General features: G+C 67.8%; 53 protein-coding genes, 4 tRNA genes and 1 pseudogene (1 of these 58 cut by a window edge). 14 read left to right on the top strand and 44 right to left on the bottom strand.

The window, feature by feature from the left end:
* The 4 genes from J4H92_RS07875 to J4H92_RS07860 all read right to left on the bottom strand — a co-directional run.
* Window positions 1-2,080, bottom strand: partial view of a 3-hydroxyacyl-CoA dehydrogenase NAD-binding domain-containing protein gene (locus J4H92_RS07875; RefSeq protein WP_208097795.1) — the 5' portion only. Its footprint begins 71 nt before the window's first position; the window shows 2,080 of its 2,151 coding nt (coding positions 1-2,080); the start codon lies at window positions 2,078-2,080; the stop codon falls past the left edge of the window.
* A gap of 5 nt (window positions 2,081-2,085) precedes the next feature.
* The gene (locus J4H92_RS07870) at window positions 2,086-3,288 is read right to left on the bottom strand and encodes a thiolase family protein (RefSeq protein ID WP_208097630.1); all 1,203 of its coding nucleotides are present in this window, start codon (window positions 3,286-3,288) and stop codon (window positions 2,086-2,088) included.
* A gap of 132 nt (window positions 3,289-3,420) precedes the next feature.
* Window positions 3,421-4,605 (bottom strand): HRDC domain-containing protein, encoded by a 1,185-nt coding sequence (locus J4H92_RS07865; RefSeq protein ID WP_208097629.1) that lies wholly within the window; start codon window positions 4,603-4,605, stop codon window positions 3,421-3,423.
* A gap of 11 nt (window positions 4,606-4,616) precedes the next feature.
* On the bottom strand, window positions 4,617-5,216 hold the full coding sequence (locus J4H92_RS07860) for a DUF3000 domain-containing protein (protein WP_208097794.1): 600 nt from the start codon (window positions 5,214-5,216) through the stop codon (window positions 4,617-4,619).
* A gap of 107 nt (window positions 5,217-5,323) precedes the next feature.
* On the opposite strand from J4H92_RS07860, the gene J4H92_RS07855 reads away from it, so the two are divergent.
* Genes J4H92_RS07855 through J4H92_RS07845 form a run of 3 tightly spaced genes read left to right on the top strand, consistent with a single transcriptional unit; the run spans window position 5,324 to window position 8,165 of the window.
* The gene (locus J4H92_RS07855) at window positions 5,324-6,535 is read left to right on the top strand and encodes an alpha/beta hydrolase family protein (protein WP_208097628.1); all 1,212 of its coding nucleotides are present in this window, start codon (window positions 5,324-5,326) and stop codon (window positions 6,533-6,535) included.
* A gap of 11 nt (window positions 6,536-6,546) precedes the next feature.
* A complete protein-coding gene (gene zapE / locus J4H92_RS07850; RefSeq protein ID WP_208097627.1) occupies window positions 6,547-7,605 on the top strand; it encodes a cell division protein ZapE in 1,059 nt (352 codons plus the stop codon).
* On the top strand, window positions 7,602-8,165 hold the full coding sequence (locus J4H92_RS07845; protein ID WP_208097626.1) for a hypothetical protein: 564 nt from the start codon (window positions 7,602-7,604) through the stop codon (window positions 8,163-8,165). The genes zapE and J4H92_RS07845 overlap by 4 nt, the downstream gene beginning before the upstream one ends.
* 35 nt (window positions 8,166-8,200) lie before the next feature.
* Here J4H92_RS07845 and J4H92_RS07840 read toward each other — a convergent pair whose 3' ends face one another.
* From J4H92_RS07840 to J4H92_RS15745, 3 genes are all read right to left on the bottom strand, one after another.
* Complete coding sequence (locus tag J4H92_RS07840) at window positions 8,201-9,154, bottom strand: NAD-dependent epimerase/dehydratase family protein (RefSeq protein WP_208097625.1); 954 nt, start codon at window positions 9,152-9,154, stop codon at window positions 8,201-8,203.
* Between the two features lie 48 nt (window positions 9,155-9,202).
* Complete coding sequence (locus tag J4H92_RS07835; protein ID WP_208097624.1) at window positions 9,203-9,565, bottom strand: VOC family protein; 363 nt, start codon at window positions 9,563-9,565, stop codon at window positions 9,203-9,205.
* Window positions 9,566-9,637: 72 nt separating this feature from the next.
* On the bottom strand, window positions 9,638-9,955 hold the full coding sequence (locus J4H92_RS15745) for a GNAT family N-acetyltransferase (protein ID WP_208097623.1): 318 nt from the start codon (window positions 9,953-9,955) through the stop codon (window positions 9,638-9,640).
* A 313-nt stretch (window positions 9,956-10,268) separates the two neighbouring features.
* On the opposite strand from J4H92_RS15745, the gene J4H92_RS07825 reads away from it, so the two are divergent.
* Window positions 10,269-10,733 carry an Lrp/AsnC family transcriptional regulator gene (locus J4H92_RS07825; protein WP_208097622.1) on the top strand — a complete coding sequence of 155 codons (465 nt, stop codon included), beginning with the start codon at window positions 10,269-10,271 and terminating at the stop codon, window positions 10,731-10,733.
* Between the two features lie 119 nt (window positions 10,734-10,852).
* On the opposite strand, the gene J4H92_RS07820 is transcribed toward J4H92_RS07825, so the two are convergent.
* The 6 genes and pseudogenes from J4H92_RS07820 to J4H92_RS07795 form a co-directional block, all read right to left on the bottom strand.
* On the bottom strand, window positions 10,853-11,233 hold the full coding sequence (locus J4H92_RS07820; protein WP_208097621.1) for a hypothetical protein: 381 nt from the start codon (window positions 11,231-11,233) through the stop codon (window positions 10,853-10,855).
* Window positions 11,234-11,270: 37 nt separating this feature from the next.
* Window positions 11,271-11,405 (bottom strand): annotated as a pseudogene (locus J4H92_RS07815) (winged helix-turn-helix domain-containing protein); the annotation flags it as partial.
* 46 nt (window positions 11,406-11,451) lie between these two features.
* Window positions 11,452-12,969, bottom strand: a complete 1,518-nt coding sequence (locus tag J4H92_RS07810; RefSeq protein WP_208097620.1) for an Ig-like domain-containing protein — start codon at window positions 12,967-12,969, stop codon at window positions 11,452-11,454.
* A gap of 146 nt (window positions 12,970-13,115) precedes the next feature.
* A tRNA-Val gene (locus J4H92_RS07805) sits at window positions 13,116-13,187 on the bottom strand.
* Between the two features lie 28 nt (window positions 13,188-13,215).
* A tRNA-Cys gene (locus tag J4H92_RS07800) sits at window positions 13,216-13,286 on the bottom strand.
* Between the two features lie 41 nt (window positions 13,287-13,327).
* Window positions 13,328-13,403, bottom strand: a tRNA-Gly gene (locus tag J4H92_RS07795).
* A 172-nt stretch (window positions 13,404-13,575) separates the two neighbouring features.
* On the opposite strand from J4H92_RS07795, the gene J4H92_RS07790 reads away from it, so the two are divergent.
* Window positions 13,576-14,592 (top strand): hypothetical protein, encoded by a 1,017-nt coding sequence (locus tag J4H92_RS07790; RefSeq protein WP_208097619.1) that lies wholly within the window; start codon window positions 13,576-13,578, stop codon window positions 14,590-14,592.
* A gap of 67 nt (window positions 14,593-14,659) precedes the next feature.
* Window positions 14,660-14,732: transfer RNA gene (locus tag J4H92_RS07785), tRNA-Val, on the top strand.
* Here J4H92_RS07785 and J4H92_RS07780 read toward each other — a convergent pair.
* The 9 genes from J4H92_RS07780 to J4H92_RS07740 all read right to left on the bottom strand — a co-directional run bounded on the left by J4H92_RS07780 (window position 14,692) and on the right by J4H92_RS07740 (window position 26,906).
* Window positions 14,692-16,392 (bottom strand): recombinase family protein, encoded by a 1,701-nt coding sequence (locus tag J4H92_RS07780; protein WP_208097793.1) that lies wholly within the window; start codon window positions 16,390-16,392, stop codon window positions 14,692-14,694. The two genes, J4H92_RS07785 and J4H92_RS07780, sit on opposite strands and share 41 nt — an antisense overlap.
* Window positions 16,393-16,739: 347 nt before the next feature.
* The gene (locus J4H92_RS07775) at window positions 16,740-17,342 is read right to left on the bottom strand and encodes a hypothetical protein (protein ID WP_208097618.1); all 603 of its coding nucleotides are present in this window, start codon (window positions 17,340-17,342) and stop codon (window positions 16,740-16,742) included.
* A 9-nt stretch (window positions 17,343-17,351) separates the two neighbouring features.
* On the bottom strand, window positions 17,352-17,816 hold the full coding sequence (locus J4H92_RS07770) for a single-stranded DNA-binding protein (protein ID WP_208097617.1): 465 nt from the start codon (window positions 17,814-17,816) through the stop codon (window positions 17,352-17,354).
* A gap of 47 nt (window positions 17,817-17,863) precedes the next feature.
* Window positions 17,864-19,681, bottom strand: coding sequence for a type IV secretory system conjugative DNA transfer family protein (locus tag J4H92_RS07765; protein WP_208097616.1), 1,818 nt, complete (start codon window positions 19,679-19,681; stop codon window positions 17,864-17,866).
* Entirely contained in the window at window positions 19,678-20,262 is a 585-nt protein-coding gene (locus J4H92_RS07760; protein ID WP_341783038.1) for a hypothetical protein, read from the bottom strand. Before J4H92_RS07760 ends, J4H92_RS07765 begins: the two co-directional genes overlap by 4 nt.
* 172 nt (window positions 20,263-20,434) lie before the next feature.
* Window positions 20,435-23,359 carry a hypothetical protein gene (locus J4H92_RS07755; RefSeq protein WP_208097615.1) on the bottom strand — a complete coding sequence of 975 codons (2,925 nt, stop codon included), beginning with the start codon at window positions 23,357-23,359 and terminating at the stop codon, window positions 20,435-20,437.
* Window positions 23,360-23,521: 162 nt separating this feature from the next.
* Window positions 23,522-24,535 (bottom strand): DNA-processing protein DprA, encoded by a 1,014-nt coding sequence (gene dprA / locus J4H92_RS07750; protein WP_208097614.1) that lies wholly within the window; start codon window positions 24,533-24,535, stop codon window positions 23,522-23,524.
* Window positions 24,536-24,675: 140 nt separating this feature from the next.
* Entirely contained in the window at window positions 24,676-26,034 is a 1,359-nt protein-coding gene (gene nhaA, locus J4H92_RS07745) for a Na+/H+ antiporter NhaA (protein ID WP_208097613.1), read from the bottom strand.
* A gap of 164 nt (window positions 26,035-26,198) precedes the next feature.
* A complete protein-coding gene (locus tag J4H92_RS07740) occupies window positions 26,199-26,906 on the bottom strand; it encodes an arsenate reductase/protein-tyrosine-phosphatase family protein (RefSeq protein WP_341783037.1) in 708 nt (235 codons plus the stop codon).
* 11 nt (window positions 26,907-26,917) lie between these two features.
* On the opposite strand from J4H92_RS07740, the gene chrA reads away from it, so the two are divergent.
* The 3 genes from chrA to J4H92_RS07725 are packed head-to-tail and all read left to right on the top strand — an operon-like array spanning window position 26,918 to window position 30,206.
* On the top strand, window positions 26,918-28,141 hold the full coding sequence (gene chrA / locus J4H92_RS07735; RefSeq protein ID WP_208097612.1) for a chromate efflux transporter: 1,224 nt from the start codon (window positions 26,918-26,920) through the stop codon (window positions 28,139-28,141).
* Window positions 28,138-28,821 carry an aquaporin gene (locus tag J4H92_RS07730; RefSeq protein WP_243752140.1) on the top strand — a complete coding sequence of 228 codons (684 nt, stop codon included), beginning with the start codon at window positions 28,138-28,140 and terminating at the stop codon, window positions 28,819-28,821. The genes chrA and J4H92_RS07730 overlap by 4 nt, the downstream gene beginning before the upstream one ends.
* Window positions 28,818-30,206, top strand: coding sequence for an FAD-dependent oxidoreductase (locus tag J4H92_RS07725; protein WP_208097610.1), 1,389 nt, complete (start codon window positions 28,818-28,820; stop codon window positions 30,204-30,206). Before J4H92_RS07730 ends, J4H92_RS07725 begins: the two co-directional genes overlap by 4 nt.
* A 64-nt stretch (window positions 30,207-30,270) precedes the next feature.
* On the opposite strand, the gene J4H92_RS07720 is transcribed toward J4H92_RS07725, so the two are convergent.
* Genes J4H92_RS07720 through J4H92_RS07700 form a run of 5 tightly spaced genes read right to left on the bottom strand, consistent with a single transcriptional unit; the run spans window position 30,271 to window position 35,741 of the window.
* A complete protein-coding gene (locus J4H92_RS07720) occupies window positions 30,271-31,779 on the bottom strand; it encodes an ATP-binding protein (protein ID WP_208097609.1) in 1,509 nt (502 codons plus the stop codon).
* A complete protein-coding gene (locus tag J4H92_RS07715; RefSeq protein WP_208097608.1) occupies window positions 31,776-32,549 on the bottom strand; it encodes a hypothetical protein in 774 nt (257 codons plus the stop codon). The genes J4H92_RS07720 and J4H92_RS07715 overlap by 4 nt, the downstream gene beginning before the upstream one ends.
* Window positions 32,550-32,564: 15 nt before the next feature.
* Window positions 32,565-34,034 carry an SCO6880 family protein gene (locus J4H92_RS07710; protein WP_208097607.1) on the bottom strand — a complete coding sequence of 490 codons (1,470 nt, stop codon included), beginning with the start codon at window positions 34,032-34,034 and terminating at the stop codon, window positions 32,565-32,567.
* Window positions 34,035-34,037: 3 nt separating this feature from the next.
* The gene (locus J4H92_RS07705; protein WP_208097606.1) at window positions 34,038-35,441 is read right to left on the bottom strand and encodes a TrbL/VirB6 family protein; all 1,404 of its coding nucleotides are present in this window, start codon (window positions 35,439-35,441) and stop codon (window positions 34,038-34,040) included.
* 30 nt (window positions 35,442-35,471) lie between these two features.
* Window positions 35,472-35,741, bottom strand: coding sequence for a DUF6112 family protein (locus J4H92_RS07700; RefSeq protein WP_024355940.1), 270 nt, complete (start codon window positions 35,739-35,741; stop codon window positions 35,472-35,474).
* Between the two features lie 84 nt (window positions 35,742-35,825).
* On the opposite strand from J4H92_RS07700, the gene J4H92_RS07695 reads away from it, so the two are divergent.
* The gene (locus J4H92_RS07695) at window positions 35,826-36,482 is read left to right on the top strand and encodes an alpha/beta fold hydrolase (RefSeq protein ID WP_208097605.1); all 657 of its coding nucleotides are present in this window, start codon (window positions 35,826-35,828) and stop codon (window positions 36,480-36,482) included.
* Window positions 36,483-36,544: 62 nt separating this feature from the next.
* Window positions 36,545-37,081, top strand: coding sequence for a class I SAM-dependent methyltransferase (locus J4H92_RS07690; RefSeq protein WP_341783036.1), 537 nt, complete (start codon window positions 36,545-36,547; stop codon window positions 37,079-37,081).
* A gap of 10 nt (window positions 37,082-37,091) precedes the next feature.
* Here J4H92_RS07690 and J4H92_RS07685 read toward each other — a convergent pair whose 3' ends face one another.
* The 16 genes from J4H92_RS07685 to J4H92_RS15740 form a co-directional block, all read right to left on the bottom strand.
* The gene (locus tag J4H92_RS07685; protein ID WP_208097603.1) at window positions 37,092-37,358 is read right to left on the bottom strand and encodes a DUF6112 family protein; all 267 of its coding nucleotides are present in this window, start codon (window positions 37,356-37,358) and stop codon (window positions 37,092-37,094) included.
* Window positions 37,358-38,536: a M23 family metallopeptidase gene (locus tag J4H92_RS07680; RefSeq protein WP_208097602.1), complete on the bottom strand. Its 1,179-nt coding sequence runs from the start codon at window positions 38,534-38,536 to the stop codon at window positions 37,358-37,360. Before J4H92_RS07680 ends, J4H92_RS07685 begins: the two co-directional genes overlap by 1 nt.
* A 6-nt stretch (window positions 38,537-38,542) precedes the next feature.
* Entirely contained in the window at window positions 38,543-39,238 is a 696-nt protein-coding gene (locus J4H92_RS07675; RefSeq protein WP_243752139.1) for a hypothetical protein, read from the bottom strand.
* Between the two features lie 79 nt (window positions 39,239-39,317).
* The gene (locus J4H92_RS07670; RefSeq protein WP_208097601.1) at window positions 39,318-40,385 is read right to left on the bottom strand and encodes a ParB N-terminal domain-containing protein; all 1,068 of its coding nucleotides are present in this window, start codon (window positions 40,383-40,385) and stop codon (window positions 39,318-39,320) included.
* Window positions 40,382-41,248, bottom strand: a complete 867-nt coding sequence (locus tag J4H92_RS07665) for a hypothetical protein (RefSeq protein ID WP_208097600.1) — start codon at window positions 41,246-41,248, stop codon at window positions 40,382-40,384. Before J4H92_RS07665 ends, J4H92_RS07670 begins: the two co-directional genes overlap by 4 nt.
* Before the next feature lie 491 nt (window positions 41,249-41,739).
* A complete protein-coding gene (locus J4H92_RS07660) occupies window positions 41,740-42,426 on the bottom strand; it encodes a DUF2637 domain-containing protein (protein WP_208097599.1) in 687 nt (228 codons plus the stop codon).
* Window positions 42,423-43,331 (bottom strand): bifunctional DNA primase/polymerase, encoded by a 909-nt coding sequence (locus J4H92_RS07655; RefSeq protein WP_208097598.1) that lies wholly within the window; start codon window positions 43,329-43,331, stop codon window positions 42,423-42,425. The genes J4H92_RS07660 and J4H92_RS07655 overlap by 4 nt, the downstream gene beginning before the upstream one ends.
* Window positions 43,331-44,413, bottom strand: coding sequence for an ArdC-like ssDNA-binding domain-containing protein (locus J4H92_RS07650; RefSeq protein ID WP_208097597.1), 1,083 nt, complete (start codon window positions 44,411-44,413; stop codon window positions 43,331-43,333). Before J4H92_RS07650 ends, J4H92_RS07655 begins: the two co-directional genes overlap by 1 nt.
* A 227-nt stretch (window positions 44,414-44,640) precedes the next feature.
* Entirely contained in the window at window positions 44,641-45,570 is a 930-nt protein-coding gene (locus tag J4H92_RS07645) for a helix-turn-helix transcriptional regulator (protein WP_341783035.1), read from the bottom strand.
* A 173-nt stretch (window positions 45,571-45,743) separates the two neighbouring features.
* Window positions 45,744-46,139, bottom strand: a complete 396-nt coding sequence (locus J4H92_RS07640) for a hypothetical protein (RefSeq protein ID WP_208097595.1) — start codon at window positions 46,137-46,139, stop codon at window positions 45,744-45,746.
* 18 nt (window positions 46,140-46,157) lie between these two features.
* Window positions 46,158-46,850: a response regulator gene (locus J4H92_RS07635; protein WP_208097594.1), complete on the bottom strand. Its 693-nt coding sequence runs from the start codon at window positions 46,848-46,850 to the stop codon at window positions 46,158-46,160.
* Complete coding sequence (locus J4H92_RS07630) at window positions 46,847-49,342, bottom strand: ATP-binding protein (RefSeq protein WP_208097593.1); 2,496 nt, start codon at window positions 49,340-49,342, stop codon at window positions 46,847-46,849. The genes J4H92_RS07635 and J4H92_RS07630 overlap by 4 nt, the downstream gene beginning before the upstream one ends.
* Window positions 49,343-49,344: 2 nt before the next feature.
* Entirely contained in the window at window positions 49,345-49,959 is a 615-nt protein-coding gene (kdpC, locus tag J4H92_RS07625) for a potassium-transporting ATPase subunit KdpC (protein WP_208097592.1), read from the bottom strand.
* A gap of 26 nt (window positions 49,960-49,985) precedes the next feature.
* Window positions 49,986-52,133, bottom strand: coding sequence for a potassium-transporting ATPase subunit KdpB (kdpB, locus tag J4H92_RS07620; protein WP_208097591.1), 2,148 nt, complete (start codon window positions 52,131-52,133; stop codon window positions 49,986-49,988).
* Window positions 52,134-52,136: 3 nt separating this feature from the next.
* Window positions 52,137-53,810, bottom strand: a complete 1,674-nt coding sequence (gene kdpA / locus J4H92_RS07615; protein WP_208097590.1) for a potassium-transporting ATPase subunit KdpA — start codon at window positions 53,808-53,810, stop codon at window positions 52,137-52,139.
* Complete coding sequence (locus J4H92_RS15740) at window positions 53,810-53,899, bottom strand: potassium-transporting ATPase subunit F (RefSeq protein WP_035731468.1); 90 nt, start codon at window positions 53,897-53,899, stop codon at window positions 53,810-53,812. Before J4H92_RS15740 ends, kdpA begins: the two co-directional genes overlap by 1 nt.
* Window positions 53,900-54,281: 382 nt before the next feature.
* Here J4H92_RS15740 and J4H92_RS07605 point away from each other — a divergent pair, with 382 nt between their 5' ends.
* The 3 genes from J4H92_RS07605 (at window position 54,282) to J4H92_RS07595 (ending at window position 55,956) form a co-directional block, all read left to right on the top strand.
* The gene (locus J4H92_RS07605) at window positions 54,282-54,848 is read left to right on the top strand and encodes a hypothetical protein (protein WP_208097589.1); all 567 of its coding nucleotides are present in this window, start codon (window positions 54,282-54,284) and stop codon (window positions 54,846-54,848) included.
* Window positions 54,845-55,393 carry a hypothetical protein gene (locus J4H92_RS07600; protein WP_208097588.1) on the top strand — a complete coding sequence of 183 codons (549 nt, stop codon included), beginning with the start codon at window positions 54,845-54,847 and terminating at the stop codon, window positions 55,391-55,393. Before J4H92_RS07605 ends, J4H92_RS07600 begins: the two co-directional genes overlap by 4 nt.
* Window positions 55,394-55,455: 62 nt before the next feature.
* Window positions 55,456-55,956, top strand: a complete 501-nt coding sequence (locus J4H92_RS07595; RefSeq protein ID WP_208097587.1) for a hypothetical protein — start codon at window positions 55,456-55,458, stop codon at window positions 55,954-55,956.
* Window positions 55,957-56,026: 70 nt separating this feature from the next.
* Here the strand turns inward: J4H92_RS07595 and J4H92_RS15860 are convergent, their stop codons facing one another.
* On the bottom strand, window positions 56,027-56,296 hold the full coding sequence (locus J4H92_RS15860; protein WP_424960866.1) for a DUF6611 family protein: 270 nt from the start codon (window positions 56,294-56,296) through the stop codon (window positions 56,027-56,029).
* Between the last annotated feature and the right edge of the window lie 150 nt (window positions 56,297-56,446).

Raw genomic sequence — 56,446 nt, 5'->3', positions numbered from 1 at the left:
CGAGGTAGGGGGTCGCGCCTCCGGCCTGGAACGGCCAGCCCGCCCCGAGGATCAGGCAGAGATCGATGTCCTCGGCGGCGGCGACCACGCCGCCGCCCGGATCGGCCGGATCGAGCATGATCCTGATCTCTCCCGCCAGCTCGTCCTCGACGCGGCGCAGGATCTCCTCCTCGCTCACGGCGTCTCGCCCGAAGCTCAGCGCCTTCTTCGCCGCCTTCGACAGATCCTCGACCTTGCCGTGCTTGTTCTTGACGAGCGGCTCCTCGATCTCGGCCAGCGCGTGCAGGTTCTCCGAGGCGTAGAAGCGCTCGGGGAAGGCGGCGACCATCGTGTCCTGGACGTGGGCGGCGACCTTCCAGCCGACCAGATCGATGAGCTCGAAGGGGCCCATCGGCAGCCCGATCGGTGCGAAGGCCCGCTCCACGACCGGAAGCGGCGTGCCCGCGTCCAGCGCTCGCGCGGCCTCGCCCATCACCTTGGCGAGCAGGCGGTTCACGACGAAACCGGGACGATCCGCGGTGATCACGGCGCTCTTGCCGAGCTTCTTCGCCGTCTCCATCGCGGTGGCGAGCGTCTCCTCGCTCGTGCTCGGCACCCGGACGACCTCGATGAGCGGCATGACCGCGACGGGGTTGAAGAAGTGGAAGCCGACGAGACGCTCCGGGTGGGCGAGCTTCGCCCCGATCTCCTCGACGGAGAGCGAAGAGGTGTTGGTGGCGATGACGGCGTCCTCCCGGATGATCGGCTCGATCTCCGCGAACACCTGCTGCTTCACCCCGAGCTCCTCGAACACCGCCTCGATCACCCAGTCGCAGTCGGCGTACGCCGACTTGTCGGTCGTGCCGCTCACGAGCGCCTTGACCTGGTTGGCGTCGTCCGAGGTCAGGCGGCCCTTGTCGAGCATCTTGTCGATCTCGCCGCGGATGTAGTCGATGCCCTTGTCGACCCGGGCCTGATCGAGATCGGTGATGAGCACCGGAACCCGCAGCTTGCGGGCGAAGAGCAGGGCGAACTGGCTCGCCATCAGGCCGGCGCCGATGATGCCGACCTTCCGGACGGGCCGGGCGAGCTCCTTCGGCGGTGCGCCGGCGGGGCGCTTCGCGCGCTTCTGCACGAGGTCGAAGGCGTAGATCGAGGCGTGGAACTGGTCTCCGGCGATCAGCTCGGCCAGCGCCTCGTCCTCCCGCGCGAAGCCCTTCTCGATGTTCCCGTCCTTCGCCGCGGCGAGCAGATCGAGTGCGACGTAGGGCGCCTTCGCCGCCGTGCCGATCCTCGCCGTGAGCGTATCGCGGGCGATCTTGATCGCCGCCGGCCACTTGATGAGGCGCTCGGTCTTGCCCGGCACGTGGGGCCGCTTCACGTCGACGGCGCCGTTCAGTACGCCGTCGGCCCAGCGGATGGAGCGCTCGAGGAAGCTCGCCGAGCCGAACAGGGCGTCGAAGAGGCCGAGGTCGTAGGCCTGCTGCGGCTTCAGCATGCGGTTGTTCTTCAGCGGGTTGGAGACGATGATCTCGAGCGCGCTCTCGATGCCGATCAGGTTCGGCACGATCGTGGCCCCGCCCCAGCCGGGGATGAGCCCCAGGAACACTTCCGGGAAGGCGAGCGCCGCAGTCGAGGAGTCGAGGGTGCGGTAATCGCAGTTCAGCGCGATCTCCATCGCCCCGCCGAGCGCGAGGCCGTTGACGAAGGCGAAGGACGGCACGCCGAGGCGGCCCAGGCGCCCGAGCACGCGGTGCCCGAACTGCGCCATCAGTCTGGCGTTGCGCTCGTCGGCGAGGGTCGAGACCTTCGAGAGGTCGGCGCCCGCGGCGAAGATGAAGGGCTTGCCGGTGATGCCGACGGCCGCGATCTCGCCCGCCGCGGCCCGCGCGCCGAGGGACTCGAGCGCGCTCTCGAGCTCCGCGAGCGTGCGGGGGCCGAGGGTGTTGGGGCGGCGGTGGTCGTGCCCGTTGTCGAGGGTGATGAGGGCGAGCACGCCGCCAGAGGGGAGCGCGACATCGCGAACGTAGCTGCGCGTGATCACCTCATCCTCTGCGGCCTCGAGCAGCGGGGTGAAATCGATGGTGCTGTAGTCGGTCATGATGCTCACTTGCCCTTCTTGCCGTCGAAGTTCGGGTTCTCCCAGATCACGGTGCCGCCCTGACCGAGGCCCACGCACATCGCGGTGAGTCCGTAGCGCACGTCAGGCCGCTGTTCGAACTGGCGGGCGAGCTGGATCATGAGCCGCACGCCGGAGGCGGCGAGAGGGTGCCCGACGGCGATCGCCCCGCCCCACGGGTTGACCCGCGGGTCGTCGTCGGCCAGGCCGAAGTGGTCCGTGAACGAGAGCACCTGCACGGCGAACGCCTCGTTCAGCTCGAAGAGTCCGATGTCGTCGATCCCGAGCCCGGCGCGCTTCAGCGCCTTCTCCGTGGAGGGGACCGGGCCGAGGCCCATCACCTCGGCTTGCACGCCGGCGAAGGCGAAGCCGACCAACCGCATCTTCGCCGTCAGTCCGAGCTCCGCCGCGGTGTCGGATCCGGCCAGCAGCGACATCGTCGCGCCGTCGGTCAGCGGAGACGAGGTACCCGCAGTGACGCGGCCGTGCGGGCGGAACGGCGTCTTCAGGCCGGCCAGGCCCTCGAGGGTGGTCTCGGGGCGACGTCCCTCGTCCTCGGTGGCGAGACCCCAGCCCTCCGCCGTGCGGAAGGCCACGGGCACGAGATCCGGCTGGATGTCGCCGCGGTCGTAGGCCTCCTGCACCTTCTGCTGGCTGCGCATGCCGAAGCGATCGGCGCGCTCCTTGGTGAGTTCGGGGAAGCGGTCGTGCAGACGTTCCGCGGTGACGCCCATGTTGAGCGCGTCCGGACTGACGATCTTCTCCGAGACGAAGCGCGGGTTCGGATCCGAGTCCAGCCCGATCGGGTGGCGCCCCATGTGCTCCACCCCGCCGGCCACGGCCAGGTCGTACTGCCCCGCTCCGATCGCCGCTGCGCTGAAGGCCGCCACCGTCATGGCGCCAGCGCACATCCGGTCGAGGGCGAAGCCGGGAACGGTGACGGGGAGCCCCGCGAGGATCGCCACCGTCCTGCCGAGGGTGAGCCCCTGGTCGCCCTGCTGCGTCGTCGCCGCGATGCCGACGTCGTCGATCCGGTCGAGGGGCAGGTCGGGCTGGCGCTCCAGCAGGCCCTGCAGCGCCTTGACCGCGAGATCGTCGGCGCGCGTACCCCAGTACATGCCCTTTTCGCCTGCGCGTCCGAACGGAGTGCGCACCCCGTCGACGAAGACCACATCTCTCTGAGTGGACACTGCTCCTCCTTTGCAACCGTGCAGAATCGAGCGCGTGGATCGCGCTGCCTCCAATACTAGAAACGAAGCCTGAGTCCGCGCGAAGGCCGTGCCGAAGCCATGCCTGCGACGAGAGCTGCGCGGGCTGGTTTATCAGTGGTCTACAAAAGCCTCGGCGATCACCGCGGCGGTGGCGATCGCCTGCCAGGGGCGTGCGCCGAGTTCGAGGAGGCGGGCCGACACGGTTTCTGGCGTGGCGGGGGAGGGCGGATCCCAGGCCAGCCGGCGCAGCGTGTCGGGAGTGAGCAGATTCTCGAGGGGCATGGTCAGACGCTCCGCCTCCTCGGCGAGCGCCGCGCGCGCGGCGGCGAGCCGGGCCGCCGCCTCCGGATGTCGCTGGGCCCAGTTGCGGTGGTGGGGGATCGATCCCGGTTCCCGCTTCGGGGGCCCGGGGAGATCGTCGCTGGTCTTGGCCCGCAGCACCGCTCGCCACCATCGGTCCAGCTCCCTGCGGCTCGCCCGTCCGCGGAAATCGCTCAGGCCCGCGAGGTGGGCGGCCGAGCGCGGCATCGCGGAGGCCGCGACGATGATCGACGAGTCCGGCAGCAAGCGTCCCGGGGCCGTGTCCTCGGCCCTCGCCAGCTCGTCGCGGGCGAACCACAGCTCCCGAGCGATCGCGAGCTCCCGAGACGCTTTGAGACGATTGCCGCCGCTGAGCCGACGCCACGGCTCTGCGCTGGCGGGCTTCGGCGGTCTGGTCCGCACCGACTCGAACTCCTGCAGTGCGATCTCGGTCTTCCCCTGCGCATCGAGCTCCTCCGCGACCGCGTCCCGCAGATCGGGCAGCAGCGCCACGTCGAGCGCCGCGTACTCCAGCCAGGCGTCGGGGAGCGGTCTGCGCGACCAGTCCGAGGCGGAGTGGGCCTTCTCCAGATGGATCCCGAGCAGGCGCTCCACGATGCTGCCGAGGCCGACGCGCTCGAAGCCGAGCAGCCGCGAGGCGAGCTCCGTGTCGAAGAGCCGCTCCGGAGAGAGCCCCAGCGCTGCGAGGCAGGCGAGGTCCTGACTCGCGGAGTGCAGGATCCACTCCTCCCCGCTCAGGGCGTCTCCGAGGGGCGCGAACCCGCCGATGGTCGTCGGGTCGAAGAGGAAGGTGCCCGCGTCCCTGCGGGAGACCTGCACCAGATAGGCCTCGCCTCCGTAGCGGAAGCCCGACGCGCGCTCGGCGTCGACGCCCACCGGCCCGCGCCCCGAGGCGAGCGACTCCGCGGCGCGCGCCAGCGCATCGTCGTCGGAGACGAGGGACCAGGTGGTCCCGAGTTCGTGCTGTTCGACCATCCCCGACGCGCCTATCCGCGCTTGGCCCGCTGCGCACCGAGCGAGGGGACGCCCTCGTGATGCGGCAGGCCGGCGAGCAGGCAGAGCAGCTCGCCCCATGACTCGGCGTGCGGCCCGAAGTTGTCTCCCAGCGGCGTCCACGACGCGCGGATCTCGATCTGCGCGGTATCGCCCTGGCGCTCGAGCGTGCCGAAGCCGGTCGAGAGGGTCTTCGTCGCCGTTCCCGACGCATAGGTGTAGGCCGCACCGCGCGATTCGAGCGCGTCGGTCAGCCAGGTCCAGGCGACATCGGCGATGAAGGGATCGATGCCGATCTCCAGTTCCAACGGCGCCTGCGCGAAGCAGACGATGCGAAAAGGCCCGCCCCAGTCCTCGGCCGAGGCCGGATCGTGCATGAGCACCAGGCGACCCGCCCCGTAGGGCGAATCGCTCTCCTCGTCTCCGGGATGGGACTGGCCGTGGATGACCCCGGCGGAGAAGGCGACGGATCGCGGTGCGATCCGTTCCGGCGCGGGGATCTCGCGGACGCGGAGCTCCTCGCGGATCCTGGCCGAGCGCAGTTGCGACACGGCATTCTCGAACACCGTGTCCTCGTCGCCCGGGCGTGTCATCACATGGCCGAGATTAGAGTTAGCAGGGAGCGCTCGGACGTTGCCACGCCGATGAGGCGTGTTTCGTCGGCGCTGAGCGTCCGTTCGAACGGAAGGCTGAGACGCACATGACGGTTCGCAGATATCGTTCGGGTCGCATCGCCCGGACACCGGTGGTGATCGCGGGTGCCGCCGCCGGGACGGTCGGCGCCGCGATCGGGTTGTCCGCTCACTTCGCCAGGCGCGTGCTCACCCCCGCACGGCTTCCCGAGGCGCGCACGATCGTGCGCGCGGTCGACTCCGATGCCGACGGCCGCGGGCGGATCTGGCTGCGCGGACCGGATGCGGCGCTCCCAGGCAAGTACTCCTTCATCTTCGACGACGGCTCCTCCCACGCGCGCCTGGGGGCGGCGCTGGAGCAGGTCGTGAGGGGCCGGGATCGACTCGTGGCGCGCGAGGTGCTCGCCGTCGACCGCGGATCGTTGCGCCCGGGCGCGCGGGGGCGGGTCACGGGCTGGTGGTACACCGACCCGGCGGAGCTCGGCTTCGAGACGCGTCGCGTCGGGCTCCGCCTCGAGGGCGGGCCGAGCTGGGCCTGGATCGTCTCCCCGCCGGCCGATCGTGCGCTCGACGGCCGCTGGGCGATCCACGTGCACGGCCGGGGCGCGCTGCCGGAGGAGACGCTTCGCGGTGTGGCCCCCTTCGCCCGGGCGGGGATCACGAGCCTGATCCTCGCGTACCGCAACGATCCGGGGGCGCCACGCGGTCTGCGCGGCCGATACGGACTCGGGCTGGCCGAGTCGCGCGACGTGGACGCGGCGCTGGCTTGGGTGCGCGAGCAGGGCGCGACATCGGTCACGCTCGCAGGCTGGTCGATGGGCGGCACCGCGTGTCTGATCGCGGCCGCTCGCGGGCCGCAGCACGGCCTCGTCGACGGCCTGGTGCTGGACTCGCCGGCGGTCGACTGGAGCGGTCTGCTCGATCGGCAGGCCCGTCTCTCGCGCGTGCCGACGGGCGTCGCCCGCCTCGCGGGTGCGCTCATGCAGCTCGGTATCGTCCGCGGCGCGGTGCCGGGCCGCCGATCCACCGACATCGCCTCGTTGAGCCCCGAGCGATTCGCCGCGGAGCTGCGCGTCCCCGTGCTCATCCATGCGAGTCCCGGCGACACCTTCGTCCCCTGGGAGGGGGCCAGACGGCTCGCCGAGCTCAAGCCGGAGTCGGTGAGGCTGCGCCAGGGCGCAGGCGAGCACGTCAAGCTCTGGAACGTCGATCCCGGCTCCTGGGAGCGGGCGACGGAAACGTTCGTCCGCGGGCTCACCGAGGGAGAGCGCACACCGTAGACTTGACCACGATGTCAGAATCCTCGCAGCACAGCTCTGCCCGCCTCGTCGATCGCCACCCGAGCATCGCGGGAGCCGAGCTCGTCGCCAACATGGTGCCCCCGCGTCAGTTCGACGGGGCCAGCTTCGACTCGTACCGCCCCGACCCGGACTATCCCTCGCAGGCCGAGGCTCGGGACACCCTGCGCCGTTTCGCCGAGCCGGAGGCGCCGCCCCAGCGGTCGGGGCTCTTCGGACGGCGGAAAAAGGCCGAGCCGAGGCCGAGCGGAGTCGCGAAGCCAGGCGTGTATCTCGACGGGGGCTTCGGCGTCGGCAAGACGCACCTGCTCGCGGCCACCTGGCACGCGACGGCCGGGAGGAAGTACTTCGGCACGTTCATCGAGTACACCGCCCTGGTCGGCGCGCTCGGCTACTCGGGTGCCGTCGCCGTCCTGCAGGGCGCGCGCCTGATCTGCATCGACGAGTTCGAGCTCGACGACCCGGGCGACACCATGCTCATGACCCGACTCATCGGGGATCTCGTCGGCACCGGCTCGCGCATCGTCGCGACGTCGAACACGCCCCCCAACGCCCTCGGTGAGGGGAGATTCGCGGCGGCGGACTTCCTGCGCGAGATCCAGGCGATGGCCGACCGCTTCGTGACCATGCGGATCGACGGCGTCGACTACCGGCAGCGCGACATCGACGGAGACGCGGTGACGCTCAGCGACGATGCGTACCGCTTCGTGATCGCCGACGTCGCCGCCTCCGGGGAACGGATGACGGACGATTCGTTCGACGCGCTCATCGCCCATCTCGCCACCGTCCACCCCTCCAGCTACATCGGCCTGCTCAGCGGGGTGAGCACCATCGGCCTCCGGGAGGTGCACGAGCTCACGGACCAGTCGGCGGCGCTCCGTTTCGTCGCGTTCATCGACCGCGTCTACGATGCGCAGATCCCGATCTGCGCCACCGGCGTGCCGCTGACCTCGATCTTCGCCGGAGGCATGCTCGACGGCGGCTATCGCAAGAAGTACCTGCGCTGCATGTCCCGGCTCAACGCGCTGACCCAGGGGGAGGGCGAGCGATGAGTCGCGGAGGCGGCGTGCTGAGCCGCCTCATCGAAGCGGTCGCGGGATCCCTGCGCAGAGGTGCGGACGGCACCTCCGGCCGGGGGGAACCGGACCTGCCGGTCGCGACGTGGCGGGAGGACCCCCGCGCGGGACCCGCCCGATCCCGGGCGGATCTCGACGCGGACGGGACCCGGGACCTGCGGACGGACGAGATCCGGTCGCTGCGGCCCAGCTATTCGCCCCTGCTGGACGGAGAGCCGGATCCTGGTGAGGTCGTCTGGACCTGGGTGCCCTACGTGGAGAACGACGGACGGGGCAAGGACCGCCCTGTGCTGATCATCGCAAGCCTGTCGGACGGAGCGTTCGCCGGATGCTATCTCAGCACGAAGCAGCACCGGGGGTTCGTCCCGGTCGGCACCGGGCCCTGGGATCCGCAGGGTCGCGAGAGCTTCCTCTCCCCGGAGCGGCTGCTCCGCGTGACGGACGGGGGCATGCGGCGCGAGACGATGGGCCTCGACCGAGCGGCCTTCGATCGAGCGGTCGCCGCAGTCGTGCGGTCGCATCGGATCCCGCTCTGAGCCGCCGCCCCTGAGACGCCGCGCCCGAGCGCGGGTCACCTCTTCGCCCGAGCGCTCCAGGCGGCAGCCGTCTCGTCGAGGATCGTCTCCCAAGGGGTCGCCTCGATCCCGAAGACGCGGCGGGTCTCGGCGCCATCGGCGACGAAGGGGGCGTCGAATTGGTAGAGCACGCCCAGCACCTCGCGGAGCAGCGGCGAAACCGTCCCGCCGGCGCGCAGCACCCAGCGAGGGATACGGCGCAGCCGCGGCTCGTCGGCGCCCGCCAGCCGGGCGAGATCCTGCAGCACCCGCCTCGGGCTCTGCGGCGGGTTCGAGGGGACGATCCAGGCCGACCCCCAGGCCCGCTCGTCGCGTCCGATCCCGGCGAGGGTCGCCGCCACGTCCTCGATCGCCGTCCAGGTGTGGGGCTGGTCGGGATCCGCGAACACGTTGGCGGTCCTGCCCGAGAGCACGGACTCGGCGTACATCGCGATCAGTCCGCTGCCCACCGGCAGGGAGGGGCCGATGTAGTCCGAAGCCCGCGCCTCCGTGGCCCGAACCCGTCCGGCCCGATGCGCCTCCAGGGCGTCCTGCCACATCCGGGCGCGCAGCTCGCCCTTGTGGTCGCTCGGGCGCAGGGGGGTGCGGTGCGTGATGGGCCCGTCGACCGGGCCGTACCCGTAGAGGTTGCTCATCGTCACCAGGACCGCTCCGCTGCGTTCGGCCGCGCTCAGCAGAGCGGCGGCGAGCGGCGGCCACTCGCGCTGCCACACCGCGTAGCTGCCCGGGTTGGCGCAGTTGTAGATCGCGGCCGCGCCCTGGCTCAACTCGGCGAGGGCCTGCGCGTCGGCCGCGTTCGCGGCGATCGACTCGACCCCCGGGGCCTCGACGGCGCGGCCCGAGCGGGTGACGACCCTCACGCTGAGCCCCTCATCCGAGAGCCTCGCGGCCAGTGCGGAGCCGATGGGGCCGGCACCGACGATCAGGTGGAGTTCGCGCGTTCCGGTCACGCGTCAAGTCTCGTCGAGGCGGCGCGCCAAGGCAAGAGGAGACACGCCTCAGACGATCGTGCAGAAGGGATGACCGACCGGGTCGAGATAGACGCGGAAGGTCGCGTGGCTCTCGAGATGGCGCGCGCCCAGCGCCAGCAGATGCTCGTGGGCGGCGTCGAGATCCTCCACCAGCACGTCGAGGTGCGACTGCTGGTCGCCGTCGTCTCCGGGCCATCGCGGCGGGACGTAGCCGGGGGAGCGCTGGAAGCTCAGCCTGGGACCCGAAGCCGGCGCCAGATCCACCCAGCGGTCGTCGGCGTCCGTGTGATCGTCGGAGAGGATCTCCCCGCCGAGGATGCCGCGGTAGAACTCCGCGAGCGCGGGCGGATCCGGGCAGTCGATCACTATGGAGTGGAGTGTGCCGATCATGCCCCAAGGGTAGGCAGCGGACGCGTTGCTGTCGAGCACGCGGCGTGTCGATCAGCGCCGAGTCGGGAGGCTTCAGTCCGAACCGGTGCGTTCCAGTCGCACGGAGAGCACGCGTCCAGACGGCTGACCGGGGGTGCCCCACCGGATCTCCGCGGCGCCGGCCTCCGCCGCATCGGCCGCGGCGCGGTCGAACAGCCGTCGCCCGATGCCCGAGCCGCGGAGGTCGGCGCGCAGGTGCAGAGTCTCGAGGCGGGCGCGCCCTTCGCCGTTCTCCGAGACCGTATCGAGGCTCCATATCGCGAACCCCACGACCGTCTCCCCGTCGACGGCGACGATGCACGGCGATCCGTCCGCGGCACCGGCGTGTTCGAGCGTTTCGATGGGATCCACGACGCTCGGGGGAGTGGAGCCGCGCTCCTCCTGCCCGCGAATCAGGCGGTCGAGCCCGGCTCGGTCGGCGAGACGCGCCGCACGAATCGCGATCTCCGTGAGGCGCGCCGGCCGCTCAGGAGGGGGCGGCGCTGCGACCGCGCGAGGTTCTCGAGGTTGCCGCGGTGACGGGAGGGTTCGGGCGGGCGGTTGCCGGGTCACCGGCTCTGCGGATGTCATGCAAGCAACGGTAGTTCTGGTGCTATTCGAGATTCCAGGGGAAGTTCACGGAGAAATGGATAGATTCATATCAGAATCGTGGAAGAATCGGCACATGACCGAAAATTCCACGTTGCACCTGGATCGGGTGGATGGCGCCATCCTCTCCGCGCTCCAGGAGAACGGCCGTCAGAGCATCGCCGATCTCGCCCGCGCCGTGAACATGAGCCACAGCGCGACGGCGGAACGGGTGAGACGTCTCGAGGATGCGGGCGTGATCACCGGCTACGCGGCCAGGATCGACGCCGAGCGTCTCGGATTCTCGATCCTCGCGTTCGTCCGCCTCCGTTTCTCGAGCAGCGTCTACGAGCCGCTCAACAGGCTGCTCGCGGGCCTCCCGGAGGTGCTCGAGGCGCATCACGTGACCGGGGACGACTGCTTCATCATCAAAGTGGTGGCGGCGAACATGACCCATCTCGAACGCATCAACCGCAAGATCGGCCAGTTCGGCAGCACGACCACCAGCATCGTCTACTCATCGGTGCTCTCCCCGAGGCCATTGCTGCCGCCCGAGGAGTGAGACGCCGGTACCAGGAGCCGGCCGTGAGCTCTCCATCGGAGGGAGCGGATGACGAGCTCGGCCGAGAGGACCGTCCTGCGGATCTGCGACGGAGAACCCGGTGGGACGTGTGCAGCGACCTACCAGAAGAGCGGCACGAGGGAGACCAGGAAGCTCACCAGCGCGATGCCGAGCATCATGCACGCCACCGTCGTGGACACCAGTTCCGCCTCCGATCGCTGCTGGAACTGCAGTTTCTGCGGCGTGCGGGGGAGGACGTATCCCACATCCGCGGAGTTCTCGAGACCGCCGCGGCCGTCTCGGGGGTCGAGCCGACGGGAATAGGTGCGCCCGTCGATCCTCCACAGAACGACGCCGTCGCGGATGGTGATGCCGACCGTCTGCCTGCGGCGATTCCGGGCGCGTAGGAAGAGCGATACGACGAGGAATGGGACGCCGATGATCGCGGTGATCCAGGAGAGCATCTCGCCGATGATGCCGATGAGGTCGATCGGGTTCATGGTTGGGCCACGACGTCCTGCGGGACGAGGATCTCACTCATACGGTCATCCCTTCGAGCCGGTAGCCCATGCCCGGCTCGGTGAGCAGATGCACGGGGCGCGAAGGGTCGTCTTCGAGCTTTCTCCGAAGCTGGGAGACGTACAGGCGGAGGTATCCGGTGTCTGTTCGGTGCCCCAGATCGTAGTGAGGATGGTCCCGGGCTATTCGGGTCGGGTGCCTATGTCGTGGCGCGTCGACGTGCGAGGAGTATGACTCCCGCCGTGATGAGTGCGAGCGCGCCGCTGCCGAGCGTCCAGGCGGTCCAGGGAGCGCCGGAGGTCGCGAGCTGTTCGGGATTCGTATCCTCGGTGTCGTCCTCGATCGGCTCGGGAGCAGGCTCGGGGTCCGGCTTCGGTGTGGGGACCGGCTTCGGTTTGGGTTCCGGGTCGATTTCTGCGGGTTCAACGGTCAGGACGACCGCGTCCGAGACGGACTCGGCATGATCGGCATTCCCCGAATAGCCCGCGGTCAGAGCATGATCCCCTGCCGGGAGCCCTGAGACGCGGAGCGTTGCGGCCCCGTTCACCAGCGGCACGGATTCGAGGCTGGTGCCGTCCGCGAGGAAGTCGATGTCGCCGGTCGGGGTGCCGCCGGTCACCGTCGCGGTCAGGGTCGTCGCATCCTCGACGCTCATGACATCCGGCGCGACCGTCAATACGGTCGTGGTGGTGTGTTTGGCGACGGTGACGGTGATCGGATCGGACGTCGAGGCGGTGTTGCTGGAATCTCCTGCGTAGACCGCGGTGATGGTGTGGTCCCCGGGTGGGAGGGCGGACACAGGGAGGGACGCGACCCCGTTCGTCGTCGTGCTTTCGCCGAGCGGGGTGGCGCCGTTGAAGAACTCGACCGCGCCCTCGGCCGCGTACCCGCTCACGGTCGCGGTGAGCACGGTCTCCTGGCCGACCGTGACGGGGTTCGGCGATACGGTCAGGGACGTGGTCGTGGACGCCTTTTCGACGGTGTAGAGGATCGGGTCCGAGGTCGCAGGCGCGATGTTGGTGTTCCCCGAATACTCGGCTGTGATCTGGTGGTCGTTCACCGGCAGTGACACTCCGGTGAGCGTCGCCGCACCGGAGGTGTCGACCGTGGTGGTGCCGATGCTGGTGCCGTCCGCGAAGAACTCCACCGTGCCCGACAGGTCTATGCCTGCGGTCGGCGTCGTGACCGACGCCTGCAACTCCCCGGGGACGCCCACCGTGGCCGGGTTCGTGGGAGCGGATACCGTGACCGTTGAAGCGACGACGCCCTTCAGGAACGCTCCGGGGCCGGTCACCCGATACGAGAAGCTGCCCGTTTCGCCGCCAAATCCTGTTTGGAGGAGGGTGTACGTCGTTCCGGCGTTCAGGTACACGGAGCGATTATCATCGATCTCGCGAATGCAGTTGCTCACGTCTGCGGGATCGTAGGGGCCGGACAAGAGCACGATGCGACCATCGCCTTCGTCCCTGAGATCGGTGAACTGGTAGGTTCCGCTGACGGTCACCGTCGCCAGCTCGGTGACGGCATGCCGTGCTGAATTGCCCCAGTCGCTGGGGGTTGAACATAGGGTCGACATCGGCCATGCGTGGGTCATCGGATCCGTGTCCGTGACGGTATAGCTGAAGGTGACTTCATCGGCGTGAGCGGGGGACGCGGCGAGCAAGGTGCCGGTCAGGAGAGTGAAGACAGCAGCAATGCTGGCGAATCGAAGACGCATAGCATCGAGCCTAGTCCAATGCGGGAGAGGAACTGCATGCCCAGGACGGACGCATGCGAGCGCTCCTGAAGCCGCACATGATCCGACGGACTCCAGTCGCCCCGGTCGGGCAAGCGAGCGTGCTTTCCGATCGGCTCAATCGTCTGTGCGCGATACTGGGATCGAACCAGTGACCTCTTCCGTGTCAGGGAAGCGCGCTACCGCTGCGCCAATCGCGCCTGTTCAGGCATATTCAGTTGTGTGCCGAGGTGGCGACGGGATTCGAACCCGTGTATACGGCTTTGCAGGCCGCTGCCTCGCCTCTCGGCCACGCCACCGCAGTGGTTGACACCACGAGCAGCCTGGTGACCCAGACTACTGGAGCGGATGACGAGACTCGAACTCGCGACCCTCACCTTGGCAAGGTGATGCGCTACCAACTGCGCTACATCCGCACACACGTTTCCGCGTACTTGAAAGACTATAGGGGAGTCCTGGGAGGCACCGCAAATCAGTCGGTGCGTCTCGGGGTGCCGGTGACGCTCCGAGGCGATTTCCGCGCGGTCGTCGCCCTCCTCTCGGGTGAGGTGTCAGCGCCGGGCCGGCACATGCCCGATACTGGTAGACATGAGTCGGGGAGTGCGGAAGACGTTCTGGAGCGTCTTTTCCGCGCTGCTCGTGGTCGCCCTCCTCGCCGGTGCCGGACTGGCCTATCTCAATCGCCAGCACATCTCCGATCACTTCGCGGCTCAGAGCTTCGATGCGCCGCAGGAAGTCCTCGATCTCGCGGATCGTCTCGATCTCACCGACGAGGGACGCCGGGTCTTCCTCGCCACCCGTCCGACCCTGGAGGCGAGTCAGCGCTTCAACGAGCAGTGCGCGGATGTGGACCACTCCGAGGGCGGTCATATTCTGGGCTGCTACACGCGCGACAGCATCCATCTCTTCGAGGTCACCGATGAGCGCATCGACGGCATCGTCGAGGTGACCGCCGCGCACGAACTGCTTCACGCGACCTTTGCGAGGCTCGAACGCGGAGAGCGCGACGACCTCGCGGCCCGGCTCAACGAGCTGTACGCGGAGTTGTCGGGCGAGTCGCCGGCATTGGCCGAGCGGATGTCGGTCTACAGCGCTCTCTCCGGCGACGGCTTCGCCAACGAGCTGCATTCGGTGCTCGGAACGGAGGTGCGAGAGCTCCCGGACTGGTTGGAGCAGCATTACGCGAGGTGGTTCAACGACCGGGACGCCATCGTCGACTTCTTCGACGACTATCACGAGATCTTCGATGAGATCCAGACGCGCGCCGAGGAACTGCAGACGGAGATGGAGGAGTTGCGCGAGGACGTGGAGGAGCGCAGCGCTGCCTATGAGGAGGCCGTCGAACGGTTCAACGATCAGGTCGACGATTTCAACCGACGTAATGCGGCCTTCGAGTTCTCCGGTAACGAGGTGGAGTTCTGGGAGCTGAGAGAGCGGCTCGAACGGCGCTCGGAAGAGCTCGGAAACGAGTACGAACGCATCCAGCGGAGAATCGAGAAGTACGAGGAGATGCGGGAGGAACTGCAGGACCTCGATGCGGTCAACCAGGAACTGAACGAGAAGCTCGACAGTCAGCTCGCGCCGCCGGTCGGCCCGAGCGGATGATGGGCGGTACGGAGGACGTCCGCGGCCGTGTATGATCGTTGAGGTCGGTGTCGCGGTGCGACGCCCCGGGCGATTGGCGCAGTTGGTAGCGCGCTTCCTTCACACGGAAGAGGTCATCAGTTCGAGTCTGGTATCGCCCACCCAATAGTCGATGTTCAAACTTGCGACGTCCGTAGGTTTGACATCCTCCCCCGCACGTAGCCTGGCCTCGTAGGCCAGTGCTGCGGCGTGGAGGTTCGGGTCAAGCAGCCAGTCGAACGGTTCACCAGGCTCCGCCTCCACATGGTCGACGTTCTCGACCTCGTAGACGTGGATGCGCTCGAAGAACGCTTGGTTGCAGATGCGTCGGAGTGAGTCGTCAATGCTCATGTAGATCGCGTGCATGTCACCGGCCAGCGCGAGGCAGTCTTCCAGGTGCGCCTTGGCCTGGTCGTACTCGATCTGGCCCGCGTCGATCTGCGCATCGAGGAACGCGAGTCTGCGACCGATGCGGTCCTGTTCCTCTTTGAGGAGGTCCAGTGGGACGGCACCCGCGTGGTGGGCGTGGAGCAGGCTGCGGCGTTCGTCCCGGAGCTGGTCACGCTCGACGGCGAGAGTGTGTCGTTCGGCTTTGTTCGCAGTGTGGAGGTCATCGAACTGGCGAACGAGCATCTGCCGCAGCGCGGTGACGATGTGCTCGGGAATCTGCACACGCCGGTAGTAGTCCTCCACCTGTCGTTCGACGTGATCGATCGGCATCGCCTGGCGCGTGCAGTTCGTGCGCTTGGAGTGCCGGCCGGCGCAGATGAAGTACGGGTAGACGATGCCCTTGCCGTTCTTCGCGTGCGTGACCATGAGCCGGGAGCCGCAGTCACCGCAGTACACGGAGCCTTTCAGATAGTGCTCATGGGTCTGGGTCTTCTCCCCGGATACCTGGTGCGCGGTGAGGACGTTCTGCACCCGGTACCAGAGTTCCGCGCTCACCAGCGGCTCGTGGAGTCCGTCGTAGCGGGCGCCACGGAAGATGACATCGCCCTTGTAGTACGGGTTGGAGAGCATCTGCTGGATCGTGGACAGCCCTGGTGCTTTCGCGGGACGTTTCGGGGTCGGCACGCTGGTGAGGCCGCGGTCGATCAGTTCGCTGTGCAGCATCGAGGTCGAGTAGTTCCCTGTGGCGTATGCCTCGAACGCCCACCGCACCAGCGCGGCACGGTCCGGGTCGGGGATCACGGTGGGAATGTCACGGCCGAGCTCGTCACGCTGGTGGACGTTGAGGTATCCGATGGGCGCCCGCCCGACGGTGCCGCCGGTTGCGGCCTTCTGGGTCATGCCCTTCGCAACCTCGTTGGCGAGGTTGCGGGAGTAGAACTCCGCGATCGTGGACATGATGCCGTGCAGCAGCATCCCCGATGGGGTCTCGTCAATGTTCTCCGTCGCGGACACGAGCATCACGCCGGCGTCTTTGAGGGCGAGGTGGATCGCCACGTCGTCGGCGCGATTGCGGGCGAGCCGGTCGACTTTGTGGACGATGCAGTACGCGACCTGGTGGGTCTTGACGTACTCGATCATCCGCATCAGTTCAGGCCGGTCGGCCTTCCGCGCGGACTCGCCCGCGTCGATGAACTCCTCCACGACGATCGCGTTCAAGTCGCGGGCCTTGCGGAGGTTCGCGTCGCGTTGCGCGGGGATCGAGAAGCCCTCGTCGCGGCCGCCGCGCTCTGCCTGCTCCTTCGTGGACACACGCAGGTAGGAGACAGCAAGAGTCGTGGTCTCGCCGAGACGGTCGAGACTGGTGGGTGGCGCTGGGGGTGCCAGAGTCATGAGTCGTGTTTCCTCTCACCGATGGGTGGGAGCCAACGCGACGACGAAGCGTCACGCGGTGCGACTCGTAAACGGGAAACACGTCCGCCGGAAAAACCGGGGTAAGCCACAAGGGCAAAGGGACTGCGCACCCAGCCGGAGAGGCTGTGGCGTCGGGTTCTATTCTACGTTGCCAGGCTCAGAACGCCCAGGATCATAAGCATCCGGCGCGGATGACTCCTCGGCCTTCACCCTGCCAACCGCCATGCCGAGGAACACTTGCGCGAGCTTGTGCAGATCAGGTTGGCTGCGCGGCACCGCCTCTACCGTGAAGCGCCGATCCTCACCGCGCCTGCGCCGCGGCCGGTTCACGGAACTTCTCCTGTGCTCAGAACAAGCCCGGCGATGAACTGATCCTCAGCACGCCGGCGTGCTTGAACGTCGGCGTGCATGTATTCCACGAAGTCTTCCTCGCGGTTCGGGATCAGCACGTCCTCGACCGGTTCGACGGGTTTCTCGCCGGGCCAGATGATCTGGCGGGTGGGGCGGTCGGTGTTCAGGCGGGTGCCGCAGGCTGAGGTCCAGTCGCGGAGGCGTTCGCGGGCTTCGGCGAAGTCGCGGTGCCAGACGAGCATCGCGGAGCCTTTGGCTTCGGGGTGGATCGCGCACAGCCAGTGGATGTGGAGGGCGGAGAGTTCCCAGACGAGTTCGGGGTGGCGGTGCCAGAACGGCGGAACCACGGCGACGGGCAGGCCGTAGGTGTGGCGGAGCCAGTGCACCCATTCGTTGAGCGCGAGCCATTCCTCTTCCGCGGCGTCGGCGGTGAGGAGGTTCCAGTTCACCGGCCCCGGAGGCCCCGCCGACTCCTCGTTCTCGGTGCCGGGGGTTTCGGGGTCGTAGCTCTCATCGAACTCGTCCTCCGCCATCTCACCGGGATCAGCATTGCTCTGCTTGGGCAATTCATCGGCCATGATGCGCGATCACCTCCCGACTACAGCAGCGCCCGCGGATGCACGGCGTTCGGTGTCGGGTGAGAGCGCGGCGCCCTCGAGTCCCGCATCCAGGGAATCGGCTGCTGGGGTGCGGCGGGGCCGGTCGACGGTGTAGCGGGTGCGGGCGAGGTCGTGGCCGATCTTCTTCGCAACGAACTCCTCCGCCTTGACCGGCTGCCCGTTGTCGTCGCTGCGGTCGTACTGGTGCACGTACCCTTCGGCGATGAACTTGTCGCCCTTCGCGAACCGCTGGTGCGCGCGTTCGGCGGTTTTCCGGAACGCGACGAGGTCATGGAACGTGGTCTCGGTCTGCGTGAACGAGCCATCGTCTTCCCGACGGTAGTGCTCCTGCCCGATCTTCACGAACAGGCGCGCGTCGCCCTTCTCGGTGAACGACAGGTGGGGTTCGGAAGCGATGAACCCGGACAGGGACTCTTGCGTATGGATGGCCATAGGACACTCCTGATCGGTGACGGCATCCCCAGGACTGGGGTGCTCTGTCACTCAGGTGCGCCCGCGACCCCCTGCGCACCCGTCGACGCCGCTGTTCCTGCTTGCAGCAGCTCTTCGACACCGCGGCGCTGCGACTGCAGCTCGCCTGCGTCCTTGCGGTGGGTCCATGCGCGCAGTCTCGCGATGATCGGTGGTGCGGCGCGGAGGAGGATGAGGCCGGTGCCGAATGGGAGGGTGCGGATCACGTCGGGTGGCATGATCGGCACCCGTCGGATGGAGCGTTGCGCGGTGCGGGACCCGTGGTCGCCGACCGTGGTGGAGTCGGTGATCTCGTCACGCTCCCCAATCAGTGTCGTGAGGTCTTGGAGGTCGCGGGAGTTGGAGGCTCCGCCGAGGATGATCTTCACAATGCTGGCGTCCCAGATCGCGCCAGCCGCGTTGTCCGACCATTTCTCCCGTGCCTGGGCGAGGGACTGCAACACCGGCATCGTCGCGATTCCCGTGCCTCCGCCTTCTGCCATCAACGTCGGAAGGGACGGGAGCGGGGCGAGATTCCCGATCTCGTCCAAAGCGAGCAGGAGGGGTGGGTCGAGCCGTGCGGCGGGTGATCTGGCGGCGAGGCGTCGGGCGGCTTCGACGAGGTCTTCTACGAACGCCGATACTAGCGCGGCGCTGTTGTTCGCCCCCGCACCTGTTGCGAGGAGGTAGACGGTGCCGCGCTTGCGGAGGAACTCTTCGGGATCGAACCGCTCATCCGGGCCGGGGCTGACCGCGTCGAGCACCCGCGGGTCAGCGAGCGCGGCCAATGACAGCGAGACGCCTTGCCAGATGGAGTCGCGGGTTCTCGGGTCGGCGTCGATCATGGCCTGTAACGAGTCCGCCCACCCGGTGGTTGCGTTCGGGTTCGCGGTGAGGATCGCGACCGCATCCGATGCTGCTGCCGGGTCGAGCGTCCACCGGAAGAGTTCGGCAGGGGTGCGGTGATCCAACGCGGCTGCGTGGAGGAGGGCTTGGAGTGCGGTGCGGGTTTTCCCTTCCCAGAAGTCGCCGCCTTCGACACCACCGGCGGAGAGTCCGGTGCCGGCGGCGAGGCCGGTGGCGCGGATCATCGCGGTCAACGGGTCCTCGCACCCCCGGATCGGCGACCATCGGAGTCCTGCCGGGACGCCTTCTGCGAGGTGCTGCGGGTCGAACACCGCCACCGGGCGACCGTAGGTGCTTCGGGCGGTGAGGGTGGCGGTGAGGTTGTCGGGGCGGGTGGAGGTGGTGACGACCGCGCCGGGGGCGTCGAGGATCGCGTTGATCACCACATGCAGTCCCTTGCCCGAGCGTGGTGGCCCGATCAGCAGGATCGAGTCCTCCACACTCGCCCACACATTCACACCCCGCGACGCACCCAGGAGATAGCCCACGTCTCCGATCGCCGGGCGGTGGATCGAGGGGCGGAGCTGCCCGGCGCGACGCAGCAGTGACTTTTCTGATGCGGCCGTGGTCACGTCGGTGCGGGTGGCGATCCCCGCGATCCGGTACGGGTCGACTTTCGTGCGCCGTGCCTGTTCCCGGAACGTCCGCCAGACCCACCACCCCGCCGCCCCGACCGCGATGATTAGGGCGCCGGCGACGATCCAGTAGACGACAGCGTTGAGCCCGTCGGCGCCGAGCGCGGCACCCGGATCACCCGGATGTAGGAGCACCCCAAGACCGGCCTCGATCCCACCCGACGGCTGCGCGATGCCGGTGACCCAGGCAGTGATGCTGCCGGCGATACGGAGCAAGACTGCCAGGGCGGCTGCGGCGATGAGGGCGATGATGCCAAGGTTCGCCAGCTCATCCCCGAGCGCCCCGCCCTGCCTGGGGCTACTCATTGGATTCTGCCAATGGTGAGAGTGCCCGAGACGCAGCCGAGGAGGATCACTTCACCCGTCACCGCAGCCGCCGCCTGCTCCGCCGTGAGCAGGGCACGAGCAACACCGTCACCGCCGGCGTCGCTGTGGGCGTGGATGATCGCAACGGCGACATCCTCTCCGGGCACAAATCCTGACCCCGCCACCTGATGCAGCACCGGGGGTGCCGCAGGCCGTGGCGGCGCCGCGGACGCCGGCGGTGTTTCCCAGGGCTTCGGGCCTGGTCGTTCGCGGGGTGGGGTGATGATGTCGGTGAACGTTGACCCGTCTGCCTCCCGTACTTGCACTCGCAGCGGCGTCCGGTATCGGGCGGTGAGGGTGTCGAGGATCGTCGGGAACGACTCGCGCCGCCAGCCGGGCGCGAACGGCTCCGGCAGATACGGCACCCCATCCACCGTGACTGTCATCGACCCGTCACCGTCGATGGTGAACTCCACGACCGGCACGACCACCGGCCCGCTCGATTCAGACTTCGGAGACTTTGCCATGCGTGGGGGCTGGTGGTCGGGGTGGGTTCGGCGGTAGCGCGGCTTCGGCGTCACAGAGGGTCCTTCCAAGCGGTGCAGGGGTGTCGCCATGCAGGTGCACCCGCACCGCCCCAAGCGCCGCGAGACGCCTTGGCGCGGAAAGGTGGGAGGGCACGAACCTGGGGGTGGTTCGTGCCCTCCCGTGCTGACCCGCCGTGTTGGGGGTGCCAGCAGATCAGCAGCTTCGTTAGTCCTCCTTTGCTCCCTCGAACTGGGCCTTGAACTCCTCGAACCCCATGTCCTCTTCACGGACCTGGCCGTTGCGTTCGCGGGCGATTGCGAGGCGACGACCGAACAACAGCACCCCACCCGTCGCCGCAGCGATCAGCCCACCGGCGAGGCCGAGCGGCCACCAGTCACCACCGCCCGTGTGCGCGAGCTCACCCGGCGTACCCGGCTTGCCGGGCTCATCCGGTGACTCGGCGACGGTGGTGGTTTCGTCCGGTGCGCCGCAGATGCCGCGGTGCAGGATCGTGCCGTCGGCGTTGGTGACGGTCTCCACCCAGTAATAGACGCCCGTCCGGTCGAAGATCACCTCGTCGGAGCGATACTCACCCGGCCCATCCAACTCGATCACCGTGGAGGTGAAGACGAGTTCTTCCGGGGTGCAAGTGGCGGTGTCGCCATCCTGCCGGTACGCCTCGAACATGAGGCGTGCGCCGTCGGGAACGGTACCGGTGACGGTCGCAACATCATGCGCCGGATCACCCAACGTGACGGTCGGGACCGCGTTCGTCTTCACGATCAGCTCTTCTGGCTGCTCCTTGACGACCGTTGTCTCACCCGGTGCCCCGCACTCACCCGCAGCGACGATCTCGCCATCGCTGTCGTAGAGCGTTTCGATCCAGTACACGTTCCCCGCCGCATCGACGGAGGTGGTGCCCGAGCCGTAGATGCCGGCCTGGGTGACCGGGATCTCGTCGCTCTCGTAGAACGGCACCTCGCACACGGCTCCGGCGTCGGCCGGGTGCGGCCCGTACGCGCGGAACACGAGATAGGCGCCGACGGGAATCTTCGTGCCCTGCACGAGTGCCGTGTCCGAGAACGGCTCACCGACGAAGGCTTCCGGGGTTGCCTGCGTGATCACCGACACCGGAACCTCGGTGCCGGTGGGTGGGACGTAGAAGCGTTCCAGCACATCCGCCGGCGACGACTGATACGGCTGCACCCGATCATCACCCGCGAACCTCGTCACGAGGACGTAGAAGCCGGGCTCCGTCGGCACGATCTGGTCCTCATCTGTGTACCCGAGCTTGTAGACCCCATTCCGTGCCGGCGTCGTCAGCTCCGCCAGCACGGGTGCGGTGGTGAGGTCGAGATCGTCGGTCAGCATGGTATCGGTGGCGAAAGGGCCGTAGACGGTGTGGCGGAGCTCATCGACATCCGCACCCCAGTACCCGTCACCAGCGAAATCACCGTGGTTCGCCGGGAACCCCGACACGGTCACGACATCGAATGCGCGCCCGCCGGGGTGCACGTTGTACTCCCGCATCAGCGAAGTCATGGTGATCGGCCACCGGACCGAGGTCGTCTCCACCGCGATGCCGTAGCCGTCCTGCCAGTCGCTGGCGAGATAGTCGCGCACCCACTCCGGCTGCGACGACTTCTTCACTTCCCACACCCAGGTCACGAACCCACCCGACGGCGCCACCACCGACGGCGACGTATACACGCCAGGACCGTCAGCCGTGACGGTGACTGTGCCGAGCGGCACCGCCGCCGCATCGATCTCCGCGTTCTGCGTGGGAGGGAGGGTGCCGGGGACTTGGTAGGCGGTGCCCTCGAAGACGACCGGAATCGGTGCTCCATCCTTCTTCAACCAGGCACCATTCGAGCTGGACACCGTGATCGTGTCCGTCAGAGCATCGCCGGGGACGGCGAGACGCTGATCCGCCTCCGACACCGCGACCGGCTGGAACGGCACCACGCTGGTCTCCGTCACCTGCCCGAAGCGGTCGGTGAAGGAATCGGTGAGGTACTTCGCGTGATCTCCGTGGGCGTCCTTATCGATCGCCCACACCCAGGTGTAGAACCCCGACTCCGGCGCGATGATGCTGCCGGACGAGGTGTACGAGCCGGCACCGGTGAGCGTCACGGTCTCCGAGCCCGCGATAGGTGCGCCTGCGGGCGGGGTGTCGGCTTCTGCCGGATGCTCATCGAATGGCCCGTACAGGGTGCCGGTCGCGGTCACCTCGACCGGTGCACCGTCCAGGTGAATCCAGGTGCGCTTCGATACCGACACTGTGAGCCCGTCCACAAACGCGTCACCCTCAGCGACGAAACGGGAGGCAACCTGGGTGGTGATCTCCGGCTGGAAATCCAGCTCGATCACCGGAGACTCCGCCGACGCCGACAGCCCCGTCGAGGAACCTGAGACGGCGGCGATCAGGCGCTGCTTCCCACCGCCCGGCGTGACATAGAGGTCAAGGGCGGCCCCGTACCCGGCAGCGTCGATGCTCATCGACGCACCGATCTGGTATGACGGGACACCGTCGGCGGGGGTGCCCGTGATCGGATGCGCGCCCGCACCGATCGTCCGAGACGACGACCCATCGGCAAACACGGCGTCCGACAGCGTCGCGGTGCCTGTGAGGCCTGCGGGGTGGGTGGCGACGGTGAGCGTGCCGGCGTACTGATCCGCCATGTCCAGGCTCAACGACAACGACGGGTCGGTGACCGCATAGATGGCGGCTTCCTGTCGTATCGTGGCGAGGTTCGCGAGGATCGTGCCCCGCTCCGACGCAGGCGCGCGGGCGACGTAGTAGTCGTCACCGGACATGCCGTGCGAGTTGTAGGTGCCAGCGCTCGTGACCGACCACACATGCAGGGCGACGGCGGCGGTGATGTTCGGATCACCCGACTGTCCCCACCGGTCCAGGACGTAGTTCAGTTCCGCGAGCTGCTGCCGCGACAGGGAATCCAGCGACGTGATCCGCTCCGGACCCGACGTGCTGCCGTAGGGGGCGGCGGCGTCGAGGTCCGCGCAGTACGCCTGCCGACCATCCACGTCGGTGTTGTACGCGCCCAGGAACGCACCACCGGACCAGTAGCCGACGCCTTCGCTACCGGCGTGCGCGGGCTGCGTGCCCAGCGCGAAGGAACCGGCGATCACGAGCAGCGCGATGAGCGCAGACAGCCACCGCCTGAGCCGGGCCGGTGGCGGTGACCCGGTGACCGGGGATGGGGTGAGTGATCCTGACACGAGAGGCCTCCTGACGTTTGCGAACAGCGACCCGGGCATCCGGTCGCCTTCACAGCAGGTGCACCACTGCCCTCACAACCCCCGACTCGGCCCCTCTCGCCGGGCACCGGGCGGGTCGGTGTCGAGGGGATCGTTCTCGAGTCCCGCCCGCTCACGCACCCGACGCTGCGCCCCGTCACGAACCGTGTGCAGCAGTTCGCGGATGTCGTCGTACCCGGTGATCACCGTGGCAAGGCCATCGTGTAGGAGGCGGTGACACCCCGCCGACGCCGCACTCGTCACCGGCCCAGGTATTGCGCCGACGGGGCGGCCGAGTTCGACCGCGCGGGCGGCGGTATGCAGGGTACCCGAACGGTAGCCGGCCTCCGCGATGATCACGGTGCCGGAGAGGGCGGCGAGGAGGCGGCCGCGTTGCAGGAACCGCCACTTCGTCGGCACCGCCCCCGGCGGCACCTCCGACAACAAGAGCCCCTGCTTGCTGATTCGGGTGAGGAGGTCGGTGTGCCCGGCCGGGTAAAGCCGGTCAAGCCCACCAGCCAGCACCGCGACCGTCGGCCCGCCCGCTGCGAGTGCGGCACGGTGCGCGGCACCGTCGATGCCGTACGCGCCACCGGAGAACACCCGATGCGCCTCGTCCACCGCGGACTGCACCAGCTCTGCCGTGACGTGCTCCCCGTACCCGGTGGACGCTCGCGCACCAGTGACGGTGAGTCGGTCCCAGACGGGTTCCGTCAGCAGCTCGGTGTCGCCTCTCGCCCAGAGCACGAACGGTGCACGATCGCCGAGCGCGTCGATCCCGGACGGCCAGTGCGCATCGCCAGGGATCAGCACACGCATCCCATGACGCTCAGCATCCGCGATCACCCGCCCGGTGTGTGCGGCGTCGATACGGGGTGCGAGACGCCGCCGCCAGGTGTCACCATTCGGCCCCACCGGAACCTCCGCGCCGATCGCTCGCGCGACGGTCTCGGATGCGCCGACGGTGCGGATCATCCGGCCCGTGACGGCGTCTCCTGGCTCGGAGGCGATGGCGAGGATGATCCTCGCGGTGCGCTCATCTGTGGCCAGTTCGTTGATCGGGTCCATCGATTCTGCTCCTTCGTAGCTGGATGCAGAGAAGGTACGAAGCGGTGCGCTTCTTCACCTCGGAGCCGAGTTCCTATGAAGGCGCGTGACCTGAGCGATCTGAGATCACCGATCAAGCCGTCACGGTAGTCCAAGGACAGTTAGCGGTCGGCGTCATCCTGTTGGTATACGTCGGGGATGCCGTTGCCATTGGCGTCGACAGTGTCTTGTTCGCTGATGTTTCGGTAGCCGCGGTTTCTGACGGTCAGGACGATGGCTGCCAGGGCGGCGGCGATGATGGAAGCGGTGAGGATCGCGACTTTGGCGTGGTCGTGCTCTGGGCTGCCGGGGGTGAAGGAGAGCTCGGCGACCAGGAGTGACACGGTGAACCCGATGCCGGCGAGCAGGCCCACGCCGGCCAGGTCGACCCAACGCAGCGCCGGATCGAGGCGGAGGCGGGCTGTCTTGCTCAGCAGCCAGGTCGTGGTGAGGATGCCTACGGGTTTGCCGAGCACGAGCGCGGCGATGATCGCGATCGTGAGCGGATCGGTGAGCGCGGAGGCGAATCCGTCGAGGCCGCCGATGGCGACCCCTGCGGATAAGAACGCGAACACCGGCACCGCCAACCCGGCTGACAGGGGCCGGAACCGGTGCTCGAACTGTTCCGCAAGACCGGGACCCGCATTATCGGCGCGGTCGGACTTGTGGTGGAGGACGGGGATCGTGAATCCCAGGAGCACTCCGGCGATGGTGGCGTGGACGCCGGAGGCATGCATGAACGTCCATGCTCCGACCCCGACGGGGAGCAGGATCAGCCACGCAGCGGACGGGTGCAGACTGAAGAGCCGGCGGGAGAGTTGCGCGATCAGTCCGTAGATGATGATCATGACCACTGCGAGCAGCAGCGGCAGCAGGTCGATGGTGTCGGTGTAGAACAGGGCGATGATACCGATCGCGATCAGGTCGTCCACGACCGCGAGAGTGAGCAGGAAGACCCGCAACGGGCTGGGCAGGTGCGAGCCGATCAGCGCGAGCACCGCGACCGCGAAAGCGATGTCGGTAGCGGTCGGGATCGCCCACCCGTCACGGAGCCCGGGATCGCTACCAATGACGGCGAGGTAGACGCACGCCGGGATCGCGACCCCACCAACTGCTGCGGCGATCGGCACCACGGCGGTGCGTATCTGGCGGAGGTCACCGGCGACGAACTCGCGTTTGAGTTCGAGCCCGACCAGGAAGAAGAAGATCGCCAGCAGCCCGTCCGTCGCCCACCCTCCCAGGCTCAGTTCCAGATGCCAGGGCGCGTATCCGATGCGGAAGTCCCGTACCGCGAAGTAGCTCTCCGCCCAGGGCGAGTTCGCCCATACGATGGCGACCGCGGCGAGTGCGACCAGCAGCATCCCGCCGACGGTCTCCTTGCGGAGCACCTCGCCGATGCGCACCGCCTCCCGATAGCTCCCGCGAGCGGGGAACACCGAACGGCGACGCGAACGAACAGGCCGAGGAGTGGGCGTGGACATGGAACCTCCGGGAACGGTCGACAACAGAACCGTCGACCAGGCTTCCCGACACGCCGCCACTTATCCTACCGGCGCTGCCCCCTGCTCGTTCTGAAGGGGTGAATCAACTTCCAACTCTTGGGCCGCAGGCATCGTCCGACAGCTCCCGCAGACCCGCCGTGCGCTCACACAGCCGAGAGTTGCGGGCTCAGACGGGCGATGCGCCGGGCGATCTCATCGAACGTGGCGTCATAGGCGGCGTCCGTACCGACGCGACCGGGGTTCGGCACCGACCAGTGCAATGCGTCCGCGTAGACGAGTTCCTCGTGAGCACGGTCGCAGACTGTGACGACGAGGTCGCCCTCGCCGATGACCCCGCCCAGGTCGCGAGGCGTGTGCGGACCGAACGGGAGATCATGCCTCTCCGCGGCCGCGATCGCTTTCGATGATGTCGCCGCGGCGGGGTGTGTGCCTGCCGAAGTCGCTGGGATCGGGCTGGCTTGCGCCCAGAGGGCTGCAGCCAGTGGAGAGCGAGCCGAGTTCCCGGTGCAAACGAACACCACCCGCCGGGCTGCGAGCACGGGTGTGGGCAGGAGCCCGTCCAGCGCCGAGGGTCGGAGTCGGATGTAGCTGCGCCGCCGGTCGCCTTCTGAGCGGGACCGGACGATCAGCTCCGTCCGGTCGAGCACACCGAGGTGATGGGCGACCAGGTTCGATGTCAGCCCCAGCGCGACTTGCAGCTCGCCCGGGGAGCGGTCAGCGAGGGTGAGGAGGTCGATGATCTGCAGCCTCGCCGGGTCTGCGAGGGCCGCGTGCGTCGCTGCTCTCTTCTCCAGGGAAGTTCGCTCAATGTTCATTGCCTCAAGGTTGACTGAGGCAATGAGTGTCGTCAAGACTATTCGTGATGCACCCGCAACCAACTCCCGCCTCTGCCGCCGCCCATCGTCCGGGTGGGGCGGTTGAGGTGTTCTGGCTGTTCCTGCGGCTCGGGGTGACGTCGTTCGGTGGGCCGGTGGCGCATCTGGGATATTTCCGGGAAGCGTTCGTGGAGCGGCGCCGGTGGTTGACGGATCGGGCGTATGCCGACCTGGTCGCGCTGTGTCAGTTTCTGCCCGGCCCGGCGTCGAGTCAGGTGGGCATGGCGATCGGTCTGCAACGGGCAGGGATGCTCGGACTGCTCGCGGCGTGGGCAGGGTTCACGCTGCCGTCGGCGGTCCTCCTGGTCGGTTTCGCCTACGGTGCAGCGTCTCTCGGCGACGCGATCGGATCAGGGTGGCTGGTCGGGCTGAACGCGGCTGCGGTCGCGGTGGTCGCCCACGCGGTCCTCGGGATGGCGAAGACCCTCACCCCGGACGCACGGCGAGCGACGATCGCGGTCGGCGCGCTCATCGTGGTGCTGCTAGTCCCAGGGGTGCTCGCACAGGTCGCCGCGATCGTCGTGGCGGGGATCGCCGGATGGGCGTGGCTTCGCCCGCCGATCGCACCGGCACAGGAGACGGATGCGTTTCCGGCCAGGGTGCCGCGGGCGGTGTCGATCGGGAGCCTGATCGTGTTCGCGGTGCTGCTGACGGCGCTTCCCATCCTGGCTGCGGTGACCGGGAACGGAGCGATCGGGCTGGCGGACGTGTTCTACCGGGCTGGGTCTCTCGTGTTCGGCGGCGGTCACGTCGTCCTCCCGCTGCTGGAGGCGGAGACTGTGCAGACCGGGCTCGTCGGACACGACGTGTTCCTCGCCGGGTACGGGGCCGCGCAGGCCGTCCCGGGGCCGCTGTTCACCTTCGCCGCCTATCTTGGCGCCGTCACCACGACCGGTCCGACCGGGATCGCTGGGGCCGCGATCGCGCTGGTCGCGATCTTCCTTCCCTCGGCGCTGCTAATTATCGGAGCGTTGCCATTCTGGGAGCGACTGCGCCACGCCCGCCACGCGCAGCGTGCCCTGGCAGGGGTGAACGCCGGAGTCGTCGGCATCCTCGCCGCCGCCCTCTACACGCCCGTGTTCACCCAGGGCATCACGGGAGTCGGAACCCTCGCCCTGGCCGCGGCGGCGTTCGTCGCGCTGACGATGTGGAAGACCCCGGCCTGGGCCGTCGTCATCACCGCCGCTCTCATCGGATGGATCGCCCTATGAACCCCGCACCCCCGTGGCGACGTGCCGCCGCCGAGTTCCTCGGCACCGGGCTCCTTGTGACTGTCGTGGTCGGCTCGGGCATCGCCGCCCAGCGTCTCTCACCAAACGACGTGGGGCTGGAACTGATGGAGAACTCGATCGCCACCGCGCTCGGCCTCGCGGTACTCATCCTGATCTTCCAGCCCATCTCCGGCGCCCATCTCAACCCGTGCGTCACCCTCGCCGACCGCACCCTCGGTGCAGCCCTGCCGGCCGGGACGATCGCCGTGTATGTCGTCGCGCAGGTCGCCGGCGGCGTCGGAGGCGCGGTCCTCGCGAACACTATGTTCGACACCCCGACTGTGCTCTCCACGACGCAGCGCGCCACGGTGGGGCACCTGCTCGGGGAGGTCGTGGCGACCGCAGGGTTGGTCTTGCTGATCTTCGCCCTCGCCCGTACCGGCCGCGCGGTGCTGGCGGGTCCTGCTGTGGGTGCGTACATCGGGGCCGCGTACTGGTTCACATCCTCGACCTCATTCGCCAATCCAGCCGTGACCGTCGGCCGGATCTTCACCGACACCTTCGCTGGTATCGCCCCCGGCTCCGCCTGGCCGTTCCTGGCCGCGCAACTCGTCGGCGCCGCGGTCGGTGTCGGGCTCGTCCAAATCCTGTTCCCGCTTCCCCGAAAAGCACACCCATGACTCACCTCGCCATCATCGGCGGCTCCGACGCCGGCATCTCCGCAGCCTTGCGCGCCCGCGAACTCGACCCCACCGCCGACGTGACCGTCGTGGTCGCGGACGAGTACCCGAACTTCTCCATCTGCGGCATCCCGTACTACTTCACCGGCGAAGTCCAGCCGTGGCAGTCCCTCGCGCACCGCACAAGCGCGGATCTCGAAGCCACCGGCATGACCCTGCGGCTCAACACCTTCGCGACCGGCATCGACGTCGCAGGTCGTCGCCTCGAAGTACGGAACCCCAATGGGTTGAGCGAGCAGATCGCCTACGACGAGCTGATCGTCGGCGCCGGCGCCCTCCCGTCCCATGCCGGCATCACCGGCCTCGACCGGCTCGGCCCGGCGGACGGGGTGCATGTCATCCATTCGATGGGCGACACCTTCGCCCTCGACCACGACCTCACCACCCGGCAGCCCGCCTCTGCGATCATCGTCGGCGCCGGCTACGTCGGCCTGGAGATGGCCGAAGCCTTCACCGCACGCGGCATGCAGGTCACCCAGCTCCAGCGCGGCCCCGAAGTGCTCTCCACCCTCGACCCCGAACTCGGCGCCCTCGTCCACCAGGAACTCGACGCGCACAGCGTCGAGGTCATCACGAACACGACCGCCGTCGGGATTGAGAAGACCCCGGCCGGTCTCGCCGTCACCGGGACCCGCCAAGGTGAGTCGTTCCAGCAGACGGCGGACCTCGTGCTCGTCGTCGTCGGCGTCCGGCCCAACACTGAACTCCTCGAACGGGCCGGCGCATCGCTCGGTGCGGGTGGCGCGGTCGTCGTGGACGAGCGGATGCGCACTGGCCTCCCGCACGTCTGGGCCGCCGGCGACGGTATCGTCACCCACCACCGCCTCCTCGGCCTCACCTACCTGCCGCTCGGCACCACCTCGCACAAGCAGGGCCGCGTCGCCGGGGAGAATGCCATCGGGGGCGACCGTGCCTTCGCCGGTTCGGTCGGCACGCAGGTTGTCAAGGTCTTCGACCTGGTCGCCGCCCGCACCGGGCTGCGCCAGCACGAAGCCGAAGCCGCGGGCTACGCGCCGTCGACGGTCGCCGCGGCCGCGGATGACCACAAGCGGTACTACCCGGGCGCCCACCCGATCCAGTTCCGCATCACCGGCGATACGACGGATGGGCGGCTGCTCGGCGCGCAGCTCGTCGGCCGCCGTGGCACCGAGGTCGCAAAACGCGTCGACACCTACGCCACCGCCCTCCACGCCGGGCTCGCCGTCGATCAGATCTCCGACCTCGACCTCTCCTACACCCCACCGCTCGGCTCCCCGTGGGACGCCGTGCAGGTCGCGACCCAGGCATGGGACGCGCAACACCGCCTCGCCGCAACCCCAGCCTGACCAGCGCGAACTCACGAGTCTAGGTACGCTGAAACGATCCCTCGACCCGTGAGTTCCCGCCATATCAGGTTTCACGAATCGTGAACTTACGGGGTTCGCCTCTCATCCGTGCCGTGGTGTCGAACGTCGCAAGTTCGGCCGGGTGGAGTTGGTGCTGGACGACGAAGGAGCGTTCTTTGATCCGCCAGAGTCCTTGTCCTGTGCCGAGTCCTGGGAGGAGTTTCTGTTCGGTGCCGGTGAGGCCGAGGGCGGCGGCGGTGGCTCCGAGTTGGTCGGGTTCTTGCCGGTAGATGATCCTCGTTTCCGCATTCGCCAGCAGCGAGTTCGCGAGGGCGCGCATGGCGGAGCCGGAGTCGCCGACGTTGTCGAGGTCGGTGAGTTTGTGGAAGATCAGCATGTTCGCGATCCCGTAATGCCGTGCGAGTCGCCATTGCGCATCCATCCGCCGCAGCAGTGCTGGGTAGGCCATGAGCCGCCAGGCTTCGTCGTAGATCACCCACCGGTGCCCGCCGTTCGGGTCCATCAGCGCCGACTCCATCCACGCCGACGAGCAAGTCATCAGCACCGAGATCAGTGTCGAGTTCTCCGCGACCCGCGATAGATCGAGACTGACCATCGGCAGGGACGGGTCGAACCGCACCGTCGACGGCCCATCGAACAGTCCGGCGAGGTCACCTGCGACGAGGCGTCGGAGGGCATGCCCGACGAGCCGGCCGTCTTCCGCGAGCCTCCCATCGGTATCGGTGGCAGGTTCGGGGTTGAGGATGCGGTCGACGACCATCGGCAGGATCGGCACCTCGGACGAGCGGACGGTGTCTCGGAGGGCGAGGTCGATCGCGGTGTGCTCCAACGGTGACAGCACCCGATCCAGCACCGTTTCCGCCAACGCACCGATGAGTTCACGGCGGCGGGAGGCGACCTGCGCTGCCCATTCCGCGTCGCTGGTCCCGGAGGGGCGGTGGCCTTCATCGAGCGGGTTGAGGCGGTTGCGGAGTCCGTGGCCGAGGACGATTGCTCGCCCGCCGACGGCTTCGGCGACGGCGGTGTGTTCGCCTTTGGGGTCGCCGGGGACGTAGACGCGGCGTCCGAACGGGATCGATCGGGTGTAGAGGGATTTTGCGAGGGAGGATTTGCCGGAGCCGACGATGCCGGCGAGGACGATGTTGGGGGCGGTGATGATGCCGCGGGCGTAGAGGGTCCAGGGGTCGTAGACGAATGATCCGCCGGAGTAGAGGTCTTGCCCGATGAATACGCCGTCGGCGCCGAGGCCGCCTTCGGCGAGGAACGGGTATGCGCCCGCGAGCGTCGCGGACGTGTCCTGATGCCGAGGCAGACGGAACCGGCCCGGCGTCCTGAGCGCCGCAACTCCGGGCTCGCCCGCGGCGGGCAGGTAGGTGGTGTTGCGCCGCTCGGCACGCTCCGCCGCGACCCGCGCTCGTTCCTGTGCTTGCTCGGTCTTGCGGGCGGCCGCTTCGATGTTCGCGGCGGCGTGCTTGCGCGCCTTCCGGTGCTTTCGGCGTTCCCCGGCGGGTTCGACCAGCGCCGCCGTGTGCAGCTTCTGCCGGTCACTCACAGCGCTCGCCCCCGAGACGGCGACGACACCTGCGATACTGCGAAGTAGTCCTCCTCTTCGGCGGTGGGCACGGTGCGGCGAGCTCTCGACGGCGCCGCCGTCTTTGCCTTCGCCGGCGGTGTGTCGAGGTCCCGCGTTTCGGGGTGTGTGCGGAGCAGGGAGACGTGTCCGTGGTCGTGGTTGTACGTCAGCACATAGCCGCCCTGCTCGATCACTCGGTCGAGGGGGCCGGTCGGAGGTTCGTCGTAGACGTATCCGTTGACCAGCGCCGCTTGCGTGGTCTCCTCGCCCATGTCGAACCCGGTCAGGTGCTCGATCGCGGCATCCGTGCCGTCGCGGTCGATGATCGCCAGCACCTCGTCGGCGTCCTGCCCCTGTAGGAACACGATCCCCACCCACCGGGCAGGGGTGGGTTCTGAGGGTGCGGGTCGCCACGCGATGCGGCCAGAGACACCCATGGCCGCATCCACCTGGTCATGCACCCCATCAAGCAGCGCCGTCGCGTGCCGCAGATCGGCCGCGGCGGTGAGAGCGTGACTTGCGCCAGCACCCTGGTTCCCGGCGTCGTCGTATGCACGCACCTGGTTCGAGACATGGACGGTGGCGAGCTGGTCGAGCACCTGCCGGAGAGACCTGACCCCGGCGAGGAGATCACCGAGCACCGCGTAGGTGTCGGCGGGGTCCTCGAACACGCGGGTCGCGTGCGCGAGACCGCGGAGCGCTTCGGACGCTTCCGCAGCATCAGCGGTGGGGTTCTGGAAGGTCGGCATCACTCACTCCTGACATCAGACGGTGCGGCACAACGGCAGGGCTGCGACGGTGAAAGCTTGGGCTTGCTGTCCGACGAGACGGCGGGTCTCGCAGGACGCTTGGATGGCGGCCTGCTCGATCGCCGCGACCGCAGTGTCGAGTTCTTCCGGTGTCGGGGCGCTGACGCTGATGAGGCCGGTGTAGCGGAGGACGCCGTGGCCGGCGGTGAGGTCGGCTTCCTGTTGGAGTACGTCACCGTATTCGGCGGTTTGTGAGGCGTCTTCGATCTGCCCCATCTTCTGCCGTTGCGCCGCGTCAGAGATCAGCTCGGTCTTCTTCTTCCTGATGTCCCGTGCCGCCTGATCCGAACGGATCGGCGTACACACCAGCGAGAACGCCCGCTGAATCCCAGACGACAGCAGCACCGGGGCGAGGAACCCCGGATGCACCTGCGACCTCGGCCACTCACTGACCCACAACACCGCATGGAACGCAGAATCCGACCGCAGCCGATCCCACGACTCCGTCACCGCGACCGGGCCGGCGGTGGCAAGCGTCCGGCCGATGTCGGCGTGCCGTTCCAGGATCGCGGCGGTCGCGGGGTCGTAGGCGGAACGGAGGATCACCGCGACATGGGCGGGGGTGAGCCACCCAGTGACGGTGAGCTCTGCCGCCCGCAAAGCGGTCACTAGGGTCGTCATTTCTTGGCGGAGGACGGCGGCTGCGCCTTTGATGCCGCCGCCATTTGTGCGAACCTGACGAGCTGCGGCGCGGAGGTCGAGGGCGAGGCTGATGGTGGTGGCGTGGCGTTCCCCGGCGGGCCCGGCACGGTCGATGAGTTCCCGATACACGGTCGAGGTCCAGGAGCCGTCGTCGTGGCCGTGGCGGTGCCACCACTCCACGAGGCCGGAGCCGCCGTCGGGGAGGGTGCGTTCGCACACTTGGAGGCGCGCGATCCGCCCGGACCGGCAGGTGGTGGCAAGCACCCGTCCCCAGGCGGCGACGCGGCGTTCCTGCTCGCCCGGGTCGAGGAGCGCGAACGCGGGGTGTGAGACGCCGACGATCGCGGTGAGCGTCTGCTGGTGCGGGTCGTGGATCATCGCCGCCCCCGTCTCCGGGTCCTCCCACTCCCGCAACGCCGCCGCATCACCCGGCAACGCCAGCGTCCCGGCGGGGCGAGGCTTGACCACCCGACGCCGGTACACGGTCTGCCGTTTTTGGGTGCGGGCGACCCATCGGAAGGTGACGGGCACCCACTCGATCAACTTCCTACCGCCGACCGGGGTCCACGCGAGCGCTGCGCAGAGCAGCCAGACGGGTGCGGTCCAGGCTAGGAGGATGCCGCCGCCGGCGTAGAGAGCGCCGACGATGGAGAGGACACCGGTGGCGAGGACGATCAGTTGCGGCAGGGAAAGTCCGAGGAGGATGCCGCGGCGGGTGAGTCGGGAGAACTGCACCGCCCGCAACCCAAACTCCACACCACTCGTGGACTGCTGAGACGACATCGACTACTCCTTCCCGACGGACGGCTTCGGAGCCGGTGGCGGCGATTTCGCCGGGGGCACCGAGGGCGCCGGCCTCGTAGGTACAGCCGGTGACGGGCTGGGCTGCGGCGCGGGTTGCACCGTCTCACCCGCACCCGCCGCGTGGCCTTCTGCCGCGCCACCGACAGCGCCGCCGAGTTTCGGCCCCGCGGTCGCGGCGGCCTTCGCCACCTGCGCACCCACCACGACCGCAGCAGCAGGCCCCGCCGCCGCAGCCCCCGCACCAGCCCCGGCACCAGCAGCACCGGCTCCACCACTTGCGCCGCCAGCAGACGCTCCGGCGTTCCCACCCGCAGCCGCGCCGCTACCTGCGGCAGGCGCAGCGGTCGATGCTTGCGGTGCGCCGCCTGCCGGTGCGGCACCACCGCCCTTGCCGCCGCCTGCGGGGGTGTCGCCGGCTCCGTCGAGCACCTTCTTCGCCCCGTCGGTCTTCGGTGCGGATGGGACGGGGACGGGACGGTTGAGGGCGGATTTGGCTTCTTGTTCGGCGCTCATCGAGTGATACATGTCGAACCCGATGAACGTGACGAACTTGTACGTCATGTACGGGGCGAACGCGGCGATAAACATCAGCACGACCCCGGCGATGGGGTCACTGATCGACGCAAGATCGAGTTCGATGGGGGCCGAGACTTGGGTGATGGCGACGAGGAAGATCACCACGAGGACGAGTTTGGAGAGGATCAGGGCGATCACGAACGTCGCCCACTTCCCGAACCACCCCTTGGTCGCATCCCACGAAAACCCCGCCAGCGCGATCGGTGCGAACACGATCGCGACCAGCAGCAGCGCTTTGCGGATCAGGAGCGAGAACCACACAATCGCCGCAGCCGAAATGGCGAGCCCGGCGAGGAAGATCGTCACGATCGCCCCTACACCGGGGGCTGCGATGTTGATGCCTGCGAACCCTGCGGCGAGGAGGGTGATGCGGTCGCCGATGGATTCCATCGTGTTCCCCGTGGCCTGCACGATCCCGACCGCGAGCTGGTCAGTGATCTCCAAGAGGAGGCCGGTGAGGCCGATCGCGACGAACGACCCGAGGATGCTTTTCGCCGCTCCCAGGGCGGCGCGGGTGAGGGCGGTGGGGTCGCGGTGGATGAGGCCGGTGATCAGTTGCAGGCAGAAGAAGGTCAACACCACGAACACCGCCACCCCGAACAAGATGTTGTACACCCCGACATAGCCGGGGTCTGACACGTCGACGAGGGTGGTGGTGTCGAACACCGCCCACACCGCCTCGAACAACCAGGCTGCTGCGCCGCCCATGGCTTGGGCGAGCCAGTCGAACGGTGCCGCGATCAGCGTCGCCGCTCCTTGTCCGACGGTGTCGCACACGGCTGAGATCACCGGCACATCACACACACTCATCGCGTCCTCCTTCTCTCGCGAACGATGGGGTTAGACGGCTTGGCCGACGCCCCAGAAGAAGTTGATGAGTGTCACTGACGCCCCGCAGATGATCGCCGCCCCACAGGACACGAGCACCCCGACCTTCCCGCGCGACGCGAGGTGCGGGTTGCTGCTGTTCGCGCCGAAGCCCCACACGATCGCCGAGACGATCAGAGCGAGAACGGAGAGGATCAGGCCGACGGTCATGACCGCGCCGACGATGATGCGCAACTGCTCGATACCGGGAAGCCCAGTACCGTTCGGATCAATATCAATCACAGGGTGCTCCTTCAGCTCACGCCGCCACCAAGGAGGCGGACTTGCCAGCCAGGTGCACCACGGGCCCCTCGATAAACTGAGTCGATGACATCCAGCGCTCAGACCGTCGTGTTCCTGCACGGCATCGGTGCTGGCCCCGACTCCTGGAACGCTCAGATCGCAGGCCTCCCGGAAGGTCTCATCGGCATCGCGCCCCGCATTGCCGGGCTCATCGACGCCGACGGCGAAGGGTTCTCTCTGAGCGCCGCTGCCACGGCAGTGCGGGATGAGCTCGACCGGCACGGGGTGGAGCGGGCGCATCTGTGCGGGCTGTCGCTCGGTGGGATGGTCGCCACCCGCTTCGCGATCGACTATCCCGACAGTGTGTCGTCACTCGTGCTCTCGGGCAGTCAGGTGCACCCGAACCCTGCGCTGATGCGGGTGCAGAACGCGATCATGCCTATCCTCCCGGCAAAGCTCGTCGCACAGCCGGGAATGAGCAAACAACGGATGCTCGCCGTGCTGCACGCGGTCGGGCAGACCGACTTCCGTAATGAGCTGTCACAGATCACGGTGCCGACGCTCGTGTGCTGCGGCGAGAAAGACCGCGCCAACATCCCTGCCGCACGAGAACTCGCCGCCGGGATCAGCGGCGCGGACCTGCAGCTCGTGCCGGGTGTAGGGCATGAATGGAACGTGCAGCAACCCGAGGAGTTCAGTCGCCGGCTCAACGCCTTCTACGGGCGCTTGTTACAGCTATGAGCACGGAGGTGTCTCGCGCCTACGGTGCGCGTGCAGCCGAGTACGCGGAGCATCTCGGGCGGATGGATGCCGTCGCCGCAGCGGATCGGGAACTCGTGCTCGCTTGGGCGCAGACGCTCACTGGTCCGGTGCTCGACGTGGGCTGCGGCCCCGGCCACTGGACTGGCTTTCTCCACGAGCACGGTTTCGATGTCACTGGTATCGACCCGACACCGGAGTTCATCGCCCACGCCCGTGCAACGCATCCCGGCGTCCCCTTCCGCAAGGGGCAAGCCGAGCGCCTCGACGTGCCTGATGGGTCGTTAGGCGGGGTGCTCGCCTGGTACTCCCTCATCCACTGCACAAAGCCGCAGGTACGGGCAGTACTGATGGAGTTCGCTCGCGCGCTTCGCCCTGGCGGCGGGCTGCTCATCGGGTTTTTCGAGGGGCCAGTGTTTGAGGCCTTCGATCACGCGGTCACCACCGCATACCGGTGGCCGGTCGACTCGCTCAGTGACCTCCTACGTCACTCTGGGTTCACTGTGATCGAGACGCAATCCCGCACTGATCCGGGCGTTCGCCCTCATGGCGCGATCGTCGCCACCCGAAATCCGGCATAGCCGGGCGCGGTCACAGGCGTTCGCCCACGCCGAGAAGGAAGTTGACCCAGGCGACCCCAGCCCCGGCAAGGGCTGCTGCGCCGAGGGCGACCCAGGCTCCGAGGCGGGCTTTGGTGGCGGTGTGTGGGTTGCCTGTTGAGGAGGCGATGGCCCAGATGATCGCGGAGACGATCAGCATGAGTACCGCGATGATCAGCACGAACGTCAAGAGCGCGCCGATGACAGTGCGGAGGTCGTCGGCGGCGCCGACGCCGCCGAAGTCGGGGAACACGTCCATCAACGCCCGCCTCCGTTCAGGGTGCAGGTTGCTCGTGAGGTGTTGCCGTCGGTGATGCCTTCGGCGTCGTGGTCGGTGAGCCATTGGTCGGCGTCGATCGCGGGCTGACCGGTGCCGCCGGGCCGGATTTCGAGGTGGAGGTGGGGGCCGGTGGACTTCCCGGACGAGCCGACGTCGCCGATGTGCTGGCCTGCGGTGATGGTCATGCCTTCGGTGACGTGGATGCCGTGCTCCCACATATGCGCGTAATAGGACGCGATAGGTTCCCCGCCGACGGTGTGCTCGATGATGATCAGCCCGCCCCAGTTGCCGGTGTATCCGGCGTGGGTGACGATCCCGTCGGCGACGGCGAAGATCGGGGTGCCGTCGGCGGCGCCGTAGTCGCTGCCGGAGTGGAACGCGGTCTCGAAGGTGATCGGGTCGGTGCGCCACCCGAACGGGCTGGTGCGCACCCAGGTGCCCTCCGGCAACGGGAACACCACCCGCGTGGTCTCCGGCACCACCACCTCACCACCACCACTGCCGCCCGACGGGGTCGGTGTGGTGAGGGCGGTGAGGATCGCTTCGGCGACCGGCTGATAGTTCTGATACCGGTCCGGGTACGCTGACACCTCCACGGCTTGCGCTGCTTCACCGGGGTCGAGTTGCTGCCAGCCGGGGATGTCGAGGAGACCCCGTGGTGAGGGGTAGTTGGGTCCGGTGGGTCCGCCGTAGAACGCGCGGGCCTGGTAGTTCGGGTCCATGAGCTCCGCGACCGTGCCCCATCCGGCCTGTGGGCGCATCTGGAACAGGCCGAGGGAGTCGTGATCGGATGCATCCCCGTCATTGGGGTAGTTCGCGGATTCGGGGTAGGTGCCGGTGTTGGCGAGCATCCGCAGGTGTGACTCGGTGAGCGCCGCCATCAGTGCGATCACGACACCGGGTCGTCCGACGCCGTCGGTTTGTCCTCCGACGGTGATGATCGTCGCGGCGTGGGTGAGTTGCTGACGGTTCAGCGTCACCGTCTCCCCGTTGCGAGTGGTCGCGGTCAACGAGTCCGGGATCGGCCCCACGATCAACGACCCCGGCGCACACGCTGCGACAGCGGGGTTGGCGAGGACGGCGACGGACAGGAGCACGGTCGCGGGGCCGAAGCAGACGACGGCGATGGCGAGGGCGGCGAGGAGCTTCTTGAGCATGGCCGGTCACCGCAGCGGGTTGTCGAGCTGCGACAGCCGCAATAACGCGCAGGTCTCGATGATCGGATCGGCGGGAGCCGGAGCCGGGTTCTGTTCGGGGGTGCAGGTGAGGAACACTGTGAACGCGACATCATGGGCCGTCGTGACGGGTTCGGTGCCCCAGTAGCCGGTGCGGTGACGGGTGCCGGTGATCGTGTACGCGACCGCCCCGTCGGGAATCTGCCCCGGTGCAGCCTGTGCCACCGCTGTCTCCCATGCGTCGGGGATCTCGATGGTGTCGATGGTGAGCCACTGCCGTGTCTGGTGGGTGCGGAGCTGCGCCCACGCCTCCGGGGTCGGCAGATACGCGCGAACGTCGGAGGCTGCCGCGTCGGCTTCGGTGTCGGCGGTGACATCGGCGAGCATCTGCGCGTAGTCGGCCGGCCCGTACCCGCTGGTCGTGTCCCAGGTGAACAGCGCCTCCGCGACCGCCACCGCGAACTCTTCTGATCCGCCCAGTCCGATCACGGGCTCCGGTGCGGCAGGCGCGGCGACGGGAGCTGTCGCACTCGGCTGGTCCGAAGGTGCCGCGTCATCAGGCACGGTGGGCTGGGGCCCGCGGATGAGGCCGTACACGCCCACGCCGACGAGGAGGACGAGGATCAGACCGCCAGCGATAGCGGCGATGAGCATGGTGCGGCGGCGGCGAGTGGTGGGGTCCATCCTGGTGTCCTTCCGGGCGAATGCGGATCACCAGACAGGTGCACCAAACCGATCCCCGTCGAGCAGCGTGCGGGATGGGTCAGGCGGTGTCGCGACGCGCGTTCCGCGCCACACGTGCGGCATCGAGAAATGCGATCGTGGCGGCGACGGCGTTCTCGAACATCGACCACTGCTCATCCGACAATGCCGGGCCGATCATGTCGGGGTCGTAGCGTTCGGACCAGGTGGAGAGCTCATCCCAGAGGTAGACGAACGACCGCACTGGCAAGAACTCACGCGCGGGTTCCTCCACCGCATGGAGCCGCGCTTTCGCGAGCTGTGCGGGACGCTTCTTAGTCGCGGTCTTCGCGCGCTCGACGGCGAGTTCAGCCAGCCGTTCCAGGTCAGCGGGTCTTGCGGTGTGTTCGAGTTCTCGCAGGCGGGCGGCGCCGGCTGCGGCAGTATCGCGGATACCGGCGGGTTGCGCGGGGTCGCCCGCGAGGGTGTCGAGTTCGGCGAGTGCCTGGGCGGCGCGGATGCGATGCCTCGCGCCGGTGATCGATCCGCCCGCGTCGATCCGGTCGAGCTCTTCCTGTGCTCGCTGGCGCACATCCTCTGTCTCGGCGGGGTCAGCGGCGAGGCGTTGCAGGTCGTTGATGCGTTCCAGCGAGGTGTAGGCGTTGCGGCCAGTGACCATGAGTGCCGCTTGCTGCCGCGTGTCGCCCTTCTGCGGTGCCGCCACGGCGGCGGCACCGTGTGACCTGGGGTTTTCTTGGTTGGAGGTGAACCGTGACGCTTCCTGCCGGCCTGCCGCATCCTCGACCATGAGTGCTTTCAGCTCGGCGTAGAGGGTGGCTTCTTCGGTGCGGGTGAGGGGCTTGTGGAGCAGGTTGTCGTCTTGTTCGGCGAGGAGCAGGCCCAGGGTGGTGGAGATGCCTGAGCGCACCCACACGTTCACGGTCTTCCACCCGAGCTGCCGGATCGCAGCCAAACGTCGGGCGCCGCAGATCAGCATCCCGTCGGGGGTGATCGTGATTGGCTGCAACAGCCCGTCCCGCAGGATCGACTCGGTTAGGGCGTCGAGGTCGCCGTAGTCTTCGCGGTGCCGGCGGCCGGCCCAGATTGAGGCGACCGACCGTTCCAGCTCGATGTGTCCTGGCTCGGTCATGGCCGGCCTCGCATGACGCCAGGGGCGGCAACCTTGATCGCTGCGCCGAGCTCGGCATCGTCCATGAGATGCCGCAACGATTCACCGATCAGTAGCCGCAACAGCACGCCACGACCCGCACTGGTGCCGGTCAGGTGCCTATCCGGTGCGCCGAGGATGATCCGTAGTAGCCGGTACCAGGACGGTGCGGGGATGTCGAGCAGTGCGCGGGCGTGCCGATCCCGCCGCAGCGACTCATACGCGCCTGCCCGCGAGACGGACTCGGCGAGGCGGGCACAGACGCACTCGACCGCGGCACGCGCGATCTCCGGCTCCCACCCGTGCCAACACAGCAACGCGATCGTGTCTTCAACAGCGGACTCCACACCCGTGCACCCCGACACCTCAATCGCTTCACCGTCGTCATCGTCGTCGCCAGCAAAGGGGTCGGCGCGGAATGCGGGGTGGTAGTCGGTGAGGGGGTTCTCCCGGTCGGAGAACCGTTCCGCGTCATGGAAACTCGAGTAACGGGGCCGGCGTGCCTGGTGCACGGAGCAGAGCAGCCCGTTGGCACGGTTCTCGGCGATGCAGGTGATCTGCACGGCCCGGGTGATCACCGCCCACGGGTCATCCGCTCGCCGGACAGCGGCAGTGCGCATCGCCTCGAACGCCGCACCCGCCGCCTCCCACGGGTCGAGCCCATGCTTGCGGGCGAGTGCAGCGTACTTCTGGGCGGCGTGCTGCATGAGCGCCGCCGCCTCCGGATCACTCCGCCACGCGTCAGGACCTGCGGTGTGAAGGCGGGTGAGGAGTTCGCGGAGTCGTTCTGAGTTCTCGAACCCACGACGGTGATCGTTGCGGCGCGGGGTGTGGGGTTGTGGCATGGTGGCACCTCCTGACAGGAAGGTGCGCACCGGCTGCCCGCCAGCGCCGCCACACCGTTCCCTGTCCACTGCGGCTCACCCCAGTCCGATCCCCGACGGCCGCACCCACGACGACGACCGGGGCCGATCCTGCGGCTCGAACACGTCGAACGACTCGAACTCCGACGCGACTCGGGCGGCACGTCGACCACGAAGGTCGCGTGCCCGGTGCCGGGTCGCACGGTACGTCTGGCCGGGGACGCGACGGACGCGATGTGCGAGCTCCGCCTGAAAGTCGATGCCACGGCCCGCGAGCCGGGCGGTACTTGATGCGATCAGATCAGACGGCCGCACCCACGCGATCCCGCGCCCCACACGCGAACTGCCATCCCCGGCCGTGGTGGTGAGTGAGGGGTCGCGGTGGACGGCGAACGCTGACCGCTCCGCCTCTGAGCCCGCCGCTTCGTGTCGGGCTTCCGGTGCCTCAGTGCGCTCTGCCTCTGCATGCTCGTTCACGGTGCCTCCTCCTTCGGTGTCTTGGCGGTTGGGGTGAACCAGCGCCCCACGGTTGAGGGGTGCACGCCCAGGTGTCGGGCGATCTGCTTGTTTGACCAGCCCTCCACCTCCCGCAACTCGGTGGCTTCCGCCCGCCGCTCACTCACCGGCACCGCCGGTATCCCCGCGGCGTGCACTGGTTCACGTTCTCGCACGGCGACCGTCTGCGATGGAGCAGTGGTCTCGGCCGGAGCGTCCTCGATCATGTCTGCGTGCGGCGTGGTGGTGGGGCGGGTGAGGATGACGGTGAGGTGCGTGATCGACAGCAGCACCAGCGGCGGGATCGCAGCGACCGACGCGGCCAGCACCGGCGGGACATCGGCATCGGCGGCAATGATCGCGTGGATCGCGTTCGCCGTCACCGACACCACCGCACCCGCCGCCAGCAGCGTCCACGGGTACCAGGTCGGTCGACGCTGACTGGCGAGCGCGACGACGGCGACCGTCGCGACCACGATGATTCCGTCCACAATGAGCGGCCACGCCCCCGCCTGCCCTGCATCAATCCCAGACCGGCGTGCGAGATCGGCGAGCGCGGTGAACGACAGCCAGAACGCACCGGCGGCGATGAACACCGTTCCCGTGATCGCCGTCACGACCGCCAGGCGGCGGCCCCTCGGCGAGGCAGCTTCGATGGCGTTCATGAGAGCATCCGTCCCGGTGATTCGCGTACCAGACGACGCTCATCCAGCCCGGAATCTGTGACAGCTCGCGGTGCGGGGTGGGTGGTGCGGTAGGCGGAGCGGATCGTCGCCATGATCTCCCGCGCACCGAGCCCAGCGTGCTCCGCGGCAGGCCCCAGCGCTTCGAGGGTTGCGTCGGGCGGGGTGCCGGCTTCGGCGAGGCGGCACGCGGCCCAGAACAGGCCACGGTTCCGCTCGCCCTCACCACGACCCGCCACCCAACCGGCGAGTACCTTCGCGTCCGAACCCCGCCGGCTGACCCGCTCCGGACGAGTACGGTCAATGGGGATCGGGGTGCGGGGGTCCAGGAACTCGCGCAGTCGTGCCGCATCCACCGGGGTCGGTGTGTCGCCGGAGGTGACGATCAGTCGATACGGTGCCCGGACCCCGCTGGGCCGCAGCACTTGGGAGGGTGGGGCGATGATGTAGCCGCCGTCGCCACGGAAATCGACATGCGCCCGCGCCGCCTGCCACGACGACTGCACACGCTCAGAGTCCGCTGGGTAGTAGGCGTGCAAGCCGCCGGACGGGGTGCGCACGAGCGCCGCCCACCCCGCCGCATACCCTTCACGGTGCGCAGCGCGGAAGGCCGGGAACCCTGTGCCGGCCTGGTGCACGTCGACATCGACGACCTCGACACCGGATGGGGCCCCGGTAGGAATGCCGATGTTCGCCGCAGGCCACCTCGACCACCACGCAGCAACCTGCTGAGGGTCGGTGCTTGCGTCGTGGAACCCGCGGCGTACGAGCGGGCGCTTCTCGCCGGGTACGCACGGAAACACCGGCACCCCGGCAGCCGCGAAGCGCGCGGCGGCATCAGCTAGTGGCATCCCGTTCACCTCAGCGAACACGTCGATCGCGCCCATCACAGGCTCCTCACCGAGCTCGCTGCGACACGGCGCGGCTCCTCCGTCAGCGGATCAGCATCGGGTGCCCGCTCAGACGCAGGAGATTTCTGGGACTGCGCATCACGGTTCAGACCGGGAGGGTCGCCATTGGCGATCTGCTCGGTCGGGAGTTGATCGAGGATCGACGCCGCCGTCTTCCGCACCCGTTCGCCGGTGGCTTGGACGACCTCCACCGGGGACTTCTCCGGCACTGTCGCTGCCCACCCCGACACATAGGGGATCGTGTAGTCGGAGGTGTCCATGCCGTGAGCGGCAGCGACCATCAACGCGACGGAGTCCGCCTCCACCTCACCGATCCCGCGATGCCCCGACGCATCCGGGTTCTCTGGGCCGTGGAGGAGGACGTGTGCGAGTTCGTGCACAAGGGTCTTCACCTGTGCCGCGTCGGGCATGTTCTCTCGCACCGCGACGGTCTTCGCGCCGAAGTCGGTGAGGCCGTTGACGCCGTGGATCATGCTCTCATGCGGCACCCGCAACACCGTGAACCCCTCCGCCTCCACCAGCTGGGCGATGCCCTCCCAGAGCCCGCCAGGTGCTTCACCTTCCAGGAGCCGCGGCGAGGGCGGCGTGGGGATCGGGTCACCGGCCGTTTGGGAAACATCCCAGACATAGGCGGGGCGAACACCGACCATGCGGGACCGCACCGCCTCACCCGGTTTGGGCTTCTCGAACCGGCCGAGCCTGCGCCACGACTCCGCCACCTTCGGCGTGAACGATGCGAACCGGCCCGTGACGGGGGCGAGGATCATGTACCCCGACTGGTCCTTCTCGACCTGTCGGCCGAGCGTCTGCCATTGCTTGAAACCCGCCACATACGTCGGCACCGGCTCGGGCACCCTGCCCGCCTCGAAAGCGCTCTGGTGCTGCACGAAGATCAGCAGCGTGTTGTTGAACGAGCGGGCACGGAACCTGGCCGCGAACTCCAGTGCCTGCTTCCAGTCCTCACCCGACACCAACGACTCCACAGCGCCGGTGAGTCGCTCGTGCAGAGCATTGAGCTTCGCATCCCGCGCCGCTCGCGCCTCTTCGCTGGTTGCCATCGTCGTCCTCCCTCCGCAGGCACCCGTGCACGGCGGGTGACCTCTGCGACCAGAAGGTGCGCGAAGGGTGTCAGGGGACGCGATCGAGACGGACGACGGACAGAAAAGTGAGCGACCGTCAGGTGCAGCTCTGAACCCGACGTGGTCAAACTCGGTCTACATCATCCGCTGGCGCCCCGACGATCTGAGCACCAAAACATGAGCGTTTCGCCTGGGCATACGCGCGTTCAGTCAGGGTTGGAGCGTGCCGGAGCACTACTGGTGATTCTGCGATACTCCGACGGGGACACGCCGATGCTCCTGCGGAACTGACGTGCAGCGAAGTCAGGGTCGTTCCAACCCACCCTGGCGGCGATGTCCGAGATAGGTGCATCCTCGACGCGCAGGAGGTGGGCCATTCGTTCGGCACGGAGCATCGTCAGGTACGAGATCGGTGATTTCCCAAATGCATCGACGAACACTCGACGCAGCTGAGACACCGACAAATGCGCTCGCGCCGCGAGCTCGGTCACCGTCCAATGACGATCCAACTCCACACGCAAGGAGTGTGCAATGTCCAACACCTCAGGACGTACAGGGCGGAAGAGGCGATGCCGCGGCACGGTGGGAACCGACGCGTTTCGCCGCGCGACAGCGGTTCCCTCATTGGCGACCACGAGAAACGGAACCAAGACATCGAACACGGCAGAGACTAGCGATTGCGCCCGATAGAAACGTTCAGGAGGCACGCCCTCGACACTCAAGGCAGTCAACTCGTCGAGCCACGGCATCATCAGCCCCGCCCGGTGCTTACCGATGCGCAGAACCTGGGTGGGTTCCGCATAATGCGTATCGAGGAACTGGCTCGCGTCGAGTCGCTCTTGGAACCGTGAAGCATACTGCCAAAACACTTGGTCAATGACATAGTCTCGGTCGAGATAGAGCGTCGTGGTCGCTACCCATCCGTCGGGCTCAGCGCCACAGAGAGTGTTTGCCGCCAGAACAACGACATCACCGACGCTGACAAAGTGCGCGCCAAACTCGCTGAAGAGTCGAGCTCGACCCGCCCGTATGACAATGAACTTGACGCAATCGAAAGCGATTGGCTCAACTGGAGCGTGCGCGACTTGTGTTCGGGCGAGCAACGGCGAGAACGCGGCCACCGGCGCCGCCGGCACACCAGCAGGCTTCGTAGGCCCTTCCCACCGAACATCGCCAGTCATAGTTGGCAATCGAAGGGCACTCGCGTCTGAGAATCGAGTACCCCTAACGATACTCATATGACGCTTGCCAGAACCCTAACGGATACCTCACGTTGAACAGTTTGTGTGCAGCTTGCGCCGAGGTAAGGTCACCAGACCATCGGGAGGAGAGATGCGAGGAATCCTACTGCTGCTGTGCTGAGCATGGTGATTGCGAGGGTGCGGCAGAGACGTTCCGGGTGGGAGCGTTTGTGCAGGTGGAGTCGGTCGGGCCGGCGTTCGGGAACGTATCCGGTGACGGTGGTCGAATCGTGGTTGCGAAGATCATCGCGGGATGTGAGGGGGCGGGTATAGGTGCGTTCCTTCACGCTCCATATCGCGATCCGCTGCTGATCGAGGTCCTCGACGACGGTGACGTTCGTTGGGGTGCGAGGACCATCGATGGCGGTGATGATGAGCGCTGCGATCAGGAAGGGGATGCCGATGATTGCGCCGATCCAGGACAGCATTTCGCCAATGATGCCGATGGTGTCGAGAATGCTCATCTCTGGGGGTGCTGAGCGTCAGGTGGTCATGCCGTCGAGCCGGTAGCCCATGCCGGGTTCGGTGAGCAGGTGGGCGGGGTTGGCCGGGTCTTCTTCGAGTTTGCGGCGGAGTTGGGAGACGTAGAGGCGGAGATAGCCGGTGTCTTCGGCGTGTTCGGTGCCCCAGATGGTGGTGAGGATGGTTTGGCGGGTGACGAGTTTCCCGGCGTTGCGGATGAGGATGTCGATGAACTGCCACTCCGTGGGGGTCAGCCGGATTTGACGTTCCCCTTCGGAGGTGTCGCGGGTGACGCTGCGGGCGGCGAGGTCGATGGTGACGCTGCCGAGGTGCACCACGGGCGTGGCGTCTTCTTGGGGAACACGTCGGGTCAGGGCGCGGATGCGAGCGAGGAGTTCTTCGACGGCGAAGGGTTTGGTGATGTAGTCGTCGGCGCCTGCGTCGAGGGCTTCGACCTTATCTGCGGCGCCGGCGCGGCCGGACACGACGAGGATAGGCGCCTGGGACCAGCCGCGGATGCCGTGGATGACTTCGATACCGTCGAGTTCGGGCATGCCGAGGTCGATGAGGAAGATGTCCGGGTGATGGTCGATGGCCGCTGTGATCGCCTGGGCACCGTCAGCTGCGGTGAAGATCTCATACCCCTTAGCGGTGAGGGTGATGCGCAGGGCGCGAAGGATCTGGGGGTCGTCGTCGGCGATGAGGATTCTCATGACGGCTCCTGGCTCGTGCGGATCGTAGGGAGGGAGATGACCATGGTGAGTCCGCCACCGGGGGTGTCTTCGGGGGTGAGGGTGCCGTGCATGGCTTCGATGAAACCGCGCGAGAGGGCAAGGCCCAGGCCCAGGCCGGTGGTGTTGTCGGTGTCGCCGAGGCGTTGGAAGGGCAGGAAGATGTCGTCCAGTTTCTCAGGCGGGATGCCGGGGCCGCGGTCGATGATGCGGATTTCGAGCCGGTCTGCGAAGGTGCTGGTGCTGACGTGGATGGGGGTGCCGGCCGGGCTGTAGCGGTGCGCGTTGGTGAGGAGGTTGACGAGCACGCGTTGGAGGAGGACTGGGTCGGCGTGCGCGGCCGCGTCGCCGTGGTTGAGCGCGAGGGTCACGTCGGTAGGGCCGAGGTGGAGTTCGTCGAGGGCGGGCGCGATGGTCTCGGCGGGATCGGTCGGGATCTCCGCGATGGTGAGCACTCCCGCCTGCAGCCTGCTGACGTCGAGGAGGTCAGTGACCAGGGTCGCGAGTGCGGCCAGGCTTTCTTCGGCGGTGTCGAGCAGTTCCCTCTTCTGTGCGGACGCCAGGTCGGGTCCTGCCGCTTTGAGTCCGCCGACGGCGGCGGAGGCGGCCGCGAGGGGGCGACGCAGGTCGTGGCTGAGCGCGGACAGGAGCGCGCCGCGCACCCGGTCGGATGCGGCGATCGGCTCGATCTGTTTCGCCGTCTGGGTGAGGTGCTCGTGTTCGAGGGTCGCGGCGAGTTGCGCGGTGACGACGGCGAGGAGGCGTTGTTCGGACGCGGCAAGGTCCGGGCCGTGCAGTTCCAGGGTGGTGTCGTCGGTGATCCGGATGCTGGCGTGATGGTTGTCGGGCAGTGGTTCCCCGGACCGGGCGAGGACGTCTTCGCCGCGCATGAGCCGCACGCCGGGGAGTTGGAAGGCTTCGCGGGTGCGGTCGACGAGTGCTTGGATCGCGTTGTCTCCGCGCAGGACGCTGCCGGCGATGGTCTGGATGAGTTCGGATTCGGCGGCGGAGCGTCGGGCGGCTCGGGTGTAGCGGGCGGCCCGGTCAACGACGAAGCTCACCAGGCTCGCGATGAGGACGTACAGGACCAGGGACAGCAGATGGTGTGGCTGGTGGATGTGGATCGTGTATAGCGGTTCGATGAACAGGAAATCGAGCGTGATCCCCGACAGGACGGCGGCGAACAGGGCTGGCCAGATGCCGCCGACGAGCGCGACGATGACGACGAGGAGCTGGTAGCTGAGGACGTCGGTGGTGATCGAGTCTTCGCTGCGGAACAGGCTCAGCAGCGCGGTAAGCGCGGGCCCGCCCAGGAGCGCGACGACGAAGCCGAGGATGCGTCGTTTGCGGGTGAGCGCTCCGGTCAGAGGGGGCAGGGTGAAGCGTTTGCCGGCGGCGGCGTGGTTGACCATGTGCACGTCGATGTCGCCGGATTCACGGACGACGGTCGCGCCGATCCCGGGTCCGGTGAACGCGGCGGTGACGCGTCCGCGGCGGCTGGCGCCGAGAACGAGCTGGGTGGCGTTGACGGAACGGGCGAACTCCACCAGCGCGGTGGGGATATCTTCCCCGATGACTTGATGGTAGGTGCCGTTGAGCTTTTCGACGAGCGCACGCTGCTCGGCAAGGGTCGCCGGGTTCCCGGTGCGGAGCCCGTCTTGGCTGGTGATGTGCACGGCGATCAGTTCGCCGCCGGCGGAGCGGGCAGCGATCCGCGCGCCGCGGCGCAGCAGCGTCTCGCCTTCGGGGCCGCCGGTGAGGGCGACGACGACGCGTTCGCGGGCTTCCCAGGTGCTGTCGATGCCGTGGTCTTTGCGGTATCCCTTCAGCGCCTGGTCGACCTCGTCCGCGAGCCAAATGAGGGCGAGCTCGCGTAGCGCGGTGAGGTTCCCGAGGCGGAAGTAGTTCGACAGGGCCGCGTCGATGCGTTCGGCCGGGTACACGAATCCGCCGCTGAGCCGGTCGCGGAGCGCTTGCGGGGCAAGGTCGACGACCTCGATCTGTTCTGCGCCGCGCAGGAAGCTGTCGGGGACGGTCTCTCGCTGGGGGACGCCGGTGATCTGTTCGACGACGTCGTTGAGGGATTCGATGTGCTGGATGTTGAGGGTGGACACCACGTCGATCCCCGCAGCGAGGAGTTCTTCGACGTCTTGCCACCGTTTGTCGTTCTTCGAGCCGGGCGCGTTGGTGTGCGCGAGCTCGTCGACGAGCGCGATCTCGGGGCGGCGGTCCAGCACCGCCTGCAGGTCCATCTCCTCGAGCGTGACCCCGCGATGTTCGACGCGTGTGCGCGGGACGGCTGGGATTCCCGCGGTCATCGCCGCCGTCGCGGCGCGGCCGTGGGTTTCCACGATCCCGACGACGATATCTTTCCCGTTCCCGAGGAGGCGTCGCCCTTCTTCCAGCATGGTGAAGGTCTTGCCGACGCCGGGGGCAGCGCCGAGCAACACCCGAAGCTGCCCCCGTTTCGGCATGATCAGTCCTCCAACTCGTCCAGGGCGAGGTTCAGTTCCAGAACGTTCACCCTCGATTCTCCCAAATACCCGGCATCCGGGCCCTGGGTGTGTGCCGCGACGAGTTCCCGTACCTGCTCCGCGGGGATCCCGCGTGCGTCGGCGACCCGGTCGATCTGGATCTGCGCGTACGCGGGGCTGATGTGCGGGTCCAGTCCCGACGAGGACGCGGTGACCGCATCCACGGGGACTTCGGCCTCGGTGACGCCGTTGAACTCGGCGACCTGAGTCTTGCGTTCGGTGATCGCGGCGATCAGGTCCTCGTTCTCCGGCCCGTAGTTCGACCCGGAGGAGGCGCCGCCGTCGTACCCGTCGCCTGCGGCGGAGGGCCGCGGCTGGAAGTACTCGGGCAGCGGGTTGCCGTCCGCGTCGGTGAAGGACTGGCCGATCAGCGACGACCCGACCGGGTCGCGGTCCTGGTTGGTGATGATCGACCCGTTGGCTTGGGCGGGCAGGGCCACCTGCCCGATGCCGGTGATCAGCAGGGTGTATCCGACGCCGAGGGCGAGGGTGAGGAGCGCCATGGTTCGGGTGGCGACCCAGATGGTGCGCCCGATTCCACGAGCTTGTGTGTTCATGATGTTCTCTTCTTTCCGAAGGGGTGTCAGAAGCCGGGGATGAGGCGGACGAGCAGGTCGATCAGCCAGATCCCGACGAACGGGGCGATCACGCCGCCCAGCCCGTAGATGGCGAGGTTGCGGCCGAGGATGCTGGACGCGTTCCCGGGCCGGTACTTCACGCCGCGCAAGGCGAGGGGGATGAGGAACACGATCACGATCGCGTTGAAGATGATCGCCGACAGCACCGCCGAAGCCGGCGAGTGCAGGCCCATGATGTTCAACGCGGCGAGCTGCGGGAACACGCCCATGAACATGGCGGGGATGATCGCGAAGTACTTCGCGATGTCGTTCGCGATCGAGAACGTCGTCAACGCTCCGCGGGTGATCAGCAGCTGCTTCCCGATCCGTACCACGTCGATGAGCTTGGACGGGTCGGAATCGAGGTCGACCATGTTCCCGGCCTCTTTCGCCGCCGAGGTGCCGGAGTTCATCGCGACCCCGACATCGGCCTGCGCGAGCGCGGGGGCGTCGTTGGTGCCGTCACCGGTCATCGCGACCAGGTTCCCGCCCTCCTGCTCCTTGCGGATGTAGGCGAGCTTGTCCTCCGGGGTGGCTTCGGCGAGGAAATCGTCCACGCCGGCTTCCTTCGCGATCGCGGCCGCGGTGAGGGGGTTGTCGCCGGTGATCATGACGGTGCGGATGCCCATGGCTCGCATCTCGGCGAACTTCGCAGGCAGCCCCTCTTTGACGACGTCTTTGAGGTGCACGACCCCGAGCAGGTGCCCGGCACCGGTCGTGTCCTTGGTGGCGACGACGAGCGGGGTGCCACCGGACTGGGAGATGTGCTCGACATGCTCGTCGAGCTCCGCGACCAGCGACGACGGCAACCGGTTCCCGCCCTCTTCCAGCCAGGCCATGACGGCGGAGCCGGCGCCCTTGCGGATCTGGGTGCCGTCGGGCAGGTCGAGCCCCGACATGCGGGTCTGTGCCGTGAACGGGACGATCTCCCCGGTGGTGTTCCGGTCGAAGTCGCCGTGCTCCTGCTCGGCGAGCTCGACGATCGACACGCCTTCCGGGGTCGGGTCCGCCAGCGAGGACAGCGCGGCGGCCCGGACCAGCTCCTGTTCACGTACCGCGTCGAGGCGGACGAACGCGCTGGCGCGGCGGTTGCCGTAGGTGATGGTGCCGGTCTTGTCCAGCAGCAGCGTGGTCACATCGCCGGCGGCTTCGACCGCACGCCCGGACATCGCCAGCACGTTGCGCTGCACGAGCCGGTCCATCCCGGCGATACCGATCGCGCTGAGCAGCGCCCCGATGGTGGTCGGGATGAGGCACACCAGCAGCGCCACCAGCACCGTGACGCTCACGGGGGCGGCAGCGTACGACGCGATCGGGTTCAGCGTGAGGGCGACGACGACGAAGATGATCGACAGGGACGCGAGCAGGATGTTCAGCGCGATCTCGTTCGGCGTCTTCTGCCGTGCCGCGCCTTCGACGAGGGAGATCATCCGGTCCACGAACGTTTCACCCGGTTTGGAGGTGATCCGCACCACGATCCGGTCCGACAGCACCCGGGTGCCGCCGGTGACGGCGGAGCGGTCTCCGCCGGATTCGCGGACCACCGGGGCGGATTCGCCCGTGATGGCCGACTCGTCCACCGAGGCGATGCCCCAGATGATGTCCCCGTCGCCGGGGATCAGCTCGCCAGCGGTCACCACCACGACGTCCCCGAGCGTGAGATCCGAGGAGGACACCTGGCTGGTTGGGGCCCGCTCCGCAGCGGGGTCGGCCTTCGGGTCGTAGCTGCTGACGCGGTTGGCCATGGTGCTGGTGCGGGTCTTGCGCAGGGTTTCCGCCTGTGCTTTTCCGCGGCCTTCGGCGACGGACTCGGCGAGGTTCGCGAACAGCACGGTCAGCCACAGCCACACCGCGATCGCCCAGGTGAACGACCACGGCACGACCGTGCCGCCGGAATCGGCAGGGCCGCCGATGAACGGCTCCGTGACGGCGAGGATCGTGGTGAGCGCGGCACCGACCCAGACGAGGAACATGACGGGGTTGCGCCACTGCTGGGTGGGGTTGAGTTTGCGGAACGCGCCGGGCAGGGCTGCCCGGACCTGTTCCCAGGTGAACCCGCCCTTGCGGGTGGGGGTGCCCGCTGTTTTCGGGCGGGGTTCGGTGATGGTGGACATGGTTTACATCAGCCCTTCCGCTAGCGGACCTAGCGCGAGAACGGGGAAGAAGGTCAGTGCGGTCACCAGGATCGTGACCACGGTCAGCAGCCCGATGAACATCGGACGGTGCGTGGGGAGGGTGCCGGAGGTGGTCGGAACCTTGTCCTGAGCGGCCAGAGAGCCCGCCAGGGCGAGGACGAACACGATCGGCACGAACCGGCCCAGCAGGATCGCGAGCCCCAGCGTGGTGTTTAGCCACGGCGTGTTCGCCGTCAGGCCCGCGAACGCGGAACCGTTGTTGTTCGCCGCGGACGTGAACGCGTACAGCACCTCGGACATGCCGTGGATGCCGGGGTTCCAGATCGACGTGTTCTCCACCTCTTCCCGGACACCGGGGATCGCGAAGCTCAGCGCCGTTCCGGCAAGCACCAGGGTGGGCATGACGAGGATGTAGAGCGCGGCGAGCTTGATCTCGCGCGGGCCGATCTTCTTGCCCAGGTACTCCGGGGTGCGTCCGATCAGCAGACCCGAGATGAACACGGCGATGACCGCGAGGATCAGGATCGCGTAGATCCCGGAGCCGACACCACCAGGGGTGACTTCACCGAGCATCATGTTCAGCATCGGCATCATCCCGCCCAGGGCGGTGTACGAATCGTGCATCGAGTTCACCGCGCCGGTGGAGGTGCCGGTGCTGGTGGTGGCGAACAGGGTCGATCCGATAATCCCGAACCGCTGCTCCTTGCCTTCCATCGCGCCGCCGGCAAGGCCGGGGGCGGTGCCCATGCCGGCGGATTCCAGTGCGGTAAGGATGCTGAACGACGCCACGTACAGGATCGCCATCACGGAGACGATCGCGTAGCCCTGACGGTTGTCACCCACCATCCGCCCGAAGGTGCGCGGCAGGGAGAACGGGATGACGAGCATCAGCAGCACCTGGAACACGTTCGTCCACGCGGTGGGGTTCTCGAACGGGTGCGAGGAGTTCGCGTTGAAGAACCCGCCCCCGTTGGTGCCGAGCAGCTTGATGACCTCCTGCGACGCCGTCGGCCCGCCAGGGATCGTCTGCGTGGCGCCGGTGAGAGTGGTGACGGTGGTGAACCCGTTGAAGTTCTGGATCACCCCGCCGATCATCAGCACGATCGCACCGACCACGGCGATCGGCAGCAGAATGCGCAGCGTGCCGCGAATCAGGTCCACCCAGAAGTTCCCGATCGTGCCGGAGCGCCGGTAGGCGAACCCGCGCACCAGAGCGATCGCGACCGCGATACCAACGGCGGCGGACACGAAGTTCTGCACCGCGAGACCGGCGAACTGGACGGTGTAGCCGACGGTGAGCTCCGGCGAGTACGACTGCCAGTTCGTGTTGCCGACGAACGAGGCCGCGGTGTTGAACGACAGATGCTCCGACGGGGCCTCCAAGCCCAGCGAGTACGGCAGCCACTGCTGCAGGCGTTGCAGACCGTAGACGATCAGCAGGCCGACCGCGGAGAACGCGAGCACGCTGCGCAGGTAGGCCTGCCAGGTCTGCTCGGTCTTGGAATCGACGCCGATGATCTTGTAGATCCCGCGTTCGACTTTCCAGTCCTTGCGGGACGTGTAGACCCAGGCCATGTAGTCACCGAACGGGCGGTACAGCACGCCCAGGATGACGGCGACGGTGGCGAGGGCGAGAAGCGCGTACACCCAGGTCATCAGAAGCGCTCCGGTTTCACGAGAGCGAACACGAGATACACGATCGCCGCGACCCCGAGACCGGCAGCGAGAAGTTCAAAGACGATCACAGCTTCTCCACCGCCTTCCCCAGCAGCCCGACGACGACGAACAAGGCGATCACGCCGAGCACGAAGACGATGTCAAGCACAACAAGCTCCATTCGGATAACAAGCGACAGCAGGACCACTAGCCGCGCAACCCGAAACAGCGGGCGCAACTCACGATCAAACACCCGCCCACACCCCCGAAACAGGCGTCCTAACAGAACCCATACGAGAATCGGGCGGACTCTGACGGGCCGCTAACACGACAGGCCCGCAGAGCGCGCCGACGGCACGGACGCGAGTGGCCGCGCCCTCTGCGTGGCGCTGTTAGCGGCAGGCCGAGAAGGCGCATGAGTTCCGTGAGGGGCTGTTCCCTGCCCGGTGGGTGCCGCGTAGAAGTGGAGGCATGACCCTCACCGCCATCCTCCCCACCCTCAGACGCAGCATCCCCGACCCTCTCCAACCCCGACATTGGCCCGAGCACACCGTCCCCACGGTCTCCGATGTCGTGATCGGCGGAGTGTCCCTGACACGACTGGTGGAGATCACCGGCACCCCGGCGCTGCTCACCGGGGACCTGCCGCACCCGAAACCGGCCCAGGCGCGCACCCAGGGGATCGGCAACGATGTCACCGTCCTCGTCTTCCAGGTCACCCTCCGTATCGACACCGACACCGATAAACGCGTCGCCCTCACCGACTGCGGATTCGACAGGGTGACCCCCTGCTGGGACGAGTGCCGGCTCATCGGCCGCACCTCGACGGCGAAGAACACCACCATCGAACTCATCCCCGGCGAAACCGGGTCTGCGCCCTGGCCGTACCCGACCGTCACCCTTCCCGCGGACCTCCACCAAGGCGACCTTCTCGCCGTCCCCTGCGCCGGCGCGGTCACGCTCAGCGATGTGCGCCCGCGCCCGCAGGCTGCCTTCGTCCCCGCCGAACGGACCCGGGAACTCGCGGTGACCCGATGAACATCATGCACACCCTGATCTCCTCCCGAACGATGGCGCTTGCTGCCCTGTACGAGGACTGCCCACCCTGGCCCGCAGACACCGCCTTCGCCGACCGCGACATCAGCATCGGCGCGCAATCACTCACCGCCCTCGCAGCACAGCGAGGCACCCCCTGTGTCCTGATCGCGCCCAGCAGCGCGTCGGCGCGAGGAGAGGAGTACCGCACCGTCATCGTCACCACCATCCTCGCCCGCACATCGCGCCGCGGGCTGCGGCACCCCTTGGAACTGACGGTCGACTGCGACCTGGCCGCCCTCGACTCCCGCGTCCTCGACGTCCTGCCCCTGCAGTGCCCGAACGCGCGGCACCGCAAGACGACCCTGCTGCGCTCCCCGCACACGCAGACCGCCATCAGGGTGCTGCTTCCGCAGACCTGCGCCCCCGGTGACCTCCTCGCCCTCACCTGCGAAGGCACGATCGCACTCGGGCAGATCACCAGCCACCCCACCCGCATCCACCCGGGCAGTGACGACGAGGAGTGGCAAGGCAGGTGCCGCAAATAATGGACACCATCCGACACACCACCCGCTCGTCCCCGGCAGGCCCGCAGTCTGGGAAGGCTCGTTTGCTCCTCTACGGCGACTCGCTCGACAGCCTCGCCTATCTTGCCTTGCCCGTTCCTCACGATCACGACGCACTCGACGACCGGAGGGCGCGAACCATGATCGTGGGAATCCGCGTGCCCGACACGAACCACCCTCGGCAAGCGCTCCGGAGTCAGCTCCGGGCAGCGCATGACATCCTCACGAAGCCGCTGCGCACGCACCCCCTGGTGCGGCACATCTTCTACATCGTCGAAGTCCCGTCTGACTCACCGACCCCTGACCGCGCCGTCAACGCATTGTCCGCAGCGATCTGCGCACACCACGCTGAGATCGAAATGCGCCACGGCCGCGACATCTGCATCACCGGAATCGTCACCACCCCCCACACCGACCCCGTGACACTCACCGAACGCGTACACCAAAGGATCACCACCACACCCTTCGAGAGCTACTACGCGACCTCCTGGGACCAAATCGCACACAGATCCATTGCCGCCGCCGCCGCAGAAGCACTTCTCTAGCGTCGCCGAATCCCTACCCGTGGACCCATCGATGGTCACGGGCGCCAGCTCCCAGCGCGAATCCGCGTGCTTACTTATCTCGCGCGGGAGACAGTGCATGCGTCTCCTCGTAGACGGCCATCCACACGCGGTCGCACACGCTTCGCGTGATCCTCCCGTGACGAAGATCCTCTGTTGCGCGCTCCATCAGCAACGACAGCGTCGTGATCATCTCTTCACGATCCTCATCATCACGACGAGGCCAGAACACGAATCGGCTCGACCACGCCATTGCCACCCGTCCACGAAGCGGACGTGCCTTCCACCAAAGGAACACTCCGGCCGACACCCCCACCAGCACGATCCCGACCGCCGACGCCTCAGTGTCCCGCGTCAAGTAGTTGGCAGGATTTCTTCTCGTTCGAAGTTGGGGATGGTGGGGTCGGCCAGGCCCAGGTGCACCTCCATTGGCCGGTTCCAGGAGATCGCCTCGTGCGGGCGGATCTCGTTG

Source organism: Leucobacter weissii (genome assembly GCF_017565745.1).
Classification (GTDB): Bacteria; Actinomycetota; Actinomycetes; order Actinomycetales; family Microbacteriaceae; genus Leucobacter; species Leucobacter weissii.
This window is presented reverse-complemented; position numbering and strand designations above follow the sequence as displayed.

Coding starts and splice junctions, on each gene's coding strand:
- J4H92_RS07635 (WP_208097594.1), bottom strand. CDS start 46,850: ATGAGAATCCTCATCGCCGACGACGACCCCCAGATCCTTCGCGCCCTG.
- J4H92_RS07670 (WP_208097601.1), bottom strand. CDS start 40,385: ATGACCGAGCCAGGACACATCGAGCTGGAACGGTCGGTCGCCTCAATC.
- dprA (WP_208097614.1), bottom strand. CDS start 24,535: ATGGACCCGATCAACGAACTGGCCACAGATGAGCGCACCGCGAGGATC.
- J4H92_RS07865 (WP_208097629.1), bottom strand. CDS start 4,605: ATGGTCGAACAGCACGAACTCGGGACCACCTGGTCCCTCGTCTCCGAC.
- J4H92_RS07860 (WP_208097794.1), bottom strand. CDS start 5,216: ATGACACGCCCGGGCGACGAGGACACGGTGTTCGAGAATGCCGTGTCG.
- J4H92_RS07650 (WP_208097597.1), bottom strand. CDS start 44,413: ATGGCAACCAGCGAAGAGGCGCGAGCGGCGCGGGATGCGAAGCTCAAT.
- J4H92_RS07810 (WP_208097620.1), bottom strand. CDS start 12,969: ATGCGTCTTCGATTCGCCAGCATTGCTGCTGTCTTCACTCTCCTGACC.
- J4H92_RS07680 (WP_208097602.1), bottom strand. CDS start 38,536: ATGCTCAAGAAGCTCCTCGCCGCCCTCGCCATCGCCGTCGTCTGCTTC.
- J4H92_RS07690 (WP_341783036.1), top strand. CDS start 36,545: ATGGATGCCGTCGCCGCAGCGGATCGGGAACTCGTGCTCGCTTGGGCG.
- J4H92_RS07730 (WP_243752140.1), top strand. CDS start 28,138: ATGAACCCCGCACCCCCGTGGCGACGTGCCGCCGCCGAGTTCCTCGGC.
- J4H92_RS07630 (WP_208097593.1), bottom strand. CDS start 49,342: ATGCCGAAACGGGGGCAGCTTCGGGTGTTGCTCGGCGCTGCCCCCGGC.
- J4H92_RS07780 (WP_208097793.1), bottom strand. CDS start 16,392: ATGACTCTGGCACCCCCAGCGCCACCCACCAGTCTCGACCGTCTCGGC.
- J4H92_RS07705 (WP_208097606.1), bottom strand. CDS start 35,441: ATGAGTGTGTGTGATGTGCCGGTGATCTCAGCCGTGTGCGACACCGTC.
- J4H92_RS07715 (WP_208097608.1), bottom strand. CDS start 32,549: ATGCCGACCTTCCAGAACCCCACCGCTGATGCTGCGGAAGCGTCCGAA.
- J4H92_RS07695 (WP_208097605.1), top strand. CDS start 35,826: ATGACATCCAGCGCTCAGACCGTCGTGTTCCTGCACGGCATCGGTGCT.
- J4H92_RS07660 (WP_208097599.1), bottom strand. CDS start 42,426: ATGAACGCCATCGAAGCTGCCTCGCCGAGGGGCCGCCGCCTGGCGGTC.
- J4H92_RS07835 (WP_208097624.1), bottom strand. CDS start 9,565: ATGATCGGCACACTCCACTCCATAGTGATCGACTGCCCGGATCCGCCC.
- J4H92_RS07605 (WP_208097589.1), top strand. CDS start 54,282: ATGACCCTCACCGCCATCCTCCCCACCCTCAGACGCAGCATCCCCGAC.
- J4H92_RS07600 (WP_208097588.1), top strand. CDS start 54,845: ATGAACATCATGCACACCCTGATCTCCTCCCGAACGATGGCGCTTGCT.
- kdpA (WP_208097590.1), bottom strand. CDS start 53,810: ATGACCTGGGTGTACGCGCTTCTCGCCCTCGCCACCGTCGCCGTCATC.
- kdpB (WP_208097591.1), bottom strand. CDS start 52,133: ATGTCCACCATCACCGAACCCCGCCCGAAAACAGCGGGCACCCCCACC.
- chrA (WP_208097612.1), top strand. CDS start 26,918: ATGCACCCGCAACCAACTCCCGCCTCTGCCGCCGCCCATCGTCCGGGT.
- J4H92_RS07825 (WP_208097622.1), top strand. CDS start 10,269: ATGACCGAAAATTCCACGTTGCACCTGGATCGGGTGGATGGCGCCATC.
- J4H92_RS07790 (WP_208097619.1), top strand. CDS start 13,576: ATGAGTCGGGGAGTGCGGAAGACGTTCTGGAGCGTCTTTTCCGCGCTG.
- J4H92_RS07770 (WP_208097617.1), bottom strand. CDS start 17,816: ATGGCCATCCATACGCAAGAGTCCCTGTCCGGGTTCATCGCTTCCGAA.
- kdpC (WP_208097592.1), bottom strand. CDS start 49,959: ATGAACACACAAGCTCGTGGAATCGGGCGCACCATCTGGGTCGCCACC.
- J4H92_RS07855 (WP_208097628.1), top strand. CDS start 5,324: ATGACGGTTCGCAGATATCGTTCGGGTCGCATCGCCCGGACACCGGTG.
- zapE (WP_208097627.1), top strand. CDS start 6,547: ATGTCAGAATCCTCGCAGCACAGCTCTGCCCGCCTCGTCGATCGCCAC.
- J4H92_RS07710 (WP_208097607.1), bottom strand. CDS start 34,034: ATGTCGTCTCAGCAGTCCACGAGTGGTGTGGAGTTTGGGTTGCGGGCG.
- J4H92_RS07820 (WP_208097621.1), bottom strand. CDS start 11,233: ATGAACCCGATCGACCTCATCGGCATCATCGGCGAGATGCTCTCCTGG.
- J4H92_RS07640 (WP_208097595.1), bottom strand. CDS start 46,139: ATGAGCATTCTCGACACCATCGGCATCATTGGCGAAATGCTGTCCTGG.
- J4H92_RS07845 (WP_208097626.1), top strand. CDS start 7,602: ATGAGTCGCGGAGGCGGCGTGCTGAGCCGCCTCATCGAAGCGGTCGCG.
- J4H92_RS07665 (WP_208097600.1), bottom strand. CDS start 41,248: ATGCCACAACCCCACACCCCGCGCCGCAACGATCACCGTCGTGGGTTC.
- J4H92_RS07775 (WP_208097618.1), bottom strand. CDS start 17,342: ATGGCCGATGAATTGCCCAAGCAGAGCAATGCTGATCCCGGTGAGATG.
- J4H92_RS07675 (WP_243752139.1), bottom strand. CDS start 39,238: ATGGACCCCACCACTCGCCGCCGCCGCACCATGCTCATCGCCGCTATC.
- J4H92_RS07685 (WP_208097603.1), bottom strand. CDS start 37,358: ATGGACGTGTTCCCCGACTTCGGCGGCGTCGGCGCCGCCGACGACCTC.
- nhaA (WP_208097613.1), bottom strand. CDS start 26,034: ATGTCCACGCCCACTCCTCGGCCTGTTCGTTCGCGTCGCCGTTCGGTG.
- J4H92_RS07725 (WP_208097610.1), top strand. CDS start 28,818: ATGACTCACCTCGCCATCATCGGCGGCTCCGACGCCGGCATCTCCGCA.
- J4H92_RS07655 (WP_208097598.1), bottom strand. CDS start 43,331: ATGGGCGCGATCGACGTGTTCGCTGAGGTGAACGGGATGCCACTAGCT.
- J4H92_RS07765 (WP_208097616.1), bottom strand. CDS start 19,681: ATGAGTAGCCCCAGGCAGGGCGGGGCGCTCGGGGATGAGCTGGCGAAC.